We start from the raw sequence: 46576 nt of genomic DNA on the forward strand, positions 1-46576 counted from the left end.
AGGTCCGAGCGACTCGGCCAACTCCACGGCTTGGTGCTTGAACTCATCGGTGTAGCTACGACGGGTGATACGGGACATAAGGGACCTCCAAGTGCGATCAAAGTATCGCTTCTTGGCGTCCGCTGACGGGGGGCCAGATCAAAGGTCCCCACCGTGCCGGATGCGGAGGGCAGGGGCAAGGTGGTCTTGGGCAAACGCCCTTCACGTGCGAGAATACGCCGCTGCCCGGGCGACCGGGACCCGATTGGAGAGATGGCCGAGCGGTTTAAGGCACCGGTCTTGAAAACCGGCGAAGGGTCAAACCTTCCGTGGGTTCGAATCCCACTCTCTCCGCCAGTTGATTCAAAGAGCCCCTGGATTCAGGGGCTTTTTCGTCTCGTCAGTCCACGCCATCGATCTGCACGCGAGCCGGGGTAGCACGGCGGCCTTGCATGAGGAGCCCGACGCCGGCCACGAGGCAGGCCGCCAGCGTTGCGATGGAGAGCGGAAGCAGGAACTCGTCACGACCGGCCGCGGCGAAGCCCACATGAATCATGGCGGTGCCGGCGCCAACTGTCCCGCACAGGCTGGCATACGCCCGCGCGGAGGGCTTGGCCAGCACAACCTGGCGATAGCCATGCAGCAGGGCGCCCACAGCGATCAGGTTGAAAGCCAGAAACCCCTGGATGCCGCCAGGAACGCCGAACAGGGCCCACTCGTGCCAGAACGCTGCATCAATCTGGTGCAGGACCAACGCCAGCAGTGTTGCCAGATACCACCGTTCCATGGGGTCGTCCATTTGAATGTCGGCAAAGTCTAGCAGCCGGAGTGAGTAGTCGATCTCCGCCTGGGCGAAGCTCACGGTGACGGTGAGGGCAGTGCGCACATCGCCAGGAAAGCGCAGAGAATACGCTCACCCACGACGCCCGCCCTTCGGCTTGTTATGGCACAACGGATAACTCGAGCACGACCGGAAAGGCCCATGTGGCCCATTGCGGTCCACGAACACGCCCACCTTGCACACCGGGCAGCGCTCTTCGTGGATGGCCGCGCCTGAAATCGCGGTCACTTCCACGGCGCCGTCCTTCACCAGCTCATCCAGGAATGGCGAGTGCTTGCCCTGCAGGGTGAACATCGCAACCGAACGTCGCGCACGCGTCTGCGCGACATAGAACAGGCGCCGTTCTTCGCTCAGCGGATAGGCATCCCCATCCGGCATCGCCAGCGAAAGCACCGGGTCATCCGCGCGCAGGCTCGGGAAGCTGCGGTTGATCATGCCCGGCAGGATCACGTAGTCCGCCTCGCGCCCCTTCGATCGATGGGTGGTCAGGAACTCGACCTCCATCGTGCTGCCAAAGGCCGTCTTCCAATCCAAAGGCATCGCGCTGCGGTCCGCGCGATACCGCCCCAGAATGAATACAGTCACGCGCCCGTTGCGGCCCTGCGGCACTGCACCTGACAGCAGTTGCTGGTGCAGCGTCGCAAGGTATTGGCGAACACCATCCTGCACCTCCTCACGCCGGTTCATCTGGAACGCCTGCAGCACAGGTCCCATTGCCGGCGCAGCAGAGCGAACTTCCTTGGTGATCTGCACCGGATTGCGGCTGATGAAGCGGCTGGAAACATCACACAGTGCTTGCGGGCAGCGGAACGTCTGCTCCAGTTTCAGCACCTGGCCATGCCCCATCCATTCGCGGAATCCGGTCATCACCGAAACGTCGGCGCCAGCGAAGCGGTTGATCGACTGCCAGTCATCGCCCACCGCAAACAGATAGCGGCCCGGTTGGCTGACCAGCGCACGGCAGAGGCGCGCACGGGCGCGCGAGGCATCCTGGAATTCGTCGGCCATCACCAGATCGTAGGGTGATTCATAGTGGCCCTGTTCCAGCAGCCCGGCGGCCATGTTGAGCATGTCCTCGAAGTCGATGCCACGTTCGTCCGCCAGTGCGTTGTCCCAGGCCTGGAAAACCGGCCCGGCGATTTCCAGGAAGCGCCGGTAGCGTTCCTTGAACTGGTCTTCGGGCATCTGCCGCAGGCGTGCGGCCATGTCATCCAGCGTCAGGCAGTTGCTCTTGGCATGCGCAATGAAGGTGCGCATCAGGCCGATCAGGTCTGCATCCGGCATTGGTTTGGCGCCCTGGTCGGGCAGTTCGCGGTCCGGGTTCGGGTCGAGCTCGACGTTGTAGTCGTCCAGCCTCTCGGCCAGATGGCGCAGGGCGTCTCCGCTGCGCAGGCCATACGAGGTGGTCTCGACAAGAGCCGTGCCACGCGCCGCATGCTGCTCGCGCTTCCAGTGCATGCCTTCTGCGTAGTTGGCGAAATGCTTCGGCGGCTGGCCACCGGCATCCAACGCAAAGTGCTCGTGATACAGCCCGGCGTCCGGATAATAGAAATCAGGGCGATACTGGCGATAGGTGTCGGTCGCCGTATCGAATTCGTAGCGCCGTTCGTAGTCGTAGGTCACGCCGTTGTAGAACAGCCAGTCAGCGATCACGCACTCTTCCTGGCTCTTCACCCGCTCACCCTGCAGGGTGCGGATGTAGGGCGTGCCATCGCGGTCGTAACCATCGGCCATCATGTCGGCACCCAACGGCGGCAGATCGCGTCCGAACACAAGGCGGAACATGTCCCACTGGGTGCGGAAGTGGGTCGAACGGTCCTTCAGGTCGTCCACCAGTTCGGCCAGCTTGTTGAAGCCCAGCGTGGCGTCGATCGCCCATTCCGGGATATCAGGCTTGCGTCCCGTGGCCTTGGCGATGATGGCCAGGCCCAGGGCGTGGAAGGTCCGCGCCTCGACCACGATGTCGCCCATGCCGAGCCGGTCGAAGCATCGTCGCGCGCGTTCCTCCAGCTCGTTGGCAGCGTCCTTGTTGAAGGCGAGCATCACGATCCGCTCGGGTTCGACGAAGCCGCGGTCGATGGCATAGGCCGCCTTGGCGACCATCGTGGAGGTCTTGCCGGAGCCGGCCGCGGCCACGACCTGCACGCGGTTGTCGAAGCAGAAGACGGCGCGGGCCTGTTCCTCGGTCAGGGGCTTGCTCTCGACCCGGTCGAGGAAGTCCTTGGCCAGCACCTGCTCACGCGTTGCCATGGTCGCGTTGGCGTCGGCCCAGATGGCGGGCCAATCCAGGTGCCAGTCATTCAGTGCCTCAAGCGCGGCCAGATGGCGGCTGGAGCGCAGGTCGCCGTGCACGCTCGCATCGAGGAACAGACTCTCCAGCTCATCCGGGGAGAGCGGCAGGGCAGGCCGATCAGCCAGCAACGCCTGCTGCTGCTCATGGGTGATCCAGCGTCGGCTGGCGTGACCTCGATCAGTCAGTGCGTCCGCCGCGCTCAACCAGGCTTGGATCTGTTCGAGGATCTTCTCGAACAGATCCTTGCGCCCGCGCGTGCTGCGCGCGAAGAGCAGGCCCCGCACAGCCCCTGCAAGCTGGGACGCTTGCCCGTTGGGCAGGCCGCCCACGGACACGGAACCGCTGTCGGTCTGCAATGAAACGCTGGCCCAGAAAAACCCTGGAATGACCTGCACGCTGTGATCGTCATCCACGCGCTGCCGGTACTGTTGGCCTGCGGTGTTCAGCTCGATGCATTCGCCATCCAGCCGCAACCGCCAGTGTGGCGAGCGTGTCACACGTTGGCCCCAGCCCGAGGGGCGCCATTCCATAGACATCCAGGTACTGCCTTGCAAACGTCAATCGGGCATGTAGAGCCCCTAAGCCCGCATGATAAGGGGCCTTGACGTTGCATGGGGTCTTTCCTGCGCGGGCAGGGCGCATCCAGATGCCGTCTATCTCAGCTCGCCCAAGCGCCAGGCGCATGGCACCATGAAAGGCCTGAATCCAAGAGCTGGCCATGGAAATTGACTGGTACCAGATCGGAACCTTGAAGCACATCGGTGGCGGCTACGATATCCGGACGGATCCATTGAACATCCTGGTGACCACTGCGAAGCAAGGGCACGAGGGCGAAGTCTCTGACATGCTTATCGTGATGGACGATGGCACCGTCATTCCACCGGACGGGATCATGCGTCTGGCACGGGCGCCTGGCCGGATCCGTTAGGAGATCCAGAACCTGCTGTGTCAGCAGTAGTGGCTGAATCACTCAAGCGTACGAGACCCTCGGTGCTGCAAGATGCGCTCCGTCACAGGCTATCGTTCCTTGGCGATCTCCGTCACTGTCACGCTCGCGATACGAAAGTGCGGTGGAGGTAGGCAGCCACCTCCCCCTGTCATCATGGTTCGCAGCCCTGCGTCAGAAGCTGTATGCCGCCTGCACATACACCCGCCGCGGCTCGCCCGGGAAATGCCCGTTGCGTTCGATGAAGCCACTGGCTGCGTACACCTTGTCGAACAGATTCTTGACGTTGGCCTGGAACTGCCACTGCTTCCACGTGGTCTTCCAGCTCATGTCGAATACCGTGTAAGCCTTGACCGTCTGCCCATCCAGGCTGACACGCTCGCCCACGTGGTCGGCGCCGAAGCCGATGGCCGAGTTGATCGAAGGCAGGTCGTAGCGCGTCCACAGGCCGAGCTTGTTGCGTGGCGCATTCGCGAAGCGGTCGCCGGAGGCATTGGTGATGCCGTTCGGTCCGGCGTCCTTTACCCGTGCGTCGTTGTAGGCGTAGGTCAGGTTCACCACCCAGCGCTCGGTCACGTCGGCCAGCAGGTCCAGTTCCATGCCCGTGCTGCGTACCAGGCCCAGTGCAGCGAGTTGGTTTACCCCGCCGACCACCTCGCCGGTGGCCTGCACGATGTTGCTGCGGTCGATGCGGTAGGCCGCCATGTTCAGGGTCACACGGTCGGCCAGCAGGGACTTCAGGCCGACTTCCCATTGCCTGCTGCGCTCCGCGTCGAACGGTCCGCCGGCCGCCGGGTTCTGGTTGGTGGCACTCTGCGGCACGAAGCCGCTGGCGATGTTGGCGTACAGGTTCACGCCGTCCCGGACGGTAAAGGTACTGCCCAGACGCCAGCTGAGCGCGTTGCCATCCACGCTGCTGCCGCCCATGCGGTCCTCATCCTTGAAGCCATCCCAGCGCAGTCCGGCCAGCACGTGCCAGCGCGTGCCCAGCGCCAGCTCGTCCTGAAGATAGCCGCCGTAGCGCTTGCTGCGGGTGGCGGTGCTGCGCCAGGGCAGGGCGGCCAGGTTGTAGTCATGCCAGGTGCTCGCGCCATAGACCGGGTTGAACAGGTCGATGCCGCGCACCGGGCCGGCGCCGCGTGCCAGGTCGGCACTGTTGGCGGTCTGCGCCGTGAAGTCGGCGTCGAGCTGATACACGTCGGCGCCGAACAGCACCTTGTGTTCGATACGGCCGGTGTTGATCCGCCAGACGGCATTGCCGCTGGCGGTGAAGGCCTCGTTGTCGCGGATCTGGTTGCGCAGCTGGCGCGTCATCCATTCGGCCACCCCGTCGCGGTCACGATCAATCAGCCCCATCGGCTCGTGGTACATCTGGTGCTCGTTGTTGCTGAACCAGCGCGCAGCAATGTCCACGTCCAGCGTATCGAGCGGTGCGAAGCGGTACTGCGCCAGTGCGACCCTGGCGCGCATGTCGAGGAAGTCGCTGGCCTCGTTGTGGTTCCATCGCCTGTCGATCAGGAAGCTGCCGGCATCGTTCACTGGCACACCGCGCAGCCGGTTGCCGCCCAGGTTCTGGGCGATGTCGGTGAACTGCAGCACCAGTTCGCCGGTCTGGCCAACGTCGAAGGCCAGCGATGCATCGCCGATCACGCTTTCGCTGTCGGCGTTCCAGCGCACGCCCTGCTCGCTGTCGGCATACAGGCCGGCGCGATAGCGGATGCTGCCGCTGGCATTCAGCGGGCCGGTGCCTTCGATCGATCCGGCGCGGAAGTCCTTGTCACCTGCCTGCAGCTCGATGCGGCGTTCGGCGCGCGCCTTGGGCTTGCGCGTTACATAGTTGATGATGCCGCCCGCATCACCACCGCCGTACAGCGCACCGGCCGGGCCCTTCAGCACTTCCACGCGTTCGATGTTGAACAGCTGCGGCACCGAGAAGCCTGCATAGGGATCACCGCGCAGGCCGTCGTAGAGCACGTTCTCCTGGCGGAACCCGCGCAGGGTGACGCCGGCATAGCTGAAGAAGCTGATGCCGCTGATGCTGCGGTACAGATCGGTGACCTGGCGCGCCGCCTGGTCGTCGATCAGCTCGCGTGGCACGACCTGGATCGACTGCGGTACGCGCTCCAGCGGAGTATCGGTGCGGGTGCCGACGGCTGCATCGTTGGCGCGGTACAGGGTCTGCGCGCGGCCGCGGACTTCCACTTTGTCCAGGTCCCGCGGGGCGTCAGTGGAGGCCTCGGAAGCCAGTGCAGGTGTAGCCAGAGCAAGGGGCAGCGCCAGGCAGAGGGCGTGCTTGAGCGGGGTCGGAAGGGGCATGAGGGACGAGGCTTGGCTGCAAATGAGAAAGATTAGCATTTGCAGTGCTTCGGGACCTATCCCCCGGATGCACTATGGACGCGGGCCCGGGTCGGTATACGGGGTGCCGGCCAGAGCCACCAGCATGTCCGGGCGGCAGGCAACGATCACCGCGTTGCATTTGGCCACCACATGGACCGATGCCGCGCGCCAGGCCACGGCCTATCGCAGCGGCCGCGTGCTGTTGGCTGGTGATGCGGCGCACATGCATTCGCCGCTGGGAGGTCAGGGCCTGAATCTCGGCATCGGCGATGCGATGAACCTGGGGTGGAAGCTGGCCGCCGTGGCGCGAGGCGACGCCGCCGAGACGCTGCTGGACAGCTATCAGGCTGAGCGTCATCCGATCGGCGCCCGGGTGCTCGACTGGTCGCGTGCGCAGGTGGCGTTGATGCGACCAGGCCCAGGGCAGCGCGCGCTGGCGGCGGTCTTCGCCGACCTGGCCGCGACCCGCGACGGTGCCACCTATCTCGCTGAGCGGCTGTGGGGCGTGGCACAACCAGCGGTGTTCGACGGCGAGCATCCGTGGGTTGGCCAAAGCGTGCCTGACGTCCAGCTGGCCAATGGCGATCGCATGGGGGAGCTGCTGCGCGCAGGGAAGGGCGTGCTGCTGGGGCTCGATACCGGCGTTTCACTCGGCCCGATCTTTGCGCGCTGGCAACGCTCGGTTCCCTGCGTGATATCCACGGCGCGCGATGCGATGGGACTGGGCGCGGTGCTGGTCCGCCCTGACGGTATCGTCGCTTGGGCCTGCGATGTCGGCGGCGATGCGTCGGGGCTGGAGTCTTCGCTGGAACGCTGGTTCGGTTTGCCGTGGTGAGCGACCGGCTAGGGCGATGCCATCACAGCCAGCGCGCGGCGCGCGGTCTCGGTCATCACCGAGGCCAGCTGCTTCAATGAGTACGGCTTGCGCAGCAGGGTGAAGCCATGGCCAGGATCCCGCGCCAGCAATTCGCTGTAGCCGCTGGTGAGGATCACCGGAAGCTCCGGAAAGCGGGCGCGGATGGCACGGGCCAGATCCAGGCCGTTCATGCCCGGCATTACCACGTCGCTGAACACCAGATGGAAGCGCGAGGCATCCCGTTCCAGCTCGGCCAGGGCCTCGTCCGCATTGCGTGCAAGGACCACGCTGTAGTCGAGTTCGCGCAGGGCGCCCACCGCAAATTCGGCCACGTCGACGTTGTCTTCCACCACCAGCACGCAGACGCCATGACCATGCTGCAGCCCCGATTGCGCCGCCGGCCGTTCAGTCGTTTCTCCTGCCTGCGCCAGCGGCAGATACAGCGTAAAGCGGGTACCGGCGCCGGCCTGGCTCTGCACATCCACCTCGCCTTCTGACTGCTTGACGAAGCCGAATACCTGGCTGAGACCGAGCCCGGTCCCGGCGCCCACGCTCTTGGTGGTGAAGAAGGGCTCGAAAATGCGGTCAACCACCGCAGGGTCGATGCCCGCTCCGGTGTCGGTCACACTGATTGCGGCAAAGTCGCCCTTCATCGGCGCGGCGAAGCGCACCGAAGGCACCGCGGTGACCCGTTCCACTTCGATGGTCACCCGGCCGTGTCCGTTGATTGCATCGCGGGCATTGACCGCGATGTTGATCAATGCAGTGTCCAGCTGGGTCCGGTCCAGCAGTACCGGCATCGGTGTATCGGGCAATGCCAACGACACCTGGATGCGCGCGCCGAGTACCGTGGTGATGATATCCGAGAGCGCGTGCACGCTTTCGCAGAGGTCGAAGACCTCCGGCGACAGACTCTGGCGACGCGAGAATGCAAGCAGTTGCGCGGTCAGCTTGGTGGCGCGGTCCGACGCTGTTGCAATGGCCTGGATGTAGCGGCGCCGGGTGTCGTCTGCGGGCCACGTGTGCAGGAGCATGTCTACCGAACCCGTGATGACCTGCAGCAGGTTGTTGAAGTCGTGGGCCACCCCGCCGGTGAGCTGGCCGATCGCCTCCAGCTTCTGCGATTGCCGCAGCTGCTCGCGGGCGCGCACCAGTTCCAGATGGGCCTCCCGCGCCTGCTCGGTGATCGCCGCGACCTGGCGGCTGTGCAGGTCGCGCTCGATCACCCGTTCGGTCTGTTCGCTGACCACGCACAGGATGCCGGCCACACTGCCGCAGCCGACGCGCAGCGGCGAATAGGAGAACGTCCAGAATGTTTCACGCAGCGTGCCGTCGCGATCCATCATCAACGGGAGATTCTTGAAGCTGCGGCTGGTGCCGGCGAAGGCATCGTTGACGGCCTGCACCACGTCTGGCCATACGTCCGCCCAGACATCCTCCAGGCGATTGCCCATCGCGCCGTGCAGTTTTTCACCCAGCATGGGCAGGTAGGCATCATTGAAGAAGAACGCCTTGTCTTCCTTGCCCCAGGCAAGCCACAGCGGTTCTGGCGAATCCAGGATCATCGCCAGCAACGTGCGAAGTTCGGCGGGTGCGCTTGCGGCAGTGGCCGAGCGGGCCCAGTCACTGTCCTGCAGCAGTCGGTAGGCGAGCTGATCAGGTGCAGAGACTGGCAGGGGAAAAGGATGCATGGCCGCCATTGGCGCAGGAAGGTGGCGCAGCATAGCCGAGCGCATGTCATGACGCTCTGCACACCGCCGACATGAAAGGCCTCGCCACTTCGCCGTCGACGTGGCAGGGATGCACCCATTGTTCCGCAGGTTGCCGCTATCGCGGCGCAGCGCGAAGGGAGGCGACGCTGGCCTGAGCGGCGGGTCTAGCCCTCACGACCTGCCTGCGCGGTGAGCGCATCCCGGCCAGCCTCGGTGAGATCGATATCCCCGTCCTCTGCCTGTACCGCCCACCCGGCGGTCACCGCCCACGTGGCGGCATCACCGCGCACCGGTTCTGCAGCGGCGATGGCCTGGAGTATTTTCCGCTGTTCCGCAGTCATTGCCACGTCGCGGTCCTCAAATACCCAGCAACGACGCCGGTTGCCAGTCCGACAGCCGGGCATGGCTGACCGGCTGATGGCAGCCGCACCCGTCGCAGCGGAACAATGCTCCACCTGGCAAGTGCACCAGATTGTCCTCACTGGCCGAGCTGGTCGATGTGCAATGCCGGCAGGTGACCGTGAGCGCGGTGATGCGCTGCACGCCCCCTGACAGATCGAACACGGCCTCGAACGCGCGAATGACAGGGTGGGCAGTGTCCGGCATCTGAATCTCGACAGGGTGGGGAGACCTCATCGTCGCGCGCCGGTTGTGATGGGCCAGTCAGCCAGGTGCATGGGCATGATCAAGACAGCCGCGGCAACCGGCAGCGCTCCTTTTCAGAGATCCTTTTTCTTTCCGCTCAGGTCCAGCGGCTTGTCACTGCCGCCGCGCTCGCTCGACCACACTTCCACACCCTTGTTGCAACGGCTCTCGCGGGCAGCGACCTCGCGCGGCAGATCCTTCAGATGGGGTGACTCCTGGCAGGCCGGATGCATGGCGCTGTCGTCATAGGTGGCGCAGGCGCTGAGCGACGCCAGGGCGATGGCAGTGAGGGTGGCGCGGAATGAAGACTGCAGAGTCATGAGATGGCCTCGGGTAATGCCAGGATGGCCATGGAATTCAAATCCGTGACGCCGGGCATGCACAATCGGACCCATTGCACTTGTTATTCTGTAACAAATGCGCAATAGTCCGGCCCCTGCTGGGTCAGGCGATGCAGATCATCAGCACCATGCACAGCGCCACCATCAGCACGAACACACGACGGCTCAGTGCCAGGCTGGCCAGATAGGCTGCGAGCGCCCACGCTGCCAGCAGCGCGCAGGCCATCACCCACAGCCCGATCCCCATCATCGAATCGACTGCCATCGCAGACAAGGCAATGGCCTTGGACAACGCCACCCCCAACACGCTGCCCAGCATGCCGGCCTGCAAGGCGATGGCATCGTGGCGGGCAGGTGCGCGGTGGTGGTGCATTGCGGGTCCGGTGCAGGCCGAGAATGCGGCGTCGGCTGCACTGTGCCGAAATGCACATCCACGAAATGTGTTCATCGCGCGCCAGATGCGCGACGAAGCCCGCGCAGTCGACTGGTCGACCTGTGAATCCGGTGGTTGGACGCCCGTTCTTCAGTGGTTGCCGGCGGCGACGGTCTTGCGCTTCCTGTCCAGCATCACCGCCGCGCACCACAGCAGCAGGCCGCCGATCGCGGTGGCCGCACCGACATAGCCGGTACTGGCCGGGCTGAAGCCGGCGCTGATCGCCATGCCGCCCAGCCACGGGCCGAGTGCGTTGGCGGTATTGAAGGCGGCATGATTGGAGGCGGCCGCCAGCGTCTGCGCTTCGCCGGCCACATCCATCAGGCGCGTCTGCAGTACCGCTGCCAGCGCGCCCATGGTGCCGACCGTGATGATCATCGGGCCGATGGTCCACACCGACTGTGCGGCCAGCGGATACAGCAGCAGCATCACGATCGACCACAGCAGCACCACGGCGGCGGCCTTGAAATGGAACTTGTCCACCAGCCAGCCACCGGCGATGTTGCCGATGATCGCGCCGATGCCGAACACGCCCACTGCCAGCGGCATCCACGATTCGGCCACGCCGGTGACCTGCACGAGGGTGGGCGCGAGGTAGGTGAACACGCAGAACATGCCGGCGAAGCCGACCGCACCGATCGCCAGCGCCAGCCACACCTGGGATGTGTTGAAGGCGCGCAGTTCGCGCATCGGCGAGGTACGCACTTCGTCCGGGTCCGGCAGCAGGAAGCGCGCGATCATCGCCACCGTGGCAATGGCCAGCACGCTGACCAGGGCAAAGGCGGTGCGCCAGCTCAACTGCTGGCCCAGCCAGGTGGTCAACGGATTGCCGACCAGGATCGCGATCGACAGGCCCAGCAGCACCCGCGACATCGCCTGGCCGCGCTGGCCGGCAGGGCTGATCGCAGCGGCCACCAGCATCGCAACGCCGAAGTAGGCGCCATGCGGCAGGCCGGCGACGAAGCGTGCCACCAGCATCGTGCCGTAATTCGGTGCCAGCGCGCTGGCCAGGTTGCCGATCGCGTAGAAGCCCATCAGCGCCAACAGCAGCTTGCGGCGCGGGAAGCTGGCACCCACGAAGGCGAGGATCGGGGCACCGACCACCACGCCGATGGCGTAGGCGCTGATCAGGTGCCCGACCTGGGTTTCGGAAATCGACAGGCCGCGGCTGATCTCCAGCATCAGCCCCATGCTGGCGAATTCGCTGGTGCCGATGGCAAATCCACCCAGCGACAGGGCGAGGATGATCAGGGTGCGCTGGCGGGGCGTCAGCCGCGCAGCCAGGGAAGAGTTGGGGCTCATGCGGGGGCGCGATGGGGCGGGGGAGCCGTCCATTGTACTGCTGCACTGCAACAGGAGCAGCAGCACTCAGGGTAAATCAGCGTTTGATCGGTGACACGCCGGCCCTCCGCGCCGCCTCGCGGCCGGCTCAGATGCCCAGCGCCGCCCGGGCATGAGCGTATTTGTCGCGAAGGCGCCCTGCCGTGGTCCCGTCCAGCATCGCCAGCCGCTGTGGATCGGCGTTGTCATCCAGATCGGCGCGCTTCACTTTCAATGCCAGCGGGTGGGCGGCAATGCGCGCGTAGTAGCTGTCCGCGTCAGGAGCTGCATCGCGGTTGAGCAGTTGCACCGCCTCGCGCAGCGGCGCCGGAAATACCTCGATCCGCGCGGCAAACGCCGGGCAGTCCTCGGCCACGTCATGCAGCCAGGCCACCACTTCGGCGGCATCGTCGCCGCGCACGGCGGCCGCCACCCGCGCCACATGGCCGATATAAGGCTGGCCGGCCTTGTCGATCTGCCCCGCGTGGGCCTCGGTGGCCAGCGTACGGGCAAGTGCTACCCAGTCCATTGCAGTCTCCTTGGATATCCGCGCACAGTTTCGCGCGAAAGCCGCAGCGGTTGTGGATGCGCCCATGACGCTGCCACGGGCATGATGGCGAGGCAGGGGACGCAGTGTTGCCCCGACAAGGAGGAGTGAGATGCAGGAATTCAGGCATGTGCTGGAAACCCGTGGACGCTATCAGCTGGTAGCGGTGTCCTACGAGCCGGTGTACGCTCCCGGCGATGTGGTCGGCCATGCGGTCGTCGCCGACGATGGGGATCGTCTGACCGACCTGATATCACTGGCCGAAGCGCGCCAACGCTTGCTCCAACTGGTGCGTGAAGAGGGCGAGGAGCCCGGGCTGGAAAACGAGAACCACCTGCGGAAGAAGGCGTCGCGCTGGCGCCACCGCTAGGCCGTCGCGCCGCGTGCGCATCATGGAGGATTCGGGTGTTGCCCAGTAAGAAGTATCTGCTCATCGCCATCATCACGCTGGCGACCCTGCTGCTCGGTTTCGTGTTTTCCGGCTATCTGACCCTGCTGTTCCTGGGGCTGGACACCCAGCTGTTCACCTGGAACACCTACTACCAGTACGTCCACGCCATCGGCCAACCGCAGGTCGCGCCCTTCGTGGGCAAGATCAAATGGGCTGGCTACGTGGGCTTCGGCCTGCCCCTGCTGGTGCTGCTGGTGGCCGGCCTGGTGCTGCTGCTGAAGAAGGACAAGCGCTCGCTGCACGGCGATGCGCGCTTCGCCACCGGCGCTGACCTGGCCAAGCACGGCATGTTCAAGAAGACCGGGCAGAGCATCGTGGTCGGCAGCCATGGCGGCAAGCTGGTGCGCCTGGATGGCCAGCAGTTCGTGATCCTGGCCGCGCCGACCCGCTCGGGCAAGGGCGTGGGCGTGGTCATCCCGAACCTGCTGGAGTACGGCGAGTCGCTGGTGGTGCTGGACATCAAGCAGGAGAACTTCGACCTGACCAGTGGCTGGCGCGCCAGCCAGGGCCAGGAAATCTATCTGTTCAATCCCTTCGCCGAGGACCGGCGCACGCACCGCTGGAACCCGCTCAGCTACGTCTCCGATGATCCGGCCTTCCGCGTCTCGGACCTGATGAGCATCGCCGCGATGCTGTATCCGGACGGGGCCGAGGACCAGAAATTCTGGGTCAGCCAGGCGCGCAACGCGTTCATGGCCTTCACCCTGTACCTGTTCGAGAACTGGGACGATGAGCGCAGCAGCGGTTTCCCGGGCGGCGCCGGCACTCCCACGCTCGGTGCGGTGTACCGTCTGTCCTCCGGCGACGGCACCGACCTGAAGAAGTACCTCAAGACCCTGTCGGAGCGGCCGTTCCTCAGCACCAACGCCCGTTCGGCATTCGCCAACATGCTGTCGCAGGCCGATGAGACCTTCGCCTCGATCCTGGGCACCTTCAAGGAACCGCTCAATCCCTGGATCAATCCGGTGCTGGACAAGGCCACCAGCTGCAACGACTTCCTGCTGACCGATGTCCGCAAGAAGAAGATGACCATCTATATCGGCATCCAGCCGAACAAGCTGGCCGAGAGCCGGCTGATCATCAACCTGTTCTTCAGCCAGCTGATCAACCTCAACACCAAGGAACTGCCCAAGTCCAACCCGGACCTGAAGTACCAGTGCCTGCTGCTGATGGACGAATTCACCTCGATCGGCAAGGTCGAGATCATCGCCTCGGCGGTGTCCTACATGGCTGGCTACAACATCCGCCTGCTGCCGATCATCCAGAGCATGTCCCAGCTCGACGCCACCTACGGCCGGGAAGTGTCACGCACCATCATCACCAACCATGCCCTGCAGATCCTGTACGCGCCGCGTGAGCAGCAGGATGCCAATGACTATTCGGACATGCTGGGCTACACCACGGTGCGCAAGAAGAACGTCACCCATGCCCGCGAGAAGACCCACAACTTCACCGAGGAACGGCGCGCGCTGATGCTGCCGCAGGAGCTGAAGGCAATGGGGCCGGACATGGAGGTGTTCCTGTATGAGGGCATACCGCATCCGGTGAAGTGCGACAAGATCCGCTACTACAAGGACCGCTACTTCACCTCGAGGCTGCTGCCGAAGGTGGATGTTCCGATGCTGAACGTCTAATTCACGACGCTTAATTTGTGAATTTGATTCGAAGTTAAGAATGTGAATTCGTGATTTTGGTCAAGAATTTGGCATTTGTTCATGGATTTTCAGACTTGTCTGACATGGAATTGACGCGTGGTTGTGCGACTCTGTGTCTGTCGTCCAGAAGTGTGTGCTGGATGTCGAAGATGTAGCAGCAGGGTGGCCAGGAGTTTGTGCCATGGAAACAAGGATGGTTTCGACGTTGGTGAGGTATGCGGATGTGTTGTCGGCTGCGCCGATGGCCCCGCGACCTGGTTGGCAGCCTTTGGGCTGCAGGGGAGCCGGAGTGGGTGCGCTGCACACAGCGTGTCCCTCCGATTCCGGCGTGCGCGATGCAGCGCCGGACGACCAGGGGGCCAATGCTCGGGACTGCTTTTTCGTACGTCAAAGTGAAGCCCGTATGAATCAGGCGTTTATCGCGAAAATGTCCATCGCCGCAGTGGCGGCGCTGATGGTGGCCGGTTGCGCCACCAAGTCCGCTCCGGATTTCGGAGGCCGCTGGAAGCCAGTCAACCGCTTTGCTGCGACGACGACCGAAATTCCGCTGTACTCCAGCTACGTCTACCAGGCCTCGCCGATGGATGGCACGCTCAAAGCCATGCTCGAGCGTTGGGCCAAGGATTCCGGGCGCACGCTGGACTACCGCCTCAGCTCGGATTTCACCCTGTATGGCGCGGTCTCGAACATCGACACCACCAACGCACAGCAGGCCGTGATCGATCTGACCGCAGCCTATGCGGCGCAGGGCATCTCCGTCTCCATTGTCGGCAACCAGATCGTTGTGCAGAGCGCTGGCTCGACGCCGACCGCGTCGGCGCAGGGCGCTGATTCCAACAGCGGCACCTGAGTCCACCTCGAAATCATCGAACGTGCCGCTCCCCGCGCCTGTCGCAGGGGTGCCACGCCCATTGATGTTTCAGCAGTACGGAAGAATCCATGTTCCGCAAGAAGGATCCCGGCAATAGTCCCAAGGTCGAGCAGTCGGTCGCCAAGGCGGTCAGCTACGAGATCACCGTGGCCGACATGGCACGCCGCAGCGAGCGGCGCGCATGGTGGGTCGCCACAGGCTCGTTGCTGATGTCGCTCGCACTGGCGGGCGGCTACTACTACATGCTGCCGCTGAAGGAGAAGGTGCCGTTCCTGGTGATGGCCGATGCCTACACGGGTACCGCGACCGTCGCGCGCCTGAGTGGCACCTTCCAGGGCGAGACGATCACCACCAACGAAGCGATCAATCGCAGCAACGTCGCCCAGTACGTGCTCGCGCGCGAATCGTATGACTCGGCGGTGATGGGCCTGCGTGACTGGGAACTGGTGTTCGTGATGTCCACCGATCCGGTGGCGCAGTCCATGCGTGTCCGCTATGCCGGCAACAATCCGCAGAACCCGTTCGTGATGTACGGTCGCGAGCGCGCCATCCGGGTCAAGATCCTCAGCATCACGCCACTGGGGGCCGAGCCGAACGGCAGCTTCCGCGGCGCTTCGGTGCGCATCCAGCGCAGCCTGCTGGACAAGCGCACCGGCGTCTCTACCTACCTGGACAACCAGCTGGTGACGATGCGCTTCGAGTACAACCAGAACCTGGCGTTGTCCGAGCAGGATCGCATCCTCAACCCGCTGGCGTTCCAGGTCACCGAGTACCGCGTCGACAACGACTACTCGCGTGGTGTGCCGGTACCGGATGACGGCGCCATGCAGGCGCAGGCGCAGCAGGCCGCACAGGCGGCGCAGCAGGCACAGGGTGTCTACGATCCCAACAATCCGGCTGCGGCCACCATGATCGATCCGGCCACCGGCCAGCCGGTCGCGGTGCCAGCCAACGGTCAGGTACCGGGCCAGGCAATGCCGGGACAGCCTGTACAGGGCCAACCGATGCCGGGTCAGCCGGTGCAGGGGCAAGCAATGCCGGGGCAGGCCATGCCCGGACAGCCGGCCATGAGGCCGGTGCAGAACAATTCCACCGGAACTGCTGATGGAGCAAGCAACCGATGAGTAGTCGAAATATCAGGGGAAGCGCGCTGGCGCTGCTGTCGATGTTGTCGTTGCTGTTCTCAGCAGCGGCGATGGCGCAGGCGGTTGACCACTACGAGTACGAGAAGGACCGTATCTATCCGGTTCGCACCGGCCTGGGCCTGACCACCCAGATCGAGTTGAGCCCGAACGAGAAGATCCTCGACTACAGCACCGGCTTCAGCAGCGGCTGGGAACTGACCCGTCGCGAGAACGTGTTCTACCTCAAGCCGAAGAACGTCGACGTCGACACCAACATGATGGTGCGCACCGAGACCCATTCCTACATCTTCGAACTGAAGGTAGTAGCCACCGACTGGCGCCAGCTGGAGCAGGCACGCCGTGCAGGCGTGCAGTACAAGATCGCCTTCGTCTATCCGAACGACACCGTGTTCGGCGTCGCCCAGGAAGCGGTCGAAGAAGAGGCCAAGCCGTTGCTGAGCTCGGAACTGGCCAAGGACCGCCAGTACAACTTCAACTACTCCTATTCGACCAGCAAGGCGAAGAAGATGGGGTGGCTGATCCCGGTCAACGCCTATGACGATGGTCGTTTCACCTACCTGAAACTGCCGAATTCGCCGGAGTACAAGACCGGCATCTTCCCGGCGGTGTTCGGTCGTGAAACGGAATACGGTGAAGACTTCGTGGTCAACACCACGGTTGAAGGCAATACGCTGATCGTGCACGGGACGCACCCGTACCTGGTCATCCGCCACGGCGACTTCGTCGTCGGCCTGCGAAGGAACGTGAAGAAATGAGCCAGCAGAACACTCCCGGAAACGACCCGAACAACGGACGCGACGAGAGCCAGAGCCCGTACGGCGCACAGGGTGCTTCGGACGCGCAGTCGAACCCGTACTTCGGCACGACCCAGGCCGAGCCTGCGCCGGATCTGGATGCGGCCGCGCCGCAGCTGCGCTCGGCCGAAGAGCAGCGGCTGAACCGAAAGGCGCTGCTGTTCCTGGGCGGCATCGTGGTGCTGCTGGTGGCCATGGGTTTCCTGCTGTTCCGCAAGGGCCAGGATGACAAGGACGCTGTGCAGAAGGTGCCGGACGTTGCGCGCGTGTCTACGCCGACTCTGCCGGACGCCGTGCAGACGAGTCCGGTGCCCTCCCAGGCCATGCAACCGGTTGATCCGATTCCGATGACGCCGCCGCTACCGCCGCCGCCGCTGGATTCCACCCCGCTGTTCGTTCCCCAGTCCGATTCGGCGCGCGAGATGGACCGTGGCCCGACTTTGCTGGACCGCCGCATCGGCTCCGGGAGCGGGGTGGGTGGTGGTGATGGACAGGATGGCAACGGGGGCAATGGCGGCCGCGGCATGGATGAGTACACCCGTGCCATGCTGGCCCAGCTGCCCAACAATCAGGCGGCGCCGGCAAAGGTTCGCCGCGGCCCGGACGTCGAGGATGTCTCCAGCGCCACCTACATCCAGAGCCCCGACGCGCTGCTGGTGCGTGGCACCTACCTGCGTTGCGTGTTGGAAACCCGAATCATCACCGATCTCGCCGGCTATACCTCGTGCCTGCTGACCGAGCCGGTGTACTCGATCAACGGTCGCAACCTGCTGCTGCCGAAGGGCTCCAAGATCTATGGCGCCTACGGCGGCGGTCCGATGGGCAAGCGCGTGGAAGTGATCTGGGATCGCATCACCACTCCGAATGGCATCGACGTTGCGATGTCCAGCCCGGGTGTGGATCAGCTGGGTGGCGCCGGTCATCCGGGCCAGTACAGCGCGCACTGGGGCAGCCGTATCGCTTCGGCGCTGATGATCAGCCTGATTTCCGATGCCTTCAAGTATGCGGCCGCCGAGCACGGTCCGGAGACGACGACCATCGCCAACAATGGCATGACGGTGCAGTCGCCCTATGAGAGTGCTACCGCACGCACGATGGAGCGCCTGGCCAACGAGGCACTCAGCAGCAACCGTCGTCCGCCGACCGTCACCATCAACCAGGGCACGATCGTGAACGTCTACGTCGCCAAGGACGTCGACTTCACCAACGTGCTGCATCCCCGCCGGTAACCCAACGAACGATCATGGACGCCGAAGTGTCACCCCTCGCCCTCGTCTCCAGCGATTTCCTGCGCTATCAGTACGAAGTGCTGGGCATCGCCGAGTACATGACCTCTCCGGAAGTGACGGAAATCTGCATCAACCGTCCCGGTGAGCTGTACCTGGAAACCCGGGCGGGGTGGCAGCGGGTGGACGTGCCGAGCCTGACCTTCGAGCGGGCCCGGCAGTTCTGCACGGCGGTGGTGAACGAAAGCAACACCGGCCAGCGCATCACCGATGCCGATCCGGTCGTGTCGCTCACGTTCCCCACCGGCCAGCGTGCACAGTTCGTCATTCCGCCCGCGTGTGACGCTGGCAAGGTGTCGATCACCATCCGTCTGCCGTCCAAGCACACCAAGTCGCTCACGCAGTATCACGAAGACGGCTTCTTCAATCAGATCCTGGAAAGCGATGGCAGCATCAGCGAGCAGGATCGCGAGCTGCTGGAGCTGCGTCATTCGCGAGAGTACGCCGAGTTCTTCCGGCGTGCGGTGATGTACCGCAAGAACATCGTGGTATCCGGTGCGACCGGTAGCGGCAAGACCACCTTCATGAAGGCGCTGGTCAACCATATCCCGGACAACGAGCGCCTGGTCACGATCGAGGACGCGCGCGAGCTGTTCCTGACCCAGCCCAACGTGGTGCACCTGTTGTATTCCAAGGGCGGGCAGAGCACCAGCAATGTGACGGCCAAGAGCTGCATGGAAGCCTGCCTGCGCATGAAGCCCGAGCGCATCATCCTGGCCGAGCTGCGCGGTGACGAAGCGTTCTACTTCATCCGCAACTGCGCGTCCGGCCACCCGGGCTCGATCACCAGCTGCCATGCCGGCAGCCCGGAGCAGACCTGGGACCAGCTGGCGCTGATGGTGAAGGCTTCGGCCGAGGGTTCGGGCCTGGAGTTCAACGTGATCAAGCGGCTGTTGATGATGACCATCGACATCGTCGTGCATATCAAGGCGCATGCCGGTTCGCGCTACATCACCGGCATTGACTTCAATCCTGGGCGTGCCCAGGGGCAGGAGGGCTGAAGGATGCTGCCAGGATTGGAAATGATGGCGTGCCCGGAGATGGCCGTATCGATGGAGGTGATGCAGCACGTCATCAACGTCGAGTCATCGCGCAATCCCTACGCCATCGGTGTGGTGGGCGGTGCACTGGTGCGCCAGCCCAAGGCGCTGGACGAAGCACTGGCGACGGTGCGTATGCTGGAAGAGAAGGGCTACAACTTCTCCATCGGGCTGGCCCAGGTCAATCGCTACAACCTGGGCAAATACGGGCTGGATTCCTACGAGAAGGCCTTCCAGCAGTGCCCGAACCTGCAGGCCGGTTCGCGCATTCTCGCCGAGTGCTACAAGCGCTCTGGTGGTGATTGGGGCAAGTCGTTCAGCTGTTACTACTCGGGCAACTTCGAGACCGGCTTCCGTCACGGCTACGTGCAGAAGATCTACGACTCGATCCGCCGCGGCCAGCAGGTTGCCAGCAATGGTGTTGCGCCGATCGACGTGGTGAGCCGCGGCGAGCGCCGCAGCGTGAAGGTCGAACATCATCCGCAGCTGGCCTCTCCGGCGCAGGCGCGCATCGTTGCTCAATCCAATGGCCCGGTGTACGTGCCGTCGGAAGATCCCGCACGCGCCTATGTCGTGTACCCGTCCACCGGGGCGATGGCGCGGGGTAGTTTGCTGAATCTCGCCGACCAGGCGCTGTCCAAGGTGGTGCTGGGTTCGGTGGACAGGATGATGCAGCCTCAGGCGCAACCCAGCCAAGGGGCCGCCTATCCGCAGCAACAGTCCAGTGGTATGCCGCAGCAGTTGCCTCAGCAGCGTGCTGCGCAGGCGATGGCCATGCCGCAGCAGTTGCCGGGCGCCGCCGGTGCCAGCAATGAGGGGCCCGTGATGCTGCGGCCCTGGAGCGAGCGTAACCAGCCTGTGGCCGGTGCCGACAATTCATTCAACGCGCCGGTGCAGGCCGCACCGGTGCAGCAGATTCCCGCAGGGGATGCGGCCTTCGTGTTCTGACGAAGTCGTGGTGCGGCCAGTCCCCCGGCTGGCCGATTCAGTTGTGTTAGTCCATCAACAAGGAAATCAATCCATGAAGCGATCCAATCTCGACCTCGTCCAGGCCCAGCGCACGCTGAAGACCCTGCTGATGGCCACGATCTTCGTTGGCGCACTGTTCGCCCCCCAGGTGTTCGCCACCAGTCCCGACTTCGGTGGTACCGACAAGAAGGTCTGCGGTTTCTTCTCCAACATCAACGGCCTGCTGAACATGGCCTCGATCGCCGTGGTGACCATCGCGGTGATCTTCGCCGGCTACCAGATCGCCTTCGCGCACAAGCGCATCGGTGACGTCGCGCCGATCCTGATCGGTGGCGTGCTGATCGGTGCCGCCGGACAGATCGCGCGCATGCTGCTGGGCGAAGGCAGTGATGGCAAGTGCGGTGGCGGCACCGGCACCACCTATTACCTGATCAACAACGCGATCCAGTACTACAGTGCATAAGAACGTCGTGTTCCGCGGCTGCACGCGCCCGGCCATGTTCCTGGGCGTGCCTTACCTGCCATTCTTCATGGTGGCAGGTGGTTTGCTGCTGCTCAGCATGTATACGAACTTCTGGTTCCTGCTCACCATTCCGGTGGCGGTCTTCATCATGCGGCAGATGGCCAAGCGTGATGAAATGATCTTCCGCCTGTTGGGCCTGCGCCTGATGTTCAAGCTGAAAGTCCGCAACGTGCAGGAACACGATGGCATGTGGGTGTTCAACCCCAACCATTACCGCGACAAGCCGGCCCGAATGGATTGAGGTCCGGATCCGGCCCGGCGGGCGCCAGCGCCCGTCGGGTCTGTTGAAACTTCTTGGCAGCACCTCTTTGGAAGCAGTCGTATGTTCAGCCCAGACACCTCCATCAGCGAGTTCATTCCATTGTCGTCGCACGTCGCCCCGAACGTGGTCAAGACCACGGGCGGCGACTACCTGCTGACCTGGCATCTGGAAGGGCTGCCGTTCGTCGGCCGTGAGGAGTGGGAGCTGGAGCATCGCCACAACACGTTCAACCGCCTGCTGCAGACGCTGCGTGCTCCCGACTTCGTGAACGTGGCGTTCTGGGTGCATGACATCCGTCGTCGCCGCACGCTGAAGGGAAAGAGCAACTACAAGCAGCGCTTCAACCAGGACGTGTCCGACCAGTACATGGGCATGCTGTCCTCGCAGCGCATCATGCAGAACGAGCTGTACCTGACCATGATCTATCGCCCCGTGGTGGCGGGTAAGCGGTTCGTCGAGAAGTCGGCGAACGTGGACAAGCTGCGCGCGGAGCAGGAGCAGGCAGTCGAAAAGCTGATGGAACTGGCGGGCAACGTCGAGGCCGTGATCCGCGACTACGCGCCGTACCGCCTGGGCATGTATGAGGCCAAGAATGGCGTGGTGTTCTCGGAAACGCTGGAGCTTTTCGGTTACCTGATCAATCGCATCGACGAACCGGTGCCGGTGCTGTCGGCGCCAATCAAGGATTACCTGCCGGTCAGCCGTCATATGTTCTCGGCCAAGACCGGTGACTTCGTCATCAATACCCCCAATGGTGCCAACCACTTCGGCGCTATCCTGAACATCAAGGAGTATGCCGAGGGAACGTACCCGGGCATCCTCAACGGCCTGAAGTACCTGGACTACGAGTACGTCATCACCCATTCGTTCAGCCCGATGGGACGCCAGGATGCGCTCAAGGTGCTCGACCGCACCAAGGGCATGATGATCTCCTCAGGCGACAAGGCGGTGAGCCAGATCGTCGAGCTGGACCAGGCGATGGATCAGCTGTCGTCGGGCAACTTCGTGCTGGGTGAATACCACTTCATCATGGCGGTCTACGGCGACACCCAGGCCAAGCTGTCGCAGAACGTCGCTTCGACCCGCGCAGAGCTATCCAACGCCGGCTTCGTGTCGACCAAGGAAGACCTGGCGGTTACCTCGTCCTTCTATTCGCAGCTGCCGGGCAACTGGCGCTATCGCACACGCTTGGCCAATGTCAGCTCGCTGAACTTCCTGGGCCTCTCGCCGCTGCACAACTTCGCCACTGGCAAGCAGCACAACAACCCGTGGGGCGACTGCGTCACCACGCTGCAGACCACCAACGGCCAGCCGTACTACTTCAATTTCCACGCGACCCATCCGTCGGAAAACTCGCTGGGGGAGAAGGCGATCGCCAACAGCATGGTGATCGGCAAGTCCGGTACCGGTAAGACCGCGCTGATCAACTTCCTGCTCAGCCAGGTGCAGAAGTATGAGCCGTCGCCGACCATCTTCTTCTTCGACAAGGACCGTGGTGCGGAAATCTTCGTGCGGGCCTGTGGAGGCAACTACCTGGCCCTGGAGAACGGCGCGCCGACCGGCTTCAACCCGTTCCAGTGCGAGAACAACGAAGCCAACGTGCAGTTCCTGGCCGACCTGATCAAGGTGCTGGCCGGCAAGCGTGAGTACAGCGCCCGCGAGGAAGAAGACATCTATCGCGCGGTGGAAAGCATGCTCGATACGCCGATGCATCTGCGCAGCATGACCAATTTCCAGAAGAGCCTGCCCAACATGGGTGACGATGGCCTCTACGCGCGCATGCGGCGCTGGACCTCGGGCAATTCGCTGGGCTGGGTCTTCGACAATCCGGTCGACACCGTTGATCTGAGCAAGGCCAACATCATCGGCTTCGACTACACCGACATCATCGACAACCCCGAAGTGCGCGTGCCGGTCATCAACTACCTGCTGCACCGCCTGGAGTCGCTGATCGATGGTCGTCCGCTGATCTACGTGATGGACGAATTCTGGAAGATCCTGGATGGCGAAGGTGGCCTGAAGGAGTTCGCGAAGAACAAGCAGAAGACCATTCGTAAGCAGAATGGCCTGGGCATCTTCGCGACGCAGAGCCCGGAGGACGCGCTGAAGAGCGACATCTCGGCAGCGCTGATCGAGCAGACTGCCACGTTGATCCTGCTGCCGAACCCGAACGCCAGCAAGAGCGACTACATGGACGGCCTGAAGCTGACCGAGGCCGAGTTCAAGGTGGTCACTGCCCTGGACGAGCGCTCGCGCTGCTTCCTGGTCAAGCAGGGTCATGCCTCCAGCGTGTGCCAGCTCAACCTGCGTGGCATGGACGACATCCTCTCGGTGATCTCGGCCTCGACCGATAACATCGACATCATGCATCGGGTGTTGCAGACCGCTGCAGTCCGCAACCGGATCACCGTGGATGAGCTGACGCCGGAACAGTGGCTTGAAGATTTCTACAAGAATCGAAAGGGCTCGGGCAAGGCGGCTGTCGCAGCGCGCGACACTGTTACCTGATCCGCGAGACGGCCTGCCCGAAGACTACGAGTTCCGATCAATGGAGACTGATATGAACAATACCAAGCAAGCTTCCTCGCCCCGCCGCCGCGCGCCCCGTCTTGCAGCGATGACCGTGGCAGCCATGATGGCGCTCGGCACCGGCAATGTCAGCGCCTGGATTCCCGTGCAGGAGACCGGTACCAGCCTCATCCAGCACCTGCTCAATCAGATCAACACCTACAAGACCGAGGCGACCGTCTACGCGGCCAAAGCGCAGGACGCGGCCGAGTACGTCGAGCAGAACACCCGCTGGATCCGCACGCTGGAGCAGTATCGCCAGGCGCTGATCCAGGTGCAGGCGGCGGTGAACAGCTTCGGCATGCCCGACAGCGCGCCGCTGGTGCCGGTGGCACCGAACTATTTGGTTGCCGAAACCTGCGGCAAGGCGCTGGACTTCAGCCTGGAGTCCGCCTTCAAGGTGTTCGTGTTCAATCCGCAGGCGGATGTGAAGGAGCAGCAGATGCAGATCTGCGTCAACATCCGGATGATGCAGAACCGCAAGTACAACGACGCGATCGATTTCCTGACCCAGACCGTTCCGCGCATCAACAACTCCTTGACCCGCATCCTCAAGATCCGCCTGACCAACAACGATCAGGGCACCGTGCAGGGTGCCGACAGCGAATCGCTCCGCACCGCCAATGACATTGCCGCACTTGCCCAGAGCTGGGAAGCACGGATGAAATCCTATGATGCCTATATCGAGGTCATGGAGGCCAACCAGAAGGTGGTGGCGCAGGCCGCATTGAAGGGGGACCCGACCAAGCAGCTGATCAGCGACATGGTCAAGACCACCGCACTGAAGGCCGCGCTCAGCGTCAATTGATTGCAGGCCGCTAGTACGTAGACAGGGGCTGCAAAGCAATGCGGCATTTCATGCAGTAACGGAATTACCAAGGGATTGTGGAAATGACGATCAGGTGGCTGGCCAACTTTGATTTCTCAGGCGGATTGCAGGATCTGCTGGGCTACGCTGTGCGTGTCCAGTCGATCGGCGATTTCGTCTTCTTCAAGCTGATCATGGATTACCTGCGCGACAGGATCAGTGACTACGGCATCGACCTGATGGGGCGCATGATGTCCTGGGTCGGTGGCATTGCCCTGGTGCTGATGACGCTGTGGGTACTGATCCAGGGCTTCCGGATCGTCACCGGCCGCAGCCGCGACTCCATGATGGTGCTGGTGACCAATATGGCGCGCGCGGCGTTGATTGTGAGCGTTGCCACCAGCATGGCGATGTTCGGCAGCAACCTGCAGAAATTCCTCAACGAGGACGTCAAAGGCCTGATCACCCACGTGGTGACCGGCAAGGACCAGCAGCCGGAAGACCAGATCGACAAGAGCTTGGCCTGGATGCAGGTGGCGCTGTCGAGCATTGATGGCATCAAGATCCTGAATGATCCAGGGTTGCAGGCGGACAAGACCCGGGCGCTGTGGTTCATCGGCCTGGGCACGGGCGGCCCGGCGGTCACCGCTGGTGCGATGTTGCTGCTCTACGAGGTCGCGCTGGCGCTGTTCATCGGCCTGGGTCCCTTGTTCATTCTGTGTCTGCTGTTCGACCAGACCAAGCAGCTGTTCCAGCGATGGCTGTTCTACGGCATCGGCACGATGTTCTCGATGGCGGTACTGGCAGCGATGGTATCGATCGCGCTGGACATGGTGATCCGTGTCTCGACCGCGTTCTGGTCCACCGCCTTGGTCAACAAGTTCCTACTCGAAGGCGCCTCCAGCGACGGCATGACCAGCCAGGCGATGCAGCAGGGCGGCATGGGCCTGATCCTCACGACCCTGATTCTGACTGCGCCCCCAATGGCGGCCATGTTCTTCCAGGGGACCTTGGGTGGTTTCGCGCCATACTCCCAGATCGGTGGATCGGCAGCGGGCCAGCCGGGTCCACAGGGCCAGCCGCCGGGTTCGTATACGCCGGCAGCGCCTTCGAATAATGACGTGCGGCAGACCGAGGTTCATTCAGGAAGTATGGTGAGGAACTCGATGCCTCCGAGCTCGACCGGCGAAGCAAGAACTGCCCCGAGTACGATAGGTGCTGCCAGATCTAATGATTAGTGCTATTAGTGACATCCGTTGAAGGTGCGTAGCCATGCCAAAAAAATCAGTTGGAAAGTTGATTTCCAAATTACTCGTTCTTTCGGCACTTTTTCTTGTTGCTGAATCCTCTGTGGCAGAAGGGCGATGCCCGCCTGGCCAGTACCCGATAGGTGACAGTCGGGCACCGGGATGTGCGCCAATTCCTGCGGGTAGCAGCGGAGACGCTGGACCCAGAGCGACGGGCCGGTGGATCAAGACTTGGGGCGCCATCGCAATGTCCAATTCTGGGGCATCAGGTGTTTCGGTCGGGAAGGTAAAGAAGAGGGAGGCTGAAAAGGCAGCAATGGTTGAGTGCGAAGCGACCGGCGCACGTGATTGCGACATCGCCTTTACGTACAAGCACCAGTGTGCGGCGGCCGCGACTGCGAGCTCGGGCACTCAAGGTACGAACTTTGGGAGCGGAGAGACTGTTGATGTTGCCAAGAAGGTCGCTACTGAACTCTGTCAGTCCCGAGGGGGACGGGGTTGTGGTGTCGTGTATTCGGCATGCACAGAACCAAAGTTCGAGGCTTTCTAGATAATTTTTTTGCAGCCGCACCGCGACAGTAGGCGCGTTGAAGGGGGATTCTCGGCATCTTGATCGGATGCGATCTGCCTTCAAGCTTGAGAAGAGAATTTCATGAGGGCTATTTTTATTTTGTTGTTGTGCCTAGTGCCATTCTTGACTTTTGCCGAGGGCAGATGTCCTCCTGGCCAGTATCCAATAGGGGACAGCCGCGCTCCAGGCTGCGCTCCAATCCCTGCTGGTGGTGGCGGAGCTGCGGAAGGGCCGCGTGCCACCGGCCGTTGGATAAAGACATGGGGAGCGATTGCAACTTCTTCTACCGGCGCCTCGGGAACAGTCACTGGTGAGGTTAAGAAATCAGACGCCGCGAAGAATGCAGTTTCTGAATGTGCTAGCTCAGGGGCGCGTGATTGCCGAGTTTCGTTCACCTATAAGAATCAGTGCGCTGCGGCGGCTGTTCCTAGCTCTGGAACCCCTGGGACTAGCTTTGGCAGTGCAGCTACGGAAGAGCTTGCCAAAGGCGTAGCTACTAAATTGTGCGATTCCCGCGGCGGACGTGGCTGTGATGTTGTTTACTCAGCCTGCACAGAGCCAAAATTCGAAACGTTTTAACGCATCGATAGCTGGCATCCCGATGGTGGCGCTAGCTGCAGCGCCCATAATGGCGATCTTCTTCCTGACTTGCAGCGATGATCTCAATCTAGCTGTACATAGTGTCTCGGCAGCGCTCTGATCGACTGCGTCGGTCACAAGTTCCTGCTCGACGGTGCCTCCAGCGACGGCATGACCAGCCAGGCGATGCCGCAGGGCGGCATGGGATTGATCCTGACGACCTTGATTCTGACTGCGCCCCCAATGGCGGCCATGTTCTTCCAGGGCACGCTGGGTAGCTTCATGGCATATTCGCAGATAGATGGCAGCCCGGTTGCTGCTGCGCCGGGACCTAATGGACAGCCGCCGGGTAGCTATTACACGCCGGATAAACCTTCAACGAGCGGTGGCAGTCAATCGGGTGGATCGACTTCAGTTGGGAGCAATGTCGTAGTCACTGGCAGCAACTCCACAGCTGGGTCAGGCAATTCTGATACTGGCCGTAAAGGCTTAGCTTCGAACTAGAGGCCGGAGATGAAGTCAATTCGTGTCTATTCAGGTGCAATAATCCTGCTGGGTCTGGGAATCATTGCCTGCCAATTGCCACAGACGGCCAACGCAGAAGGTAGGTGTCCTCCTGGTCAGTATCCAATTGGTGGTCAGGGAGTCGGCGGCTGTGCTCCCATCCCAGGTGGTACCACTGGAGCAGGCCAAGCGTCGCCTGTTGCGACAGGGCGTTGGATCAAGACTTGGGGGGCCATCGCTTTAGCGAAGGGGGGCGATGTCGGCGTGGCTCTCGGTAAGCGAAGGAAGAGGGATGCGGCTTCGGAGTCCCTTGCTAATTGCGCACAGCGGGGGGCTACGGATTGCAGGGTGGTATTGGAGTTCAATAATCAGTGTGCAGCATTCGTATCCCCCAGTGATGCAAGATTTGGTGGCTCCACGTTTGCGCGTGCGGCATCTGTTGATGCTGCGAGTAAGATGGCTGTGGATGCGTGCTTAAAGCAGGGGAGCGATGGCTGTAAAGTGATTTATTCTGGATGCACCGAGCCTGAGTTTGAGAACTTCTGAGGTTGCGCTTATTGAGTTTCTGGCTGAAAACGTAGAAATGCCTGATTAGCCGGAAAAGACAATGCGCCGGATGAGCAGATCGACAAGAGCTTGGCCTGGATGCAAGTGGCGCTGTCGAGCATTGATGGCATCAAGATCCTGAATGATCCAGGGTTGCAGGCGGACAAGACCCGGGCGCTGTGGTTCATCGGCCTGGGCACTGGCGGCCCGGCGGTCACCGCTGGTGCGATGTTGCTGCTCTACGAGGTCGCGCTGGCGCTGTTCATCGGCTTGGGTCCCTTGTTCATTCTGTGTCTGCTGTTCGACCAGACCAAGCAGCTGTTCCAGCGATGGCTGTTCTACGGCATCGGCACGATGTTCTTGATGGCGGTACTGGCAGCGATGGTATCGATCGCGCTGGACATGGTGATCCGTGTCTCGACCGCGTTCTGGTCCACCGCCCTGGTCAACAAGTTCCTGCTCGAAGGCGCCTCCAGCGACGGCATGACCAGCCAGGCGATGCAGCAGGGCGGCATGGGCCTGATTCTCACAACCCTGATCCTGACCGCTCCCCCAATGGCAGCGATGTTCTTCCAAGGAACCTTGGGCAGCTTCATGGCATATTCGCAGATAGGTGGCAGCCCGGTGGCGCAGGCGCCGGGGCCCAGCGGGCAGCCGCCGGGTAGTTACTACACGCCAGCGACGCCAGAGAAGGGACGAACTGTCGACTCCGGTGACTACAGTAGTCAGTCAACAAACCGCATGACATTGCCGCAGTCGGATGCGACAAAGATTGCGGAAACTGGCCAGCGAGCTGCTCATTCTGGTAGATAGTGATTCAGGCGTATTTGGAGAGTTAACGTGAAGCGCATTGTGATCTCCCTCTTTTGGATTTGCTCTGCTTTGTTCTTGCTTGTGACAGAAGATGCCCAAGCGGAGGGGCGCTGCCCGCCCGGACAATATCCGATTGGCGGACAGGGGGTTGGTGGATGTGCGCCAATGCCGGGCTCTAATGGAGGCGATGCAGGGTCGAGTGGTCCGGTCGCGACTGGCCGCTGGATCAAAACCTGGGGAGCTATTGCAACCGCAGTAAGCACAGGTGATATGGGGGCTTCGGTTGGAAGGCGTTCAAAGCAGGAAGCTTCGTCCGAGGCGCTTTCCCGTTGCGCAAGCCATGGCGCTAGAGATTGCAAAGTCGGAACTACCTACAAGAACCAGTGTGTTGCATATGCTGATCCCGAGAGGGGGGGTAAGGGCCGTGTCTCCTATTCGGTTGCAGGCTCCAAGGAGGAGGCTGCAAATCGAGTCTTGTCCCATTGCGCGGACATCGGTGGCGGCCAGTGCAAAGTTCTTTATACAGATTGTTCTGAGCCGATCTTTGAGTCGTTCTAGTCTCATGACTGCCGTGACATCTTTGATGGTATGAGCGTACCTGAGCCAAGCTGCTCAAGAGCCTGGGGTAGAACGCGCGGCTGAAGAAGCCGCTCGGCGAGAAGTTGAGCGAGAACGACTTCATCAAGGTTGCATTGCGACTCGTGCACCTTGTTTAGTGGGCAAGTGTTCTTCTACTGCGCTGGGAAAGTGGTGCAGAGCTATCGGATCGTCACCGGCCGCAGCCGGGATTCGATGATGATCCTGGTGACCAACATGGCGCGCGCCGCCCTGATCGTGGGGGTGGCGACGAGCATGGGCATGTTCGGTCGCGACCTCCATGAATTTCTGACGGAAGACGTGAAGGGGCTGATCACGCACGTTGTGACCGGCAAGGACGAAAAGCCCGAGGCGCAGATCGACAAGAGCCTTGCCTGGATGCAGGTGGCGTTGTCCAGCATCGATGGGATCAAGATTCTCAATGATCCCGAGCTGCAGGCTGACAAGACCCGCGCGATGTGGTTCATCGGCCTGGGCACGGGTGGCCCTGCGGTGGGGGCAGGTTCCATGTTGCTGCTGTATGAGGTCGCCATGGCCCTGTTCATCGGCTTGGGACCACTGTTCATTCTGTGCCTTCTGTTCGACCAGACCAAGCAGCTGTTCCAGCGATGGCTGTTCTACGGTATTGGAACCATGTTCTCCATGGCGGTACTGGCGGCGATGGTCTCGATCGCGCTGGACATGGTGATCCGCGTGTCGGCCTCGTTCTGGATGACGGCGCTTGTGAACAAGTTCCCGCTCATGGGCGCATCCAGTGACGGTATGACCAGTCAGGCGATGCAGCAGGGCGGCATGGGATTGATCCTGACTACCTTGATTCTGACTGCGCCCCCAATGGCGGCCATGTTCTTCCAGGGCACCTTGGGTAGCTTCATGGCATATTCGCAGATAGGCGGTAGCCCGGTGGCGCAGGCGCCTGGGCCGAGCGGACAGCCGCCGGGTAGTTACTACACGCCGGATAAGCCATCCAACAACGCTAATGTGTCCACCAACACCCAGGACGCGACCGCTGGAGTATCACGCATGACGTTGCCGCAGAGTTCGACGTTGGGAGCACAGGAGACGGGTCTTCGGGGAGCAAATCGTTAGGTCCGCCGTCCTCCATGATGGCCGTTTCACCGAATTGTCTTGGTCGTTGAATAGAGCTTATGAAAATTGAGAAAGTGATGCTGTTAGTTCTGTTGCTCGCGTTCTCTGTATGTGCATATGCGGAGGGTCGTTGTCCGCCCGGACAGTACCCGATTGGCGGCCAAGGAGTAGGCGGCTGCGCTCCGATCCCTGGTGGAACTGGTGGGGGGGAGGTTCCGAGCCCTCGAGCGACCGGGCGTTGGATAAAGACCTGGGGGGCCATCTCTCGTTCGATTACAACGGGTGACGTGGGCGCTTCTGTCGGAAAGCGTGCCAAGGCGGAAGCAATAGCTGAGGCGCAGTCGCGATGCGCATCGTATGGGGCGGTGGACTGCGCTGTTGGGCTCACCTACAAGAATCAGTGTGCTGCTCTCGTGGCTCCTGAATCTGGGTCTGGTGGGAGGATATCAATGGCTGGAGGGCCTTCTAAAGATGTCGCTACAAAGGCAGCGATGAAGAGTTGTTTAGATAACGGGGGGAGGGCTTGCGTGGTTAAGTACACCGACTGCAGTGAGCCCTTGTTTGAGAAGTTCTGACTCAACTGTGAACTTGTCCTGCTCGCTGCCGTTGTCCACATTGACTGCGCCCGGCGATCCTCGCTGGGCTGCCAACCTTGTCATTGCCTCCGCCACATGCTCCCCGCGTAGCGACTGGTCCACGACGATGGCAAGACACTCACGCGTGAAGTAATCAACCACGGTCAGCATCCGGAAACGGCGACCGTCAAACAGTGCGTCGCTGACGAAGTCCATTCCCCAAAGTGCATTGGGAGCAACGGCTACCTTTATCGGCTGACGCTGGCGTGCACTTCTACTGCGCCGAGGCAGGCAATGCCTTAAAGAAAGGCCTTCCTCCTTGCAAATACGATGGACCGGCCGACCCGGGTGCGTCGCTGGGCAGGCCTCAGAACTTTTTTGTGACCACCTCCTGCAACATGGCTTTGTCCAGGCTGAGATCAGCAACCAATTGCTTGAGCTTTCGGTTTTCCTCTTCCAGCAGCCTTAAACGTTTCAATTCCGAATGGCCAAGTCCACCGTACTTATTTCGCCATACGTTGAAGGTTGCCTCGGCAATACCCATTTTCCTGCAGATCTCGCCAGCTGCCGTTCCCAGCTCCGCCTGCTTCAGCGCGTAGGCAATCTGCTCCTCGGTGAAACGCGACTTCTTCATGCCTGAATCCTCGTTTGTCACGGGGCCCAATGCTGCCGACGTCTCTACTTTAGCCTGCACCAGTTTTCTGGGGGTGGGTCACTTTCGTTCACGCTTAAGGTGCCGACTCTGCGCCAAAGGGGGGGCGTCCCGCGAGGCGACGCACCTGGCCGTGCCATAGGGCGCCATCCGCGCTACCGTGAGTCTTCGCGCCATTCGAAGGAACGAATCATGCAGAATCCAGGCCGTGTTGCCTTGCTGATTGGCGGACTGCTGTTCGCTTCGCTGGCACAAGCCACTGATAGCTGGGTCATCTTCACCGGTGGCGAAACGCCGAACCGCGAGGCATGGGTGGTCGATGCGCAAACGCTCGCCGACCGCTCGGATCTGGGCGGTTTTCTTCAGCGTGCCATGCCGGCAGAGCAGAACGCGTACCTGAAGCAATTGCGCCGCAGGAAGCGGCCAAAGCCCGGTGAGCCCGTTGCTGGGCCGGAGCCGTGTACGAGATCCAGGTCGATACCGTCTACGAGAACGCGACCAAACCGAATCGATTGGTCAGAAAGTACTGGGTGAACTGCTCACGGAACACCGTGGCCATCAGGACGAGTCTGATCCAGTGGCGCGATCGGCCAATGGAGAACGACCCTCCGGATAAGTTCGAACCGCGAACCGAGGCGATTGCTCCTTGGCAGGTGCAACTGGTGCGTTTTGCCTGTCTCGTGGGGCCTGATCCCAAGGCCAAGGTGCCGGCGGAAATGATGAAGCGTGGCTTCCTTTCCATCGGTGACGTCGGGCAATCGCCTGTGGATTTCATCTGGGGCAGCCTGTGGAAGGACGGCAAGCGCCCAGCATTCACCTATCGGCCGACCGACGCTGAAATGGATCGTACTGTGCGTAGCCTGGAAGCGACTGTGGCGCGCGGCCAGAATGAAACCAGCAGAGCTCTGGATGAGTCGCGTCGCGCAGCGAACCGGGTGGGTCGCAACAATCTCATGGAGCTGTGGATCGGCAAGACAGAGCAGGAATTCGTGCGGACGTGGGGCCCACCGGATCGTGTGGAGATTGGGGCCGATGGTTCGCGCACCTTGTACCTGCATCGTGGCGAGCGTATGCAGGGATTGAATGCTTATGGGCATGTCGTCAGTGACGTCAACCATCGATGCGATATCACGGTGCTGACGATGGACGGCTACGTCCGTGACTACGCCACACAGGGGGCTACATGCGCGCAGCAGTTGCGCTGATTGTGATTGCTGGCTACGACGCGAGGCAGCAAAGCATGGGCGGCGTGTCGCGGCTAGCCGCACGGGCGGCGCAGGCTTTCCGTGCAACATCGCCTTAGCCGAATCAGGTCTTGTGTGGGGTCGCAGCGCATCCCCGCGGTGCCATCCGCCGCGAATCTGTTTACCCGATAAGCCACCATTCACGTTAACCGCGCTTTTTATGTGATCAAGTGCGCTTTTCATCCCGAGCCCCCTTCGACGAGCGCTGCCTCCTCGAAGTAAGCTGCGTGCGCGTCAAAATCCCGGCGCGCCGGTGCCATCGAACGCAGGAGCTTTTCCGTCCATGAGGACTGTGTCCCCCCGCGATGCGGGTGACGCTTGCCACCATCGCGGTTGCCGTGGGCTCGGGGCTATCATCCGCCATGGCGGCCGCAGGACACGTGCGAGGCATCGCCCCGTTTCCGGCCTCCGCTCGGGAACTGGCAAGACGGGATTGAAGGAGTTGCAGGGGATGGAGAAGGGGAGTGGCGTACACATGGACAATGCCCTGGCGTTCGTTCCGTCCGGCGCGAACCTGCTGGAAGCCGTGCGCGGTGATCTGACGGGCAATGGTTTCCAGGACCAGCTGCTGGTGATCGACCAACCTCCTCCGGAGGGCTTGCTGCCCGGCGAGCACGGGCCCAACCGGGTGCTGTTGCTGCTGCTGGGCGACGCCACGGGCCGATGGCAGTTGGCGGCGCGCAACGACAAGCTGGTGCCGTGTTCCACCCGGGGAGGCATTGCCGGCGATCCCTTCGCGTACGTGACCATCGAGGATGGTGCGTTCAGTGTGATCACCAACGGCGGCAGTCGCGAACGCTGGAGCAGCGTCTACACGTTCCGGTATGCACCTGCCGAGCAGGCGTGCTGGGTGCATGGCGTGCAGCGCAGGGTGGTCGACACCGAGACCGAAGCCACCCATACGCGTGACTTCTCGGCCGCCGAACTTGGCCGGGTGCGGTTCGAGGATTTCGATCCGTCCGTCGTCGCCGACGTCAGCTTGCCCTGAGTGCCATGCCGGTGAGGAGGCGGGAGTACCCAACGATGATCGAGCAGGAGTTTCACCGTGTCGCAGGATAGGGAGTCGCAGCTGTTGCGGCAGGCCACGGAGGCCGGCATGACCTCGTCCCGGGAACTGGCCAACTTCATGGCGCAGGCCGGGCACGAGTCCCGTGGCCTGAGCCGGCTCAATGAAAGTTTCAACTTCACCCGGGGTATCTCGCAGATCCCGGTGGAAGCGGCGTGGCGCAATGGCAATGGTGCGCTTGAGAGCGCGCGCCAGGAGGCGCTGCGTGGGCGGCCGGAGAACCTGGCCGAACTGATGTATGGCGGGCGTATGGGCAATGACGCGCCTGGCGACGCGCTGAAGTATCACGGCCGTGGCTATCTGCCTCTGGTCGGCAAAGAGAATTACGAGCGTGCCGGCAAGGCGCTGGATCTGGACCTGGTGAATCACCCGGAACTGGCCGCGCAGCCCGAGCACGCAGGCCGCATTGCCGTGTGGCAGTGGCAGACGCGGGTGCCGGAAGCGGCGCGCGAGGACGTGCGCGAAGCGACGCGCGCGATCAATGGTGGCCTGAACGGCATCGAGGCCCGCCAGCAGCGATTCGAGGTGTGGCAGCAGAAGCTGACGCCTGATGTGATGGCGCGGCTGGAGCGGGGCGAAGTCGGGGCGCCGGCCCAGCAGGCCACCGTGCGCGACATGTCGCAGCCTGGCGCGCCGGGACATGCCCTGTTCCAGGGCGCCCGCCACCATCTGCAGCAGATGGGACCACAAAGCGGTCTGCGCAGCGTGCAGGAACTGGACAATGCTGCCGGCGCACTGGCGCTGAGCGCGCAGAAGGCGGGGATGTCGCGCATCGATCATCTCCTGGCTGGCAACGACGGCCGCACGTTGTTTGCCGTGCAGGGCGCGCTGGGTGACCCGGCCATGCTGCGCGCTTCGGTCGAGCGCGAACAGGCGGCGCAGCAGCCGCTGGCGCAGAGCAGCCAGCAGTTGGCCGCCAGTGTCGCCCAGCAGGACCCCGCGGCCGCGCTCGCCCGCGAGCAGGAGCAGCGCTCTCGATCCCTGTAGCACCTGATGCCGGCGGGCAGAGTGCCCGCAGGCGCTTTACGTACGACGCGTGGCGCCCTGTGGCGCCGACATGGAAACCCACTCGTAAGGACACCACATGCGAATCGTTCCCTCGAATACCCGGCACGCCGCTGCCCGCTGCACTGCGTCCGTGCGCCGCCTGCCGCCGGTCTGGCTGTTGTCACTTGGACTTGTCGCGGGGGCGGCACAGGTTCAGGAGGCAGCGGGACCTGTGGTGGAGACGGCCCCCGCTGCCCAGGCTACCGTTGAGGCGCCTGCGGAGGCGGCGCCCGTTGCAGCGCCCGTGGCGGCCGACGCCGTTGTCGCGGCGCCGACGCCCGAGGTGTCGGCTGCCGTGATACCCCCTGCGGCCCCTGTGGTGGACGCGCAGCCGGCGACGACTGCGGATCCGGCGCCGGCGCCCGTTGCGCCCGCAGCGCCGGCACCTGTGGCTGCACCGCCCGCCTCCGTCGAGCCAACCGTTCCCGCGGTAGCGCCCGCTCCGCCCGCATTGGCCATCGTGCCGTTGCCGCCCGAGCAGGCGACCGAGCGGGCGCTCGGTGCTCGCTGCCCGGTGGATCTGGCCGGGCGACTGGCGACCCAGGGCGACCTGCTGATTGGCGCCTGCCAGGGCACGATGCCGGCGCATCTGGCCGCGTTGCTGGTCGCGCTGCCCGTGCAGGACATCCACCTGCCGCGCAGCTGGCGCGAGCGTGAGGTGCGGCAGAAGGCCTGGTTCAAGGCTGTGCCGGGCTACGGCCAGCGCCCGGACTTCATCGTGCGGATGGGCGACATCTGGGTGCGTTCGCTGGAAGGGCGCGACGCCGACAGCACGTTCTATCTGGTGTCGGCGCCGTTCACCTGCAGCGACCAGGTTGCCAACCGGGATGAGTACGGCGCGGAGCCGGTCCGCGTACCCGCAGGTGATTGCCGCGAGGCTTATGTGGCCCAGCGTGTGTACCAGGTCCGCGGGGATGCGGCGCCGCGGGATGTGACCGCCGATGCCATGCCGACGATGCCCCCGGTCACGGAGGCCGATCGTGCGCGCCAGCTGTCGCGTGAGGGCCGGATCAGCCTGGACCACAGCAAGCTGCAGTACGGCCCGGCCATGCGTTGGTTCGTGCAATACCCGGAGTCGGCGCAGAAGGGTGGTCCGCGCGCCTACAGTGACTGGAACCGTGAGCACATCGCGTTTGTGGTCTGGACCGGTGATCGCTTCGAGCTGCGCGAGAAGGTCGCGCGCGCGCAGTGGCCCTGTGACCCGGTGGCACCCGGCGATCGCGCCTGTGGCGGATTCCCGGATTCCGGGCCCGATCTGTTCGTGACGGCCGCAGCATCCGTGCCAATGGCAGCGTCCAGCCCCTGAGCCGGAGTCTCGAAGTGATGCGGGAGCCGGGCTGACCGGCTCCCGCGCTGCATCAGGCCTGCAGGCTGCGGGTCTGGTTCCGCTGCTGTTCCAGCTGCTGGTCGCGCTCCAGCGCAACGCGCTGGTCGGCGGCCTGCTGGTCGATGCGCTGGCTGCTCTGTTCCAGCGGGGTGTTCATCGCCACTGCCGTATCCACCGACACACGAAGGTGGGCGGGGTCGCCGCCCTGGCCCTGCACGGCGAAGCTGCGCGAGGCATCGGCATTCATGACCACTTCGTCGATGCGCTTGCCGCCTGCTGCGTGCATTTCGGCGGCCAGACTGCCTGCCAGCTGCGTGCTCATCACGTCTGGTACCCGGCCGACGCGGACATCCTGCGCGTGCACGCCACGGATCGCGTCGTTGAACAGTGGGTTGCCCACATGGTTGGCATCGTCCATGCGCAGCATGTTGGTGTGATGGCCGTTCTTCTCCGCTTCGCGGCGTGCCGGCTCACCGGGCTGCAGCGGGCCGCGGATGTGGTCGTACAGGTCGACGGCGCCGCCTGGAATGCCCCGCGCCGCGCGGGTGACACCACGGCGCAGTGATTCAACGTCGTCGCGGTACTCCTCGATCATCCTGGCGTTGTCTTTTGCCAGCTTCTGCGTTTCCGGGTGCTGCAGCACCGAGCCGTCACCGAGGAAGTTGCCCAGCTTGTGCGCGCCGAACGAGCTGCCTGCGGCGATGATCGGTCGGTCGGGGATAAGGGCGCGCAACGAGTGATTGCTGAAACCGTTCGCGGCGAGCGTGCTGATTTCATTCGGCCTGGCGTAGATGCGCACCTGGCCGAAGTGCGGCGACGCTGCGCTGACCGGATCGGAGGCCATGACATGGTTGATCATGGTGTTGCCGCCTTCCGGGATGCGGTAGCTGAGGCTGACCGCGCCATAGGCGTTGAAGGTTTCGCCCTTGACGTTGAAATGGTGCGAGGTGATCTGGGCCAGAGCGCCGCCGAGAGAGTGGCCGGTGACGGTGACTTCGGGGGGGCGCTGTCCGAGATCCTGCCCCTCCTTCTTGGCGTAGGCGAGGGCGCGTTGGGTCAGCGCGATGGCATCCGGTGCCTGCACGTTGGTGCGGGCGACAACCATGCCACCATCGGTCAGGATCGCATCGCGGGCGATCTGTTCGGTGCCGCGATGTGCGACGACAATCTCGTTGGTATCGACTCGCTGGTAGATCGTTCCCTGATAACCGTTCAGTCGATTGTCGACGTGCTCGAGGATCTTGTACTCATGCCCGTTGATCGCTACGAGCTCTTCTTTGCCGGGAGCGCGTCGACCGACCGCACGGTCCTTGTACACGTCGTCGGAAATGCCCGCGTAGTCTTGGCTGCTGAGGCTCATTGGCGGACCTCATTGGCTTCAAGTGAAGCCGAGAACAGCGCATTCTGCAGTTCAGGGCGGAACTTGGTGGGGTCTTCCTGGCCGCTTGCGCCGTAGTCAGGAATCTCGTTCACGCGCGGATAGTCCGAACGAGGATAGTGGCGAGTTTCGGTCTCGCCTTTGACGAAGGGCGCTGCTTCAATGAATGAAAGGAAGCGCGTCTCGCCTTCGGCACCCGTCGCTTTCAGCATCGCGCCGGCACCGGTGAACTCCCACTTGCAGACACCGCGACCGTAGTAGTCCTCGTCCAGCATGCGATCGATGTATACGGTGCCGCGGTATTCGCCATCAGCGACCTTGCGCAGCTCCACTGGTTCCTGGCTGGTGATGCGTGCAGCCGTGCCTGTGGCCGGCTCGATGTGGCCGCACTGGTCTTCGTTGGTGACGTCGTACTGCGCGACGGCTTCGACCACCGCGAAATCACCGGGGGCGTCCTTCAGGCGCAGCACCAGTTCATAGGCCTTGCGCGGGCTGGGGTTGAGCTTGGCGAGGCCGCGCCCACCCTGGGCGACATCGGCTTCAGCAGCGGCACGTTCCTGGTTCATGGCGGTCTCCGGATGGCAGGCGGTCAACAGAAGCAGAGCAAGGCACGGAATCATCTTGTGGCGCAATGTCGGCCTCCTTGGGGATAGGGGTGAATGAGGCACTGGCAGCTCATGGCGTGAGCTTCTGCACAGTGGTGGTGGTTGAGAACAGCGCGTCGCGCAGATCTTCGCTGTACCCCGACGGAGCTTCCTCGCCACTGGCACCAAAATTGGCGACAGTGTCGGCGCGCGGATAGACAAGGTTCGGGTAATAAAGCGTCAGAGGCGAGTCGTTCTCCATGCGCTTCTTGTCGACGAACGTCAGGAATCGCGTATCCGCCTTGCTGGTCGTGGCGCGCAACATCGCACCGACGCCCGACAGCGTCCAAACGCAGGCGCCGCGCCCGTAGTAGTCCTCATCCAGCATGCGGTCCAGGTAGAACGTACCGCGGTACTCGTTCTCGCTGACCTTGTGCAGGGTGACGGGCTCTTGGCTGGTAATACGGCTGGCGGTACCGGTCGCCCTCAGGACCCGGCCGCAGTCCTTGTGGTTGCTGACGTCGTACTGGGCAACGCCCTCGACGACCGCGAAGGGACCAGGGGCATCCTTCAGTGTCAGTACCAGCTCGTAGCCCTGCTGCGGTGACGGGTTGAGCTTGGCCAGGCCGCGTCCACCTGCGGCAACGTCACGCTCTGCGTCCGCGTAGGGCGAACATGCCGCCAGCGGGACGAGGGCGAGCAATGCCAGCAGCGGCCGCCCCCTGGGTTCGGGGCGAGCTACACCCATGGCGCGAGCCTGCATCGTGCGTCCATGTCCATCTATCCTTCCTGGGTGGCAGGTTTCTCGATTATGGAACGTGCCGGGAGCGCTGTGCCACCCTTGGAGACGGATTTTTGACGCGCCGGGGAGGCATTGCCCGGGCGGATCGCTTGCCGCACAAGGCTCGCGATCGTCACGGTGGCATTGCTGCCGGGGGCATCTCTGCGGCTGAATCCGTGACTGAAATCAATCATTCACATGTCCATCACTTTATAGAAGGCGCTTTCCTTGAACTGCATGATCCGCCCTGAAAACCGCGAAGACCGTGCTGTCATCCACGCACTCACCGAGGCAGCCTTCCGCGAAGCCCCGCACAGCAGCCATACCGAGCAGTTCATTGTGGATGCACTGCGTTCGCGTGGAGAGCTGAGTCTCTCGCTGGTCGCCGAGAAGGACGGGCAGGTCGTCGGGCATGTTGCCTTGTCGCCGGTGACGATCAGCGATGGCAGCACCGGCTGGTTTGGCCTGGGGCCAATTTCGGTGCTGCCCGGATGGCAGGGGCAGGGTGTCGGCGCGGCGCTGATGCATGCGGCGCTTGATGCACTGCGTGAGCAGGGGGCGCAGGGCTGCGTATTGCTGGGAGAACCCGCGTACTACGGTCGATTCGGATTCCGCGCCGAGCCCGGCCTGGTGCTGCCGGGTGTGCCGCCAGAGTACTTCCAGGCGCTGTGCCTGAGGCCGCCGATGGCGCAGGGAGAGGTCCAGTACTCACCGGCATTCGAAGCGACGGTCGGATGATCGGGGGCGGGCCTCGAACATCCGTCGAATGTCAGCCGTTGTACCGGAGATGGATCAGCGGATACGGGCGGCCCTGCGAATCCAGCGGTGAACGTCCGGTTTCGACGAAGCCCATGCGCAGGTAGAAGCCGACGGCCTGTGCGTTCTGTTCGTTGACGTCAGTGCTCAGCTGCGGATGCTGGGCAAGTGCATGTTGCAGCAGTTGCCGGCCGATCCCGGTGCCACGTACCTCGGGATCGATGAACAGCGCTTCCATGTGCGTGCCGTCGATCAGCATGAAGCCCAGCGGCCGATCCTGTGCATCGACAGCAACGGTCATCGGCGCCTGCGGCAGGAAACCGGCCACTTCGGCATCGATGGCCTGGCGGTCTTCGGCACTGAGGAAGTCGTGGGTGGCGTCGACGGCGCGACGCCAGAGGTCGACAAGGGCGGCGCCGTCGTCGGCGCGAGAGGGGCGCAGGGTGCTCATGGGTTCACCAAGGTGCTTCGGAAGAGTGCGAAGTATGAGGCTTTCCGGTAGCGCATGCAGGCGAAGATTCATCCCGCGTCGCGGTGGCGGATGAAGGGGCTGTGCGCGATCGCGTCCGCGCGCAGCACCACCCCATCCTCGAAGTCATCGCTGTCGTTGAAGGGCACGATTGGCCACTGCCGCCAGTACGTCAGTCGCTCGCGGTAGGAGAGGGTGGCTGCAACCAGTGCTTCGTCGTGGGCCTGCACGCGTTCCGCTGCAAGCCCGGAACGCACGCCATGCACCACGCATGGCTCCATCACCTCGAAGCCGACGTAGCGCAGGCTGTACATCAACGGCCACAGCAGCAATCGGGTGTCGCCTTCGCGGCCGTCCACCGCGCATGCCCGTGCCGATGAACCGGTGGTGACGCTCAGCAATGCACGCTTGCCCTGCATCACGCCATGTTCGTGGCGCTGACGGCTGTTGTACATCGGCCCATATACCAGCACGCGGTCCAGCCAGCCCTTGAGGATGGCTGGCGCCGCGAACCACCACAGCGGGAACTGCAGGATCACCAGGTCTGCGACCCGCAGCAGGTGCAGGTGACGTCGCACATCGGCGGGTAACTGCTCCAGTTCGGCGCTGTGGCGTTGTTCGCGCTGGGCATCGAAGCGCTCGGGCTGCAGGCGCCTTGAATGATGATGGGCCGCTTCCAGTGGATCGAAGCCTTCCGCATACAGGTCGACCACGTCCACCTGCAGGGCGTCATGGCGCAGCTGTTCGGCGGCCTGCGCGGCCAGGTAGGCGTTGAACGAGCGGGGTTCGGGATGGGCAAGCAGGATCAGGGCGCGCATGGGGCGAGGTGTTGGTGGAGTGTGCGACCATCCTCGCGATGCCGGAGTGCCCCGGCAATTACGCACCTTGAGGTAACCATGGCCTGTCCGGGCGATGTCTATGCCGCCGATTGTTCGGCACGTGATGCGCTGGCGCTGATCTCCGGCAAGTGGGTGATGCTGCTGTTGCCGGCACTGGCGCAGGGGCCGCTGCGCAATGGCGCGCTGCTGCGGAAGATCGAAGGCATCTCGCAGAAGGTGTTGACCCAGACCCTGCGGCAGCTGGAGCGCAATGGCCTGGTCGAGCGGTGTGAGCTGGGCAAAAAGCCACTGCATGTGGAGTACCGGCTGACCGAAGTCGCGCGTGGCCTGGTTGACACGCTGTCCGCTCTGGACCGTTGGGCCGAGCACAACTTCCCGGCACTGGACGCCGCCCGCGAGCGCTTCGACGCACGCTAGCGCCGCCTGCACGGCCGCGGGCGTACAATGCGGCCCCGGCGGCCATCCTGGCCCTGCACACACGCGAGAACCGCCATGACCGATGCCCTGGGTGTACCGGTGCACGACGCCGATGAACACTGGATGCGCCATGCGCTGGCGCTGGCCGAGCGTGCGCAGCGCGAGTACGACGAGATCCCCGTTGGTGCGGTACTGGTGGGCGCCGATGGCCAGCTGCTGGGCGAGGGCTGGAACCTCAACATCGCCTCGCACGATCCCAGTGCGCATGCCGAGATCGTGGCCATGCGCGCCGGCGGCACGCGGCTGGCCAATCATCGGCTGCTCGGCAGCACCCTGTACGTGACCCTCGAACCCTGCGCGATGTGCGCGATGGCCATCGTGCATGCACGCGTCGCCCGCTTGGTCTACGGCGCCAGCGACCCCAAGACCGGTGCCTGCGGCAGCGTGTTCGACCTGCTGGGCGATGCCCGCCACAACCACCGGGTGGAGATCCACGGTGGAGTGCTGGCCAAGGAGGCCAGCATGCGCCTGACCAATTATTTCCGCGCCAAGCGCGGCAAACCGCCGCTGCTGCTGGAAGACCACGCCGGCGAGGGCTGAGGGGCGAACGGGTATGATGGGCGCCCCTTTCCTTCACCGGTGGGCCGCGCGCCTGCCCAGCAACGAGGCGACACATGGCGGACAACGGCGCGGCCAACGAGCGGCTGATCTGGATCGACCTGGAAATGACCGGGTTGGATACCGACAACGATTCGATCATCGAGATCGCCACCGTGGTCACTGATGCCCAGCTGAACGTGCTGGCCGAAGGGCCGGAATTCGCCATCCACCATCCGCTGGAAACGCTGGAAGCGATGGATGAGTGGAACCGCAACCAGCACCGCCGCTCGGGCCTGTGGCAGCGCGTGGTGGACAGCACCACCACCCTGGGCCAGGCCGAGGCGCAGACGGTGAACTTCCTGGCGCAGTGGATTCCGGCCGGCCTTTCGCCGATGTGCGGCAACTCGATCTGCCAGGATCGCCGCTTCCTGCACCGCCAGATGCCGAGGCTGGAGAAGTACTTCCACTACCGCAACCTGGACGTGTCCACGGTGAAGGAACTGGCCAAGCGCTGGGCGCCGAGCGTGGCCGCCGGCGTCGGCAAGAACAGCAACCATACCGCGCTGAGCGATGTACACGATTCAATCGCCGAGCTGCGCCACTACCGCCAGTTCATGGGCGCGCTGTCGGGCCTGCCGGCTGCCTGAACGACGCCGCCGGGCATGGCCCGGCGCTACCGGGTGACACGCCAACGGGTAGTGCCGGCCGCTGACCGGCAAGGCGCCGGATCGGGCCCGTCTGTGGTGCCCCGCGACGAAGCGTTCAACTTCCGGGCGCTAAGATCGGCGCCATGAACGAGCCCATCTTGCTCCCCCGCGACATCGCCCATGACGCACGCGACTGGTCCGACCTGCAGCGCGCGGTGGCCCTGCTGGAAGCGCCGACCCTGACCGCGCGCATGGCCAACCTGGTCGGTACGCCGCTGGAGTTCGCGGTGAAGGCGCTGCCCAGCTCGGTCTCCAACCGCATCCACGGTGCGGTGCAGGCGGCACTGTCCAAGTCGGCGCGGGCAGCCCTGTGGAGCATGGACAACTCGCCCGGCAAGGGAGCGTCGACCCGCTGGCACAAACTGGCGGCAGCCACCTCCGGTGCGGTCGGCGGCGCCTTCGGCTTTGCCGCCTTGCTCATCGAGTTGCCGGTGTCGACCACGATCATGATGCGTGCTGTGGCCGACGTCGCCCGCAGCGAGGGGTTTGACCTGTCCGAGTTCAGCACCCGCCAGGCGTGCCTGGAGGTGTTCGCGCTGGGCGGCAACTCGCCGCGTGATGACGCCAGCGAGACGGGCTATTACCTGGCCCGCGGCTTCACCACCGATGTGATGCGCCACCTGTCGGCCGAGCTGGCCGGGCGGGTGGTGACCGGCCGCGACCTGACGCTGGGCGTGGCGCCGAAGGAAGCCGGCAAGCTGCTGGCGAAGATGGTGGAGAAGGTGGCGGCGCGCTTTGGCGTGGTCGTTACCGAGAAGTTCGCCGCGCAGGCGGTGCCGGTCGTTGGTGCCGCCGCGGGTGCAGCGCTGAACACCATGTTCACCGACTACTACCAGGACATGGCGCGTGGTCACTTCATCGTGCGCCGGCTGGAGTTGAAGTACGGGGAAGATGTGGTGCGCACCTGCTATGACCGCGTGGCACACGGTGCTGTAAAGATCGAGCCAAGGGTGGAGTAGATCCACGCCATGCGTGGATGAGCCCTCGTACCGGGTGATCCTTGCCGTGGGGGAACAACTGTTTTGCCAGTGCGTGCCTGTTGCCTGGCGGGGGCCATCCCCATTCTTGGTGGCACTCCTCCCGCAAGAGATCGCCGCCATGTTGTTCACTCCTCATCATCTGGGCGCACTGACGCTGCCCAACCGCATCGTGATGCCGCCGATGACCCGCTCGCGCTCGTCGGCCGGCAACGTGCCCACTGCCGAAATGGCCACGTATTACGCGCAGCGCGCCAGCGCCGGCCTGATCGTCAGCGAAGGCACCCAGATCAGCCCTCAGGGCCAGGGCTATGCCTGGACCCCGGGCATCCATAGCCCGGACCAGGTGAAGGGCTGGCGCCGGGTGACCGATGCCGTGCACGCTGCCGGCGGTCGCATCTACGCCCAGCTGTGGCATGTCGGCCGGGTCTCGCACGTGGCGCTGCAGCCGGGTGGCGCCGCGCCGGTGTCGTCGTCGGCGTTGTTGGCGGAAGGCGTGAAGGTGTTCGTCGACCCGACCGGGGCAGGCCCCGAAGCCGGGGTAGGCGAAATGATCCAGCATTCGATGCCGCGCGCGCTGCGCGAAGACGAGATTCCGGGCATCGTCGCCGACTACGCCCAGGCGGCACGCAACGCGCTGGACGCAGGCTTCGATGGCGTGGAGTTGCACGGTGCCAATGGCTACCTGATCAACCAGTTCATCGACTCGCAGGCCAACCAGCGCACCGACGGCTATGGCGGCGCGTTGCAGAACCGCCTGCGGTTCCTGCGCGAGGTGGTGCAGGCGGTGGTTGCGGTGGTCGGTGGTGACCGCGTCGGCGTGCGCCTGGCGCCACTGACCACCTTGCAGGGCGCGGTCGACGATACGCCGCAGGCGACCTATCTGGCCGCCTCGCATCTGCTGGGCGAGCTCGGCGTCGGTTACCTGCACATCGCCGAGGCCGACTGGGACGACGCACCGCTGATGCCGGTGGCGTTCAAGCAGGCGCTGCGCATGGTCTACCCGGGTACGCTGATCTATGCCGGCAAGTACACCGCCGAGCGTGCCGAGCAGGCACTGGCCGAAGGCTGGGCCGACCTGATCGGCTTCGGTCGCCCGTTCATCGCCAACCCGGATCTGCCTGAGCGCCTGCGCCTGGGGGCGGAACTGAATCCGCCGGATCGTGCGACATTCTTTGGCGGTGGCGCGGTCGGCTTCACCGATTACCCGACGCTGGAAGAGAGCGTCGCGGCCTGATCCTGAAGGCTGCCGGCCGCTGGCCGGCATTTCAATGTCGTATCGCCGATGGGTGGGTGCCGACCGTTGGTCGGCACTGCCGGCATGGATCAGGGCTTGTCGCGCACCAGCGCGTCCGCCTCGACCACACCGCCATCCTTTCCATGCAGGTACAGGTGCATGTCCTGCTGCGGGTACGGGATGTTGATGCCGGCCTTGTCGAAGCCCAGCTTGAGCTGCTCCAGCAGCGTGACCTTGGTGCCGAACCAGTCGGCCGACTTCACGTAGCAGCGGATGCCGAGGTTGATCGCGTGCGCACCCAACTCGTACACCACCACGTCCGGTGCCGGCGTCTGCAGCACGCGCGGGTCCGCCTTCATCAGCGCCAGCGCGGTGTCGCGTGCCAGCTGGATGTTGTCCTCGTAGCCGATGCCGATCACCAGTTCGACGCGGCGGGTCGGCTCGGCGGTCAGGTTGATGATCGGTGCGGCGGTGATCAGCGTGTTTGGAATGGTGGTGTGCTGGTTGTCGGCACCGGTGATGACGGTCTGGAAAATGCGCACTTCGCGCACCGTGCCGGTCTGTCCGGCAACGGTGACCACGTCGCCGACGCGGAACGGCCGCAGTGTCACCAGCATCACGCCCGAGGCGATGTTGGACAGCGAATCCTTCAGGGCAAGGCCAACGGCCAGGCCGGCGGTGCCGAGCACGGCCAGCAGCGGCGTGATCTGCACGCCCAGCGTGCCGATGGCCAGCACCACCACGATCACCAGCGACGCGGCGTACACCACGTTGCGCAGGAAGCTGCCCAGCATCGGGTCCACGCCCATGCGCGCTGTGGCGCGCGGCATCGCATTGGACAGGCGACGCGCCACCCACAGGCCCACCAGCAGCACCACGATGGCGGCCAGTAACGGCACACCGTAGGTTTCCAGCAGGCGCTCCCAGTTGAGCGAGTGGAACCAGGGCGTTGCGGCGGGGGCGGGAGGTGCGGCGGCGATCATGCGGAAGTCCTTTGCTGCGTAGCGATGTCTGCGTGGGGCTGGGCGTGCGCGGACGCCAGAAACAGCAAGCCCCGCAGAGTGAAGTGACCCCCGAGACTTGGACGGTGGGGTCAGGCGGCTGCTTGGGCCTGCTCCCGGTACTTTACCGGGCTTAGCCCCTTCAATTTCAATCTGATTCGCTCTTGGTTGTAGTACTTGATGTACTCCACCAGCCCGGCCTCCAGGCTTTCGATGCTGTCAAAGCTGTTCAGGTAGAAGAACTCCGACTTCAGCGTCCCGAAGAAGCTTTCCATTGCCGCATTGTCCAAGCAGTTGCCACGTCGGGACATGCTTTGCTTCAACGAGTGCTTTTCCAGCATGTGCCGGTAG

The 46576-nt window shown here is 63.5% G+C and carries 45 protein-coding genes, 1 tRNA gene and 5 pseudogenes; 33 read left to right on the forward strand and 18 right to left on the reverse strand.

What is annotated here, in order from left to right:
* The first annotated feature begins 246 nt into the window (after positions 1 to 246).
* Positions 247 to 336, forward strand: a tRNA-Ser gene (locus tag RCF13_RS01860).
* A 43-nt stretch (positions 337 to 379) separates the two neighbouring features.
* On the opposite strand, the gene RCF13_RS01865 is transcribed toward RCF13_RS01860, so the two are convergent.
* Positions 380 to 865: a DUF6713 family protein gene (locus tag RCF13_RS01865; RefSeq protein ID WP_229298463.1), complete on the reverse strand. Its 486-nt coding sequence runs from the start codon at positions 863 to 865 to the stop codon at positions 380 to 382.
* A gap of 27 nt (positions 866 to 892) precedes the next feature.
* Positions 893 to 3643, reverse strand: a complete 2751-nt coding sequence (locus RCF13_RS01870; protein WP_134968030.1) for a UvrD-helicase domain-containing protein — start codon at positions 3641 to 3643, stop codon at positions 893 to 895.
* Positions 3644 to 3831: 188 nt separating this feature from the next.
* On the opposite strand from RCF13_RS01870, the gene RCF13_RS01875 reads away from it, so the two are divergent.
* Positions 3832 to 4041, forward strand: coding sequence for a hypothetical protein (locus RCF13_RS01875; RefSeq protein ID WP_061478908.1), 210 nt, complete (start codon positions 3832 to 3834; stop codon positions 4039 to 4041).
* 192 nt (positions 4042 to 4233) lie between these two features.
* Here the strand turns inward: RCF13_RS01875 and RCF13_RS01880 are convergent, their stop codons facing one another.
* Positions 4234 to 6375 carry a TonB-dependent receptor gene (locus tag RCF13_RS01880; protein ID WP_134968026.1) on the reverse strand — a complete coding sequence of 714 codons (2142 nt, stop codon included), beginning with the start codon at positions 6373 to 6375 and terminating at the stop codon, positions 4234 to 4236.
* Between the two features lie 124 nt (positions 6376 to 6499).
* Here RCF13_RS01880 and RCF13_RS01885 point away from each other — a divergent pair.
* Positions 6500 to 7231: pseudogene (locus RCF13_RS01885) on the forward strand (FAD-dependent monooxygenase); the annotation flags it as partial.
* A gap of 8 nt (positions 7232 to 7239) precedes the next feature.
* Here RCF13_RS01885 and RCF13_RS01890 read toward each other — a convergent pair.
* The 7 genes from RCF13_RS01890 to RCF13_RS01920 form a co-directional block, all read right to left on the reverse strand.
* Positions 7240 to 8943, reverse strand: coding sequence for a PAS domain-containing sensor histidine kinase (locus RCF13_RS01890; protein WP_134968025.1), 1704 nt, complete (start codon positions 8941 to 8943; stop codon positions 7240 to 7242).
* 185 nt (positions 8944 to 9128) lie between these two features.
* Positions 9129 to 9311, reverse strand: a complete 183-nt coding sequence (locus RCF13_RS01895; RefSeq protein ID WP_134968024.1) for a hypothetical protein — start codon at positions 9309 to 9311, stop codon at positions 9129 to 9131.
* Positions 9312 to 9321: 10 nt separating this feature from the next.
* Positions 9322 to 9570, reverse strand: coding sequence for a hypothetical protein (locus RCF13_RS01900; RefSeq protein ID WP_005417258.1), 249 nt, complete (start codon positions 9568 to 9570; stop codon positions 9322 to 9324).
* 113 nt (positions 9571 to 9683) lie between these two features.
* Positions 9684 to 9929 carry a hypothetical protein gene (locus tag RCF13_RS01905; protein WP_061478906.1) on the reverse strand — a complete coding sequence of 82 codons (246 nt, stop codon included), beginning with the start codon at positions 9927 to 9929 and terminating at the stop codon, positions 9684 to 9686.
* A 124-nt stretch (positions 9930 to 10053) separates the two neighbouring features.
* Entirely contained in the window at positions 10054 to 10323 is a 270-nt protein-coding gene (locus RCF13_RS01910) for a hypothetical protein (protein ID WP_308140780.1), read from the reverse strand.
* Between the two features lie 150 nt (positions 10324 to 10473).
* On the reverse strand, positions 10474 to 11685 hold the full coding sequence (locus tag RCF13_RS01915; RefSeq protein ID WP_061478904.1) for an MFS transporter: 1212 nt from the start codon (positions 11683 to 11685) through the stop codon (positions 10474 to 10476).
* A 127-nt stretch (positions 11686 to 11812) separates the two neighbouring features.
* Positions 11813 to 12232 (reverse strand): HD domain-containing protein, encoded by a 420-nt coding sequence (locus RCF13_RS01920; protein WP_134968023.1) that lies wholly within the window; start codon positions 12230 to 12232, stop codon positions 11813 to 11815.
* A 130-nt stretch (positions 12233 to 12362) separates the two neighbouring features.
* Here RCF13_RS01920 and RCF13_RS01925 point away from each other — a divergent pair, with 130 nt between their 5' ends.
* The 20 genes and pseudogenes from RCF13_RS01925 to RCF13_RS02020 all read left to right on the forward strand — a co-directional run bounded on the left by RCF13_RS01925 (position 12363) and on the right by RCF13_RS02020 (position 31143).
* A complete protein-coding gene (locus tag RCF13_RS01925; protein ID WP_005417248.1) occupies positions 12363 to 12620 on the forward strand; it encodes a hypothetical protein in 258 nt (85 codons plus the stop codon).
* Between the two features lie 35 nt (positions 12621 to 12655).
* Entirely contained in the window at positions 12656 to 14335 is a 1680-nt protein-coding gene (locus RCF13_RS01930; protein ID WP_134968022.1) for a type IV secretory system conjugative DNA transfer family protein, read from the forward strand.
* Positions 14336 to 14759: 424 nt separating this feature from the next.
* On the forward strand, positions 14760 to 15206 hold the full coding sequence (locus RCF13_RS01935; RefSeq protein ID WP_032954281.1) for a hypothetical protein: 447 nt from the start codon (positions 14760 to 14762) through the stop codon (positions 15204 to 15206).
* A gap of 89 nt (positions 15207 to 15295) precedes the next feature.
* Complete coding sequence (locus tag RCF13_RS01940) at positions 15296 to 16351, forward strand: type IV secretion system protein (RefSeq protein WP_134968021.1); 1056 nt, start codon at positions 15296 to 15298, stop codon at positions 16349 to 16351.
* On the forward strand, positions 16348 to 17127 hold the full coding sequence (locus RCF13_RS01945; RefSeq protein WP_014037652.1) for a TrbG/VirB9 family P-type conjugative transfer protein: 780 nt from the start codon (positions 16348 to 16350) through the stop codon (positions 17125 to 17127). Before RCF13_RS01940 ends, RCF13_RS01945 begins: the two co-directional genes overlap by 4 nt.
* On the forward strand, positions 17124 to 18395 hold the full coding sequence (locus tag RCF13_RS01950; protein ID WP_100473222.1) for a TrbI/VirB10 family protein: 1272 nt from the start codon (positions 17124 to 17126) through the stop codon (positions 18393 to 18395). Before RCF13_RS01945 ends, RCF13_RS01950 begins: the two co-directional genes overlap by 4 nt.
* Before the next feature lie 14 nt (positions 18396 to 18409).
* Positions 18410 to 19453: a P-type DNA transfer ATPase VirB11 gene (virB11, locus tag RCF13_RS01955; protein ID WP_021202793.1), complete on the forward strand. Its 1044-nt coding sequence runs from the start codon at positions 18410 to 18412 to the stop codon at positions 19451 to 19453.
* A gap of 15 nt (positions 19454 to 19468) precedes the next feature.
* Positions 19469 to 19933: pseudogene (locus tag RCF13_RS01960) on the forward strand (lytic transglycosylase domain-containing protein); the annotation flags it as partial.
* 580 nt (positions 19934 to 20513) lie between these two features.
* Positions 20514 to 20924 carry a TrbC/VirB2 family protein gene (locus tag RCF13_RS01965; RefSeq protein WP_134968019.1) on the forward strand — a complete coding sequence of 137 codons (411 nt, stop codon included), beginning with the start codon at positions 20514 to 20516 and terminating at the stop codon, positions 20922 to 20924.
* Positions 20917 to 21225, forward strand: a complete 309-nt coding sequence (locus RCF13_RS01970; RefSeq protein WP_019660289.1) for a VirB3 family type IV secretion system protein — start codon at positions 20917 to 20919, stop codon at positions 21223 to 21225. The genes RCF13_RS01965 and RCF13_RS01970 overlap by 8 nt, the downstream gene beginning before the upstream one ends.
* Before the next feature lie 81 nt (positions 21226 to 21306).
* Entirely contained in the window at positions 21307 to 23754 is a 2448-nt protein-coding gene (locus RCF13_RS01975) for a VirB4 family type IV secretion/conjugal transfer ATPase (RefSeq protein ID WP_134968018.1), read from the forward strand.
* A gap of 52 nt (positions 23755 to 23806) precedes the next feature.
* Positions 23807 to 24622 carry a hypothetical protein gene (locus tag RCF13_RS01980; protein ID WP_134968017.1) on the forward strand — a complete coding sequence of 272 codons (816 nt, stop codon included), beginning with the start codon at positions 23807 to 23809 and terminating at the stop codon, positions 24620 to 24622.
* 83 nt (positions 24623 to 24705) lie between these two features.
* Positions 24706 to 25860, forward strand: a complete 1155-nt coding sequence (locus RCF13_RS01985; protein ID WP_231352760.1) for a type IV secretion system protein — start codon at positions 24706 to 24708, stop codon at positions 25858 to 25860.
* A gap of 34 nt (positions 25861 to 25894) precedes the next feature.
* Complete coding sequence (locus RCF13_RS01990; protein WP_082783389.1) at positions 25895 to 26419, forward strand: DUF4189 domain-containing protein; 525 nt, start codon at positions 25895 to 25897, stop codon at positions 26417 to 26419.
* 102 nt (positions 26420 to 26521) lie between these two features.
* A complete protein-coding gene (locus RCF13_RS01995; RefSeq protein WP_231352180.1) occupies positions 26522 to 27019 on the forward strand; it encodes a DUF4189 domain-containing protein in 498 nt (165 codons plus the stop codon).
* 513 nt (positions 27020 to 27532) lie between these two features.
* Positions 27533 to 28069 carry a DUF4189 domain-containing protein gene (locus tag RCF13_RS02000; protein WP_231352179.1) on the forward strand — a complete coding sequence of 179 codons (537 nt, stop codon included), beginning with the start codon at positions 27533 to 27535 and terminating at the stop codon, positions 28067 to 28069.
* A 51-nt stretch (positions 28070 to 28120) separates the two neighbouring features.
* Positions 28121 to 28882, forward strand: a pseudogene (locus RCF13_RS02005) (type IV secretion system protein); the annotation flags it as partial.
* A 165-nt stretch (positions 28883 to 29047) separates the two neighbouring features.
* Positions 29048 to 29440: a DUF4189 domain-containing protein gene (locus tag RCF13_RS02010; RefSeq protein WP_265330106.1), complete on the forward strand. Its 393-nt coding sequence runs from the start codon at positions 29048 to 29050 to the stop codon at positions 29438 to 29440.
* 176 nt (positions 29441 to 29616) lie between these two features.
* Positions 29617 to 30568: pseudogene (locus RCF13_RS02015) on the forward strand (type IV secretion system protein).
* A 77-nt stretch (positions 30569 to 30645) separates the two neighbouring features.
* On the forward strand, positions 30646 to 31143 hold the full coding sequence (locus RCF13_RS02020; RefSeq protein WP_134968027.1) for a DUF4189 domain-containing protein: 498 nt from the start codon (positions 30646 to 30648) through the stop codon (positions 31141 to 31143).
* 21 nt (positions 31144 to 31164) lie between these two features.
* Here RCF13_RS02020 and RCF13_RS02025 read toward each other — a convergent pair.
* Positions 31165 to 31777: pseudogene (locus RCF13_RS02025) on the reverse strand (transposase); the annotation flags it as partial.
* A 476-nt stretch (positions 31778 to 32253) separates the two neighbouring features.
* On the opposite strand from RCF13_RS02025, the gene RCF13_RS02030 reads away from it, so the two are divergent.
* The 4 genes from RCF13_RS02030 (at position 32254) to RCF13_RS02045 (ending at position 36458) form a co-directional block, all read left to right on the forward strand.
* Complete coding sequence (locus RCF13_RS02030) at positions 32254 to 33000, forward strand: hypothetical protein (RefSeq protein WP_134968014.1); 747 nt, start codon at positions 32254 to 32256, stop codon at positions 32998 to 33000.
* Between the two features lie 490 nt (positions 33001 to 33490).
* Positions 33491 to 34027, forward strand: coding sequence for a hypothetical protein (locus RCF13_RS02035; RefSeq protein ID WP_032954278.1), 537 nt, complete (start codon positions 33491 to 33493; stop codon positions 34025 to 34027).
* Between the two features lie 57 nt (positions 34028 to 34084).
* A complete protein-coding gene (locus RCF13_RS02040; RefSeq protein ID WP_005417198.1) occupies positions 34085 to 35092 on the forward strand; it encodes an XVIPCD domain-containing protein in 1008 nt (335 codons plus the stop codon).
* Positions 35093 to 35612: 520 nt separating this feature from the next.
* Entirely contained in the window at positions 35613 to 36458 is an 846-nt protein-coding gene (locus RCF13_RS02045; protein ID WP_229766048.1) for a hypothetical protein, read from the forward strand.
* Between the two features lie 52 nt (positions 36459 to 36510).
* Here RCF13_RS02045 and RCF13_RS02050 read toward each other — a convergent pair whose 3' ends face one another.
* Genes RCF13_RS02050 through RCF13_RS02060 form a run of 3 tightly spaced genes read right to left on the reverse strand, consistent with a single transcriptional unit; the run spans position 36511 to position 39204 of the window.
* A complete protein-coding gene (locus RCF13_RS02050) occupies positions 36511 to 37839 on the reverse strand; it encodes an XVIPCD domain-containing protein (RefSeq protein WP_134968012.1) in 1329 nt (442 codons plus the stop codon).
* Positions 37836 to 38489, reverse strand: a complete 654-nt coding sequence (locus RCF13_RS02055) for a hypothetical protein (protein WP_134968011.1) — start codon at positions 38487 to 38489, stop codon at positions 37836 to 37838. The genes RCF13_RS02050 and RCF13_RS02055 overlap by 4 nt, the downstream gene beginning before the upstream one ends.
* A 43-nt stretch (positions 38490 to 38532) precedes the next feature.
* Positions 38533 to 39204 (reverse strand): hypothetical protein, encoded by a 672-nt coding sequence (locus tag RCF13_RS02060; protein WP_134968010.1) that lies wholly within the window; start codon positions 39202 to 39204, stop codon positions 38533 to 38535.
* 246 nt (positions 39205 to 39450) lie between these two features.
* Here RCF13_RS02060 and RCF13_RS02065 point away from each other — a divergent pair, with 246 nt between their 5' ends.
* Positions 39451 to 39960: an N-acetyltransferase gene (locus RCF13_RS02065; protein ID WP_134968009.1), complete on the forward strand. Its 510-nt coding sequence runs from the start codon at positions 39451 to 39453 to the stop codon at positions 39958 to 39960.
* Between the two features lie 31 nt (positions 39961 to 39991).
* Here the strand turns inward: RCF13_RS02065 and RCF13_RS02070 are convergent, their stop codons facing one another.
* Together RCF13_RS02070 and RCF13_RS02075 are read right to left on the reverse strand one after the other, a co-directional pair.
* Positions 39992 to 40429, reverse strand: a complete 438-nt coding sequence (locus tag RCF13_RS02070; RefSeq protein WP_134968008.1) for an acetyltransferase — start codon at positions 40427 to 40429, stop codon at positions 39992 to 39994.
* 68 nt (positions 40430 to 40497) lie between these two features.
* A complete protein-coding gene (locus RCF13_RS02075; protein ID WP_134968007.1) occupies positions 40498 to 41265 on the reverse strand; it encodes an NAD(P)H-dependent oxidoreductase in 768 nt (255 codons plus the stop codon).
* 78 nt (positions 41266 to 41343) lie between these two features.
* On the opposite strand from RCF13_RS02075, the gene RCF13_RS02080 reads away from it, so the two are divergent.
* The 5 genes from RCF13_RS02080 (at position 41344) to RCF13_RS02100 (ending at position 45224) form a co-directional block, all read left to right on the forward strand.
* Positions 41344 to 41703: a helix-turn-helix domain-containing protein gene (locus RCF13_RS02080; protein ID WP_061479054.1), complete on the forward strand. Its 360-nt coding sequence runs from the start codon at positions 41344 to 41346 to the stop codon at positions 41701 to 41703.
* Between the two features lie 75 nt (positions 41704 to 41778).
* Positions 41779 to 42303, forward strand: a complete 525-nt coding sequence (gene tadA, locus RCF13_RS02085; protein ID WP_058981408.1) for a tRNA adenosine(34) deaminase TadA — start codon at positions 41779 to 41781, stop codon at positions 42301 to 42303.
* Positions 42304 to 42377: 74 nt separating this feature from the next.
* A complete protein-coding gene (gene orn / locus RCF13_RS02090) occupies positions 42378 to 42950 on the forward strand; it encodes an oligoribonuclease (RefSeq protein ID WP_019660274.1) in 573 nt (190 codons plus the stop codon).
* A 143-nt stretch (positions 42951 to 43093) separates the two neighbouring features.
* Positions 43094 to 43969 carry an EcsC family protein gene (locus RCF13_RS02095; protein WP_134968006.1) on the forward strand — a complete coding sequence of 292 codons (876 nt, stop codon included), beginning with the start codon at positions 43094 to 43096 and terminating at the stop codon, positions 43967 to 43969.
* A gap of 139 nt (positions 43970 to 44108) precedes the next feature.
* On the forward strand, positions 44109 to 45224 hold the full coding sequence (locus tag RCF13_RS02100) for an alkene reductase (protein WP_134968005.1): 1116 nt from the start codon (positions 44109 to 44111) through the stop codon (positions 45222 to 45224).
* An 89-nt stretch (positions 45225 to 45313) separates the two neighbouring features.
* On the opposite strand, the gene RCF13_RS02105 is transcribed toward RCF13_RS02100, so the two are convergent.
* Both RCF13_RS02105 and RCF13_RS02110 read right to left on the reverse strand, forming a co-directional pair.
* Positions 45314 to 46207, reverse strand: coding sequence for a mechanosensitive ion channel domain-containing protein (locus RCF13_RS02105; RefSeq protein WP_049435556.1), 894 nt, complete (start codon positions 46205 to 46207; stop codon positions 45314 to 45316).
* A gap of 110 nt (positions 46208 to 46317) precedes the next feature.
* The coding region (locus RCF13_RS02110; RefSeq protein ID WP_308140781.1) for an IS3 family transposase at positions 46318 to 46576 on the reverse strand (259 nt) is incomplete at its 5' end.

Origin of the sequence: Stenotrophomonas maltophilia group sp. RNC7 (genome assembly GCF_030910085.1) — a bacterium.
Taxonomy (GTDB): domain Bacteria; phylum Pseudomonadota; class Gammaproteobacteria; order Xanthomonadales; family Xanthomonadaceae; genus Stenotrophomonas; species Stenotrophomonas sepilia.

What these genes read in the sequence shown, in the direction of transcription:
- RCF13_RS01935 (WP_032954281.1), top strand. Translation starts at nt 14,760, where the DNA reads ATGAATCAGGCGTTTATCGCGAAAATGTCCATCGCCGCAGTGGCGGCG.
- RCF13_RS01880 (WP_134968026.1), bottom strand. Translation starts at nt 6,375, where the DNA reads ATGCCCCTTCCGACCCCGCTCAAGCACGCCCTCTGCCTGGCGCTGCCC.
- orn (WP_019660274.1), top strand. Translation starts at nt 42,378, where the DNA reads ATGGCGGACAACGGCGCGGCCAACGAGCGGCTGATCTGGATCGACCTG.
- RCF13_RS01990 (WP_082783389.1), top strand. Translation starts at nt 25,895, where the DNA reads ATGCCAAAAAAATCAGTTGGAAAGTTGATTTCCAAATTACTCGTTCTT.
- RCF13_RS02100 (WP_134968005.1), top strand. Translation starts at nt 44,109, where the DNA reads ATGTTGTTCACTCCTCATCATCTGGGCGCACTGACGCTGCCCAACCGC.
- RCF13_RS01995 (WP_231352180.1), top strand. Translation starts at nt 26,522, where the DNA reads ATGAGGGCTATTTTTATTTTGTTGTTGTGCCTAGTGCCATTCTTGACT.
- RCF13_RS01905 (WP_061478906.1), bottom strand. Translation starts at nt 9,929, where the DNA reads ATGACTCTGCAGTCTTCATTCCGCGCCACCCTCACTGCCATCGCCCTG.
- RCF13_RS01910 (WP_308140780.1), bottom strand. Translation starts at nt 10,323, where the DNA reads ATGCACCACCACCGCGCACCTGCCCGCCACGATGCCATCGCCTTGCAG.
- RCF13_RS02080 (WP_061479054.1), top strand. Translation starts at nt 41,344, where the DNA reads ATGGCCTGTCCGGGCGATGTCTATGCCGCCGATTGTTCGGCACGTGAT.
- RCF13_RS02060 (WP_134968010.1), bottom strand. Translation starts at nt 39,204, where the DNA reads ATGCAGGCTCGCGCCATGGGTGTAGCTCGCCCCGAACCCAGGGGGCGG.
- RCF13_RS01920 (WP_134968023.1), bottom strand. Translation starts at nt 12,232, where the DNA reads ATGGACTGGGTAGCACTTGCCCGTACGCTGGCCACCGAGGCCCACGCG.
- RCF13_RS01875 (WP_061478908.1), top strand. Translation starts at nt 3,832, where the DNA reads ATGGAAATTGACTGGTACCAGATCGGAACCTTGAAGCACATCGGTGGC.
- RCF13_RS01915 (WP_061478904.1), bottom strand. Translation starts at nt 11,685, where the DNA reads ATGAGCCCCAACTCTTCCCTGGCTGCGCGGCTGACGCCCCGCCAGCGC.
- RCF13_RS01950 (WP_100473222.1), top strand. Translation starts at nt 17,124, where the DNA reads ATGAGCCAGCAGAACACTCCCGGAAACGACCCGAACAACGGACGCGAC.
- RCF13_RS01870 (WP_134968030.1), bottom strand. Translation starts at nt 3,643, where the DNA reads ATGGAATGGCGCCCCTCGGGCTGGGGCCAACGTGTGACACGCTCGCCA.
- RCF13_RS01945 (WP_014037652.1), top strand. Translation starts at nt 16,348, where the DNA reads ATGAGTAGTCGAAATATCAGGGGAAGCGCGCTGGCGCTGCTGTCGATG.
- tadA (WP_058981408.1), top strand. Translation starts at nt 41,779, where the DNA reads ATGACCGATGCCCTGGGTGTACCGGTGCACGACGCCGATGAACACTGG.
- RCF13_RS01965 (WP_134968019.1), top strand. Translation starts at nt 20,514, where the DNA reads ATGAAGCGATCCAATCTCGACCTCGTCCAGGCCCAGCGCACGCTGAAG.
- RCF13_RS01975 (WP_134968018.1), top strand. Translation starts at nt 21,307, where the DNA reads ATGTTCAGCCCAGACACCTCCATCAGCGAGTTCATTCCATTGTCGTCG.
- RCF13_RS01985 (WP_231352760.1), top strand. Translation starts at nt 24,706, where the DNA reads ATGACGATCAGGTGGCTGGCCAACTTTGATTTCTCAGGCGGATTGCAG.
- RCF13_RS02020 (WP_134968027.1), top strand. Translation starts at nt 30,646, where the DNA reads ATGCTGTTAGTTCTGTTGCTCGCGTTCTCTGTATGTGCATATGCGGAG.
- RCF13_RS02000 (WP_231352179.1), top strand. Translation starts at nt 27,533, where the DNA reads ATGAAGTCAATTCGTGTCTATTCAGGTGCAATAATCCTGCTGGGTCTG.
- RCF13_RS01980 (WP_134968017.1), top strand. Translation starts at nt 23,807, where the DNA reads ATGAACAATACCAAGCAAGCTTCCTCGCCCCGCCGCCGCGCGCCCCGT.
- RCF13_RS01940 (WP_134968021.1), top strand. Translation starts at nt 15,296, where the DNA reads ATGTTCCGCAAGAAGGATCCCGGCAATAGTCCCAAGGTCGAGCAGTCG.
- RCF13_RS02050 (WP_134968012.1), bottom strand. Translation starts at nt 37,839, where the DNA reads ATGAGCCTCAGCAGCCAAGACTACGCGGGCATTTCCGACGACGTGTAC.
- RCF13_RS02035 (WP_032954278.1), top strand. Translation starts at nt 33,491, where the DNA reads ATGGAGAAGGGGAGTGGCGTACACATGGACAATGCCCTGGCGTTCGTT.
- RCF13_RS02010 (WP_265330106.1), top strand. Translation starts at nt 29,048, where the DNA reads ATGCCGGGCTCTAATGGAGGCGATGCAGGGTCGAGTGGTCCGGTCGCG.
- RCF13_RS02070 (WP_134968008.1), bottom strand. Translation starts at nt 40,429, where the DNA reads ATGAGCACCCTGCGCCCCTCTCGCGCCGACGACGGCGCCGCCCTTGTC.
- RCF13_RS01900 (WP_005417258.1), bottom strand. Translation starts at nt 9,570, where the DNA reads ATGCCGGACACTGCCCACCCTGTCATTCGCGCGTTCGAGGCCGTGTTC.
- RCF13_RS02075 (WP_134968007.1), bottom strand. Translation starts at nt 41,265, where the DNA reads ATGCGCGCCCTGATCCTGCTTGCCCATCCCGAACCCCGCTCGTTCAAC.
- virB11 (WP_021202793.1), top strand. Translation starts at nt 18,410, where the DNA reads ATGGACGCCGAAGTGTCACCCCTCGCCCTCGTCTCCAGCGATTTCCTG.
- RCF13_RS02105 (WP_049435556.1), bottom strand. Translation starts at nt 46,207, where the DNA reads ATGATCGCCGCCGCACCTCCCGCCCCCGCCGCAACGCCCTGGTTCCAC.
- RCF13_RS01890 (WP_134968025.1), bottom strand. Translation starts at nt 8,943, where the DNA reads ATGCATCCTTTTCCCCTGCCAGTCTCTGCACCTGATCAGCTCGCCTAC.
- RCF13_RS01925 (WP_005417248.1), top strand. Translation starts at nt 12,363, where the DNA reads ATGCAGGAATTCAGGCATGTGCTGGAAACCCGTGGACGCTATCAGCTG.
- RCF13_RS02095 (WP_134968006.1), top strand. Translation starts at nt 43,094, where the DNA reads ATGAACGAGCCCATCTTGCTCCCCCGCGACATCGCCCATGACGCACGC.